Annotated in this window: 50 protein-coding genes, 1 tRNA gene and 2 pseudogenes (1 of these 53 only partly in view); 24 read left to right on the top strand and 29 right to left on the bottom strand. The window is 59.9% G+C overall.

What is annotated here, in order from left to right:
• The 3 genes from ACXZ1M_RS14410 to ACXZ1M_RS14400 form a co-directional block, all read left to right on the top strand.
• Positions 1-133: the final stretch of a TonB-dependent receptor gene (locus tag ACXZ1M_RS14410; RefSeq protein WP_459053808.1), read on the top strand. 2,396 nt of this gene lie to the left of the window's left edge; only the last 133 of its 2,529 coding nucleotides appear in the window; its start codon lies beyond the left edge, outside the window; its stop codon occupies positions 131-133.
• A 215-nt stretch (positions 134-348) separates the two neighbouring features.
• Positions 349-882: a DUF3237 domain-containing protein gene (locus tag ACXZ1M_RS14405; RefSeq protein WP_459053807.1), complete on the top strand. Its 534-nt coding sequence runs from the start codon at positions 349-351 to the stop codon at positions 880-882.
• A 64-nt stretch (positions 883-946) separates the two neighbouring features.
• Entirely contained in the window at positions 947-1,456 is a 510-nt protein-coding gene (locus ACXZ1M_RS14400; RefSeq protein WP_459053806.1) for a MarR family winged helix-turn-helix transcriptional regulator, read from the top strand.
• Positions 1,457-1,504: 48 nt separating this feature from the next.
• Here ACXZ1M_RS14400 and ACXZ1M_RS14395 read toward each other — a convergent pair whose 3' ends face one another.
• Positions 1,505-2,173, bottom strand: a complete 669-nt coding sequence (locus ACXZ1M_RS14395) for a TetR/AcrR family transcriptional regulator (RefSeq protein ID WP_459053805.1) — start codon at positions 2,171-2,173, stop codon at positions 1,505-1,507.
• A gap of 243 nt (positions 2,174-2,416) precedes the next feature.
• On the opposite strand from ACXZ1M_RS14395, the gene ACXZ1M_RS14390 reads away from it, so the two are divergent.
• Positions 2,417-2,635: a DUF6527 family protein gene (locus ACXZ1M_RS14390; RefSeq protein WP_459053804.1), complete on the top strand. Its 219-nt coding sequence runs from the start codon at positions 2,417-2,419 to the stop codon at positions 2,633-2,635.
• A gap of 672 nt (positions 2,636-3,307) precedes the next feature.
• Here the strand turns inward: ACXZ1M_RS14390 and ACXZ1M_RS14385 are convergent.
• The 6 genes and pseudogenes from ACXZ1M_RS14385 to ACXZ1M_RS14360 all read right to left on the bottom strand — a co-directional run.
• The gene (locus ACXZ1M_RS14385; protein WP_459053803.1) at positions 3,308-4,684 is read right to left on the bottom strand and encodes a type II toxin-antitoxin system HipA family toxin; all 1,377 of its coding nucleotides are present in this window, start codon (positions 4,682-4,684) and stop codon (positions 3,308-3,310) included.
• 26 nt (positions 4,685-4,710) lie between these two features.
• Positions 4,711-5,175: a helix-turn-helix domain-containing protein gene (locus ACXZ1M_RS14380; protein WP_459053802.1), complete on the bottom strand. Its 465-nt coding sequence runs from the start codon at positions 5,173-5,175 to the stop codon at positions 4,711-4,713.
• 2,024 nt (positions 5,176-7,199) lie between these two features.
• Positions 7,200-7,568 (bottom strand): annotated as a pseudogene (locus ACXZ1M_RS14375) (IS110 family transposase); the annotation flags it as partial.
• Positions 7,569-7,862: 294 nt separating this feature from the next.
• Positions 7,863-9,404, bottom strand: a complete 1,542-nt coding sequence (locus ACXZ1M_RS14370) for an HD domain-containing phosphohydrolase (protein WP_459053801.1) — start codon at positions 9,402-9,404, stop codon at positions 7,863-7,865.
• Positions 9,405-9,419: 15 nt separating this feature from the next.
• Positions 9,420-10,949, bottom strand: a complete 1,530-nt coding sequence (locus tag ACXZ1M_RS14365) for an ATP-binding protein (RefSeq protein ID WP_459053800.1) — start codon at positions 10,947-10,949, stop codon at positions 9,420-9,422.
• A 276-nt stretch (positions 10,950-11,225) separates the two neighbouring features.
• A pseudogene (locus ACXZ1M_RS14360) lies at positions 11,226-11,552 on the bottom strand (helix-turn-helix domain-containing protein); the annotation flags it as partial.
• Between the two features lie 105 nt (positions 11,553-11,657).
• On the opposite strand from ACXZ1M_RS14360, the gene ACXZ1M_RS14355 reads away from it, so the two are divergent.
• Positions 11,658-12,122: a hypothetical protein gene (locus tag ACXZ1M_RS14355; RefSeq protein ID WP_459053799.1), complete on the top strand. Its 465-nt coding sequence runs from the start codon at positions 11,658-11,660 to the stop codon at positions 12,120-12,122.
• Between the two features lie 185 nt (positions 12,123-12,307).
• Positions 12,308-16,615, top strand: coding sequence for an NACHT domain-containing protein (locus ACXZ1M_RS14350; protein WP_459053798.1), 4,308 nt, complete (start codon positions 12,308-12,310; stop codon positions 16,613-16,615).
• A 546-nt stretch (positions 16,616-17,161) separates the two neighbouring features.
• Here ACXZ1M_RS14350 and ACXZ1M_RS14345 read toward each other — a convergent pair.
• The 4 genes from ACXZ1M_RS14345 to ACXZ1M_RS14330 are packed head-to-tail and all read right to left on the bottom strand — an operon-like array spanning position 17,162 to position 20,244.
• The gene (locus tag ACXZ1M_RS14345; protein ID WP_459053797.1) at positions 17,162-18,490 is read right to left on the bottom strand and encodes a type II toxin-antitoxin system HipA family toxin; all 1,329 of its coding nucleotides are present in this window, start codon (positions 18,488-18,490) and stop codon (positions 17,162-17,164) included.
• A 24-nt stretch (positions 18,491-18,514) separates the two neighbouring features.
• Positions 18,515-19,114 carry a hypothetical protein gene (locus tag ACXZ1M_RS14340; RefSeq protein ID WP_459053796.1) on the bottom strand — a complete coding sequence of 200 codons (600 nt, stop codon included), beginning with the start codon at positions 19,112-19,114 and terminating at the stop codon, positions 18,515-18,517.
• Entirely contained in the window at positions 19,111-19,707 is a 597-nt protein-coding gene (locus ACXZ1M_RS14335; protein WP_459053795.1) for a hypothetical protein, read from the bottom strand. Before ACXZ1M_RS14335 ends, ACXZ1M_RS14340 begins: the two co-directional genes overlap by 4 nt.
• 3 nt (positions 19,708-19,710) lie before the next feature.
• Positions 19,711-20,244 carry a hypothetical protein gene (locus ACXZ1M_RS14330; protein WP_459053794.1) on the bottom strand — a complete coding sequence of 178 codons (534 nt, stop codon included), beginning with the start codon at positions 20,242-20,244 and terminating at the stop codon, positions 19,711-19,713.
• A 207-nt stretch (positions 20,245-20,451) separates the two neighbouring features.
• Between ACXZ1M_RS14330 and ACXZ1M_RS14325 the strand changes: the two genes are divergently transcribed.
• Complete coding sequence (locus ACXZ1M_RS14325) at positions 20,452-20,694, top strand: helix-turn-helix domain-containing protein (RefSeq protein ID WP_459053793.1); 243 nt, start codon at positions 20,452-20,454, stop codon at positions 20,692-20,694.
• A 195-nt stretch (positions 20,695-20,889) separates the two neighbouring features.
• Here the strand turns inward: ACXZ1M_RS14325 and ACXZ1M_RS14320 are convergent, their stop codons facing one another.
• The 3 genes from ACXZ1M_RS14320 to ACXZ1M_RS14310 form a co-directional block, all read right to left on the bottom strand.
• The gene (locus ACXZ1M_RS14320) at positions 20,890-21,072 is read right to left on the bottom strand and encodes an AbrB/MazE/SpoVT family DNA-binding domain-containing protein (RefSeq protein WP_459054020.1); all 183 of its coding nucleotides are present in this window, start codon (positions 21,070-21,072) and stop codon (positions 20,890-20,892) included.
• A gap of 478 nt (positions 21,073-21,550) precedes the next feature.
• The gene (locus tag ACXZ1M_RS14315) at positions 21,551-22,837 is read right to left on the bottom strand and encodes a site-specific integrase (protein WP_459053792.1); all 1,287 of its coding nucleotides are present in this window, start codon (positions 22,835-22,837) and stop codon (positions 21,551-21,553) included.
• Positions 22,838-23,009: 172 nt separating this feature from the next.
• Positions 23,010-23,085 (bottom strand) — tRNA-Arg (locus tag ACXZ1M_RS14310).
• Positions 23,086-23,285: 200 nt separating this feature from the next.
• Here ACXZ1M_RS14310 and ACXZ1M_RS14305 point away from each other — a divergent pair.
• A complete protein-coding gene (locus ACXZ1M_RS14305; protein ID WP_459053791.1) occupies positions 23,286-23,846 on the top strand; it encodes a c-type cytochrome in 561 nt (186 codons plus the stop codon).
• 45 nt (positions 23,847-23,891) lie between these two features.
• Here ACXZ1M_RS14305 and ACXZ1M_RS14300 read toward each other — a convergent pair whose 3' ends face one another.
• Positions 23,892-24,452, bottom strand: coding sequence for a hypothetical protein (locus ACXZ1M_RS14300; protein ID WP_459053790.1), 561 nt, complete (start codon positions 24,450-24,452; stop codon positions 23,892-23,894).
• Positions 24,453-24,531: 79 nt separating this feature from the next.
• Between ACXZ1M_RS14300 and ACXZ1M_RS14295 the strand changes: the two genes are divergently transcribed.
• Together ACXZ1M_RS14295 and ACXZ1M_RS14290 are read left to right on the top strand one after the other, a co-directional pair.
• On the top strand, positions 24,532-24,741 hold the full coding sequence (locus ACXZ1M_RS14295; RefSeq protein ID WP_459053789.1) for a hypothetical protein: 210 nt from the start codon (positions 24,532-24,534) through the stop codon (positions 24,739-24,741).
• Complete coding sequence (locus ACXZ1M_RS14290; RefSeq protein ID WP_459053788.1) at positions 24,741-25,304, top strand: PIN domain-containing protein; 564 nt, start codon at positions 24,741-24,743, stop codon at positions 25,302-25,304. The genes ACXZ1M_RS14295 and ACXZ1M_RS14290 overlap by 1 nt, the downstream gene beginning before the upstream one ends.
• Before the next feature lie 48 nt (positions 25,305-25,352).
• Here the strand turns inward: ACXZ1M_RS14290 and ACXZ1M_RS14285 are convergent, their stop codons facing one another.
• From ACXZ1M_RS14285 to ACXZ1M_RS14270, 4 genes are all read right to left on the bottom strand, one after another.
• Positions 25,353-27,389 (bottom strand): M13 family metallopeptidase, encoded by a 2,037-nt coding sequence (locus tag ACXZ1M_RS14285; protein ID WP_459054019.1) that lies wholly within the window; start codon positions 27,387-27,389, stop codon positions 25,353-25,355.
• Between the two features lie 93 nt (positions 27,390-27,482).
• A complete protein-coding gene (locus ACXZ1M_RS14280; protein WP_459054018.1) occupies positions 27,483-29,483 on the bottom strand; it encodes a M13 family metallopeptidase in 2,001 nt (666 codons plus the stop codon).
• A 111-nt stretch (positions 29,484-29,594) separates the two neighbouring features.
• Positions 29,595-31,577 (bottom strand): M13 family metallopeptidase, encoded by a 1,983-nt coding sequence (locus tag ACXZ1M_RS14275; RefSeq protein WP_459054017.1) that lies wholly within the window; start codon positions 31,575-31,577, stop codon positions 29,595-29,597.
• Between the two features lie 141 nt (positions 31,578-31,718).
• A complete protein-coding gene (locus ACXZ1M_RS14270) occupies positions 31,719-32,324 on the bottom strand; it encodes a hypothetical protein (protein ID WP_459053787.1) in 606 nt (201 codons plus the stop codon).
• A 344-nt stretch (positions 32,325-32,668) separates the two neighbouring features.
• Between ACXZ1M_RS14270 and ACXZ1M_RS14265 the strand changes: the two genes are divergently transcribed.
• The 5 genes from ACXZ1M_RS14265 (at position 32,669) to ACXZ1M_RS14245 (ending at position 37,313) form a co-directional block, all read left to right on the top strand.
• Entirely contained in the window at positions 32,669-34,114 is a 1,446-nt protein-coding gene (locus ACXZ1M_RS14265) for a S41 family peptidase (protein WP_459053786.1), read from the top strand.
• A 191-nt stretch (positions 34,115-34,305) separates the two neighbouring features.
• Positions 34,306-35,427 carry a beta-ketoacyl-ACP synthase III gene (locus ACXZ1M_RS14260; protein WP_459053785.1) on the top strand — a complete coding sequence of 374 codons (1,122 nt, stop codon included), beginning with the start codon at positions 34,306-34,308 and terminating at the stop codon, positions 35,425-35,427.
• A gap of 10 nt (positions 35,428-35,437) precedes the next feature.
• Positions 35,438-35,674, top strand: coding sequence for a hypothetical protein (locus ACXZ1M_RS14255; RefSeq protein ID WP_459053784.1), 237 nt, complete (start codon positions 35,438-35,440; stop codon positions 35,672-35,674).
• A complete protein-coding gene (locus ACXZ1M_RS14250; protein WP_459053783.1) occupies positions 35,662-35,946 on the top strand; it encodes a type II toxin-antitoxin system RelE/ParE family toxin in 285 nt (94 codons plus the stop codon). Before ACXZ1M_RS14255 ends, ACXZ1M_RS14250 begins: the two co-directional genes overlap by 13 nt.
• 32 nt (positions 35,947-35,978) lie before the next feature.
• Positions 35,979-37,313 (top strand): hypothetical protein, encoded by a 1,335-nt coding sequence (locus ACXZ1M_RS14245; RefSeq protein WP_459053782.1) that lies wholly within the window; start codon positions 35,979-35,981, stop codon positions 37,311-37,313.
• 69 nt (positions 37,314-37,382) lie between these two features.
• Here ACXZ1M_RS14245 and ACXZ1M_RS14240 read toward each other — a convergent pair whose 3' ends face one another.
• Positions 37,383-37,919 (bottom strand): FMN-dependent NADH-azoreductase, encoded by a 537-nt coding sequence (locus ACXZ1M_RS14240; RefSeq protein ID WP_459053781.1) that lies wholly within the window; start codon positions 37,917-37,919, stop codon positions 37,383-37,385.
• Positions 37,916-38,335: a GNAT family N-acetyltransferase gene (locus tag ACXZ1M_RS14235; RefSeq protein WP_459053780.1), complete on the bottom strand. Its 420-nt coding sequence runs from the start codon at positions 38,333-38,335 to the stop codon at positions 37,916-37,918. Before ACXZ1M_RS14235 ends, ACXZ1M_RS14240 begins: the two co-directional genes overlap by 4 nt.
• Positions 38,336-38,414: 79 nt before the next feature.
• On the opposite strand from ACXZ1M_RS14235, the gene pdxR reads away from it, so the two are divergent.
• The 4 genes from pdxR (at position 38,415) to ACXZ1M_RS14215 (ending at position 43,832) form a co-directional block, all read left to right on the top strand.
• The gene (gene pdxR / locus ACXZ1M_RS14230) at positions 38,415-39,836 is read left to right on the top strand and encodes a MocR-like pyridoxine biosynthesis transcription factor PdxR (protein WP_459053779.1); all 1,422 of its coding nucleotides are present in this window, start codon (positions 38,415-38,417) and stop codon (positions 39,834-39,836) included.
• An 82-nt stretch (positions 39,837-39,918) separates the two neighbouring features.
• Complete coding sequence (locus ACXZ1M_RS14225; protein WP_459053778.1) at positions 39,919-40,368, top strand: carboxymuconolactone decarboxylase family protein; 450 nt, start codon at positions 39,919-39,921, stop codon at positions 40,366-40,368.
• Positions 40,369-40,452: 84 nt separating this feature from the next.
• The gene (locus tag ACXZ1M_RS14220) at positions 40,453-42,180 is read left to right on the top strand and encodes a cation:proton antiporter domain-containing protein (protein WP_459053777.1); all 1,728 of its coding nucleotides are present in this window, start codon (positions 40,453-40,455) and stop codon (positions 42,178-42,180) included.
• Entirely contained in the window at positions 42,177-43,832 is a 1,656-nt protein-coding gene (locus ACXZ1M_RS14215; protein ID WP_459053776.1) for a hypothetical protein, read from the top strand. Before ACXZ1M_RS14220 ends, ACXZ1M_RS14215 begins: the two co-directional genes overlap by 4 nt.
• Here the strand turns inward: ACXZ1M_RS14215 and ACXZ1M_RS14210 are convergent.
• Entirely contained in the window at positions 43,822-45,867 is a 2,046-nt protein-coding gene (locus ACXZ1M_RS14210; RefSeq protein WP_459053775.1) for a 2,4-dienoyl-CoA reductase FMN-binding domain-containing protein, read from the bottom strand. The genes ACXZ1M_RS14215 and ACXZ1M_RS14210 overlap by 11 nt on opposite strands.
• Positions 45,868-45,963: 96 nt before the next feature.
• Between ACXZ1M_RS14210 and ACXZ1M_RS14205 the strand changes: the two genes are divergently transcribed.
• Entirely contained in the window at positions 45,964-46,572 is a 609-nt protein-coding gene (locus ACXZ1M_RS14205) for an SRPBCC family protein (RefSeq protein ID WP_459053774.1), read from the top strand.
• A gap of 8 nt (positions 46,573-46,580) precedes the next feature.
• Here ACXZ1M_RS14205 and ACXZ1M_RS14200 read toward each other — a convergent pair whose 3' ends face one another.
• From ACXZ1M_RS14200 to ACXZ1M_RS14175, 6 genes are all read right to left on the bottom strand, one after another.
• Complete coding sequence (locus tag ACXZ1M_RS14200) at positions 46,581-47,033, bottom strand: hypothetical protein (protein WP_459053773.1); 453 nt, start codon at positions 47,031-47,033, stop codon at positions 46,581-46,583.
• 20 nt (positions 47,034-47,053) lie between these two features.
• A complete protein-coding gene (locus tag ACXZ1M_RS14195; RefSeq protein ID WP_459054016.1) occupies positions 47,054-47,494 on the bottom strand; it encodes a DUF2721 domain-containing protein in 441 nt (146 codons plus the stop codon).
• A 69-nt stretch (positions 47,495-47,563) separates the two neighbouring features.
• Positions 47,564-48,520 carry a prolyl aminopeptidase gene (gene pip, locus ACXZ1M_RS14190; RefSeq protein ID WP_459053772.1) on the bottom strand — a complete coding sequence of 319 codons (957 nt, stop codon included), beginning with the start codon at positions 48,518-48,520 and terminating at the stop codon, positions 47,564-47,566.
• Between the two features lie 87 nt (positions 48,521-48,607).
• Positions 48,608-49,348, bottom strand: coding sequence for an acetoacetyl-CoA reductase (gene phbB / locus ACXZ1M_RS14185; RefSeq protein ID WP_459053771.1), 741 nt, complete (start codon positions 49,346-49,348; stop codon positions 48,608-48,610).
• Positions 49,349-49,419: 71 nt separating this feature from the next.
• On the bottom strand, positions 49,420-50,598 hold the full coding sequence (locus ACXZ1M_RS14180) for an acetyl-CoA C-acetyltransferase (protein ID WP_459053770.1): 1,179 nt from the start codon (positions 50,596-50,598) through the stop codon (positions 49,420-49,422).
• A gap of 213 nt (positions 50,599-50,811) precedes the next feature.
• On the bottom strand, positions 50,812-51,720 hold the full coding sequence (locus ACXZ1M_RS14175; RefSeq protein ID WP_459053769.1) for a LysR family transcriptional regulator: 909 nt from the start codon (positions 51,718-51,720) through the stop codon (positions 50,812-50,814).
• A gap of 106 nt (positions 51,721-51,826) precedes the next feature.
• Here ACXZ1M_RS14175 and metE point away from each other — a divergent pair, with 106 nt between their 5' ends.
• From metE to minE, 4 genes are all read left to right on the top strand, one after another.
• Positions 51,827-54,196 carry a 5-methyltetrahydropteroyltriglutamate--homocysteine S-methyltransferase gene (gene metE / locus ACXZ1M_RS14170; RefSeq protein WP_459053768.1) on the top strand — a complete coding sequence of 790 codons (2,370 nt, stop codon included), beginning with the start codon at positions 51,827-51,829 and terminating at the stop codon, positions 54,194-54,196.
• A gap of 181 nt (positions 54,197-54,377) precedes the next feature.
• Positions 54,378-55,157 (top strand): septum site-determining protein MinC, encoded by a 780-nt coding sequence (gene minC / locus ACXZ1M_RS14165; protein WP_459053767.1) that lies wholly within the window; start codon positions 54,378-54,380, stop codon positions 55,155-55,157.
• 26 nt (positions 55,158-55,183) lie between these two features.
• On the top strand, positions 55,184-55,999 hold the full coding sequence (gene minD / locus ACXZ1M_RS14160; protein WP_026334797.1) for a septum site-determining protein MinD: 816 nt from the start codon (positions 55,184-55,186) through the stop codon (positions 55,997-55,999).
• A 2-nt stretch (positions 56,000-56,001) separates the two neighbouring features.
• Positions 56,002-56,253, top strand: coding sequence for a cell division topological specificity factor MinE (gene minE, locus ACXZ1M_RS14155; RefSeq protein WP_459053766.1), 252 nt, complete (start codon positions 56,002-56,004; stop codon positions 56,251-56,253).
• Here the strand turns inward: minE and ACXZ1M_RS14150 are convergent, their stop codons facing one another.
• Positions 56,254-56,769, bottom strand: coding sequence for a hypothetical protein (locus tag ACXZ1M_RS14150; protein WP_459053765.1), 516 nt, complete (start codon positions 56,767-56,769; stop codon positions 56,254-56,256).
• Between the last annotated feature and the right edge of the window lie 105 nt (positions 56,770-56,874).

Below are 56,874 nucleotides of genomic sequence, written 5' to 3'. Positions count from 1 at the left end.
GTATGTACGTAATATAGGCAACACGTCGGATCCGATCACTGTTTATCCAGGCTACGGTGAGGGCGACGCCCAGCAAATCGTCGGCAAGCAAGGCTTGCGTACCATCGGCATTTCGTTAGACCAAAGCTTCTGATCAATCGACATGACAAACGTCCACGTCGGCAGCGGGTACTAGAAACATTGGGATACTGTCCCGCTAGCCGGCTGGTCTAATAGGCCTCTTATATTTTAAGGGGCGGATAGTTATGCAAATAAATCAGAGTAGTAGCACCGCACTGCGCCCGCTTGCGCCAACCGATGTTAGTCCAGGCATCGCCTCTCCACTAAACAATCCACAGGAGAAGTATCATGAGAATTCACCAAATGCTATGCATTAGCGCAGCTTTAGTAGCGCCCTTTGCCGCAGCCCAAGTTGCCACCTCCGCAGTATTGAAATCCGAATTCGTGTTTGAGGCACGAGTGAAAGTCGATCAACCGTTGGTCGTTGGGCAAAGTTCACACGGTCTTCGACGCGTGATTCCAATCAGCGGCGGAACGGTCAGCGGCCCGGGGCTGAGCGGGGTCGTCGTTCCCGGTGGCGCCGATTGGCAGTTTGTGCGGCCGGACGGTGTGTTGGAAGTGCTAGCCAAATACACCTTGAAGACAGATGACGGCACGCTGATCATGGTGGACAATCGCGGTGTACGGCATGCCTCGCAGGAAGTCATGGCGCGCTTATCAAAAGGCGAAATCGTGTCGGGCGAAGAATATTATTTCCGTACTTGTGCCCAGTTCGAAGCACCGATCGGTAGCAAGTATGAATGGCTCAATCGGGCGGTATTCGTCGGCGTAGCAGAACGCCACCCCGATGCCGCGGTCATACGGTTCTACAAGATCAACTAACAGCCGGGGACATTTGGAGAAATAGTATTACGTTATAATATTTATTTTCAGTATCTATTTTCCGATGGCTCGCCAAAAAACCGCCACACTTGCAACGGCCGTTCAAGCAGCAGCTGATCAACCCTTGGATCAGAGCTTACTGCTTAGCCTGGTTGGGTATAACTGCCGACGCGCTTATCTGGCAATCATGCCGCATTTCGAAGAACGCATGAGCAAACTGGCGTTGCGGGCAGTTGACTTCTCCGTATTAAGCATACTAAAAGCCAATCCGAATATCACGCAAAAGCGTCTATCACATGCAGTCTCTGTCTCCGCGCCCAACTTGGCGATCTTGCTCGATAAGCTTGAGCAACGCGGCTTGGTTCTGCGTCAGCGCAATCCCCTGGATAAGCGCTCACAGACTCTGGTATTGACCAACGAAGGTCTGAAACTTTGTGCGAAGGCCGAAATCACGGTCACCAAATTGGAACAGCAGGCGACTGCAATGCTAACCGAGGGTGAACGCACGAAACTACTGCATCTATTGCAAAAGATTTTTGTTGATAGCGATTGCGAAGACGAAGGGCAGCTGTAGCCTTATCCTTGATGGTGCTTTGAGCAGCTCTCAGCCAGTATTCCGGCTCTACGTCCTCGCCTGATAGCCATCCAGAAACAGCCTGACCGTAGTCTTCGCCCAAGTGGCCAGCGCTGCAGGGCGAATCTCATCGCGGAAATGATTCAGATCGTGGATCTTGCCGACCAAGCACATGAAGAAATATTCCGCTGCGGCACGCCTGGTTGCAGCTGTGATGCGATTCGGACCTGGAAATGCTGCCAAGATAGTTTCGATATCCTGAATTGCCTTCGCCCGCACCGGGCCCATAATCTGCCGTACCAGCTCAGGATTGTGCCCTGCTTCGAGGTTGAGGAAATTTGCCAGTAGGGCACTACCTTCCCGCGTGGCTGTTTCCAGCGTGCCTACGCTGTGATGATATAACGAGGCCTCCAGGCTTTTGAACTTGCCTAACAACGGCCCCTGTTGCTCGCGCCACTGAACCATCGTGTGATCGATGACCGCCTGATACAACTCCCCTTTGCTAGGAAAACGTGCATACAATGTTTGCTTGGTGATACCAGCCGCTTTCGCGACCGCATCCATGCTGGTAGAGGACAGTCCTTGAGCGAAGAACAGGCGCTTTGCCGCGTCAATGATCTGTGCTTCGATGGCTACCGCGTCAAGGCCCTTGGGGCGGCCAGGCCTGCGCACTTGCGCGGAATTTTTGCTGACTGGAGGTGGTGCATTTTTTTTCATTGTGTAGATAGCTGAACTCAGCCTCGGTCCATAGCATTGGATCTGATATTTTACCGAATGATGCCACTTTAGCCCCGACCAGCACTATCGCGGAATCCGCCTCCAGCGACTATGCAGTCGCATGCATCCAGATGAGAGCGTTCCGACAGGGTGGTGCTAGCAGCTTCTAATGACAGCCCTATGCTACCGACTACGCGGAATGTGCGTGGTCAATCTCGCTAGGTCGCTAACGCGCGCACCCGCGTGTACAGACGGTACACGGTGATCGAGGTCGCAGACCTGCCCGATCAAGTGGAAAAACGGAAGCCATACGCAGTAGGGGAGAACGGCCAATACTGGCTTGCGACCCTTCTCTGCCCATGCGGGTGCGGCGAGGTAATTCAACTTCCGATGATGGATGGTCAACGTCCACGCGGGACGCCGAGGAAGCATTTAAGAGCATCAGCCATGCTATCGGCCTAAAGCCCACCGAACCAAGTCTAGCCCGCGTGATCGCAATTAACGCAGCGAAGATTTTGTGCGCGCAAGGGAAAGTGGAAAGTGCACAGACCTATCTAAACGTTGCAATAGGCATGAATCAGCAACTGCTTCCTGCAGCCAAAAATGATGGGGAGTTGACGCGCTTTTGCGGATTCCAATTCAGATAAACGTGCACGAAAGAGGCCCCGCGTTATAACCAAGTAAGGGCTATGCCGCACGCCCTATAGGCGCCCCTAACCCTCGATCAGTTGGCCTTCTACACCTAAAACACCCATGAGAACGGCCTGACCAGCATCAGAGTGGCTTCCTGCAGTAGCGATACCAGGTCGCATAAGCTCTGCTCTCAATACAGGCCGAGGAGCTCCTCAATACCACCCAGCCAAGGCCGCACCGGCGGACACGATCATCCTTTACCTTGCTGCGGTGACGCCCCCTACTGCCGGCACCAATTGCGGGCAAATCAGAATCCGATTCCGAGCCTTCCATTTCGTGGAGTCCAAGTTAAACAGACTCCATATTCCGCATAAAGGTCCCCACTTGTCGCCGAACTTGACTCAGTGGTAGGGCATGCTCAAGTTGGACGTGGCAAGTTTTCACAACCCATAACCGTTCCGTTAAGAAGTTGCCAAGCTGTGAGGCGGGCTCTTTCTTGTGTCAATCGAACAGCAACAGTTGCTTCTGTCGGTCGACCATCTCGTTCTCAGGAAGGTCCGCGGACTCTGCGAATTGCGGCCACCGCCGGATGGCTTCGCGCACCTGTTCGATAACGTCGTTCGCGGTACCAACTTTGAACCGGTCCGCCTCCGCCAACAGGTCTGCGATTTCGAATCCCCTGAACTTACCGTTCACCGACATCAGGTGCTGGCTGGTCCATTCGCCCGTGGGATTGTGAGCGAAGGTGACGTCGTAGGCCGGCGCGAACTCCCAGGTGGCGCTACCTTCGCGAAGCAAGAAGGAGAAGTTCTTCGTGTGGTCGTCGCAATTGCGGCCCATCACGTTGAACACCATCCGCCGGAACGCTTCCTCCATGTCCTCGTACGGGAGGTTCAGTTGCATCATCGTCGAGAAGAGCTGCGAATAGGCATTAGTGCCCTTCTTCTTGTAGTCGACATGAGACATCGCGCAGAAGGTCTGCATGTGATTGCGGGCACTCATACCTTCCCGGTCAAAACGCCGGGTCATGAAGTGTGCGCGACCGTTCTCCTTTAGGAGTCGACAATCGGTCATGTCGATGCCCGCGGCGCGCGCCATCAGGTGATAGGCATACTCGACGCGGCCATAGTTCTGCGAGGCGCCAAGCTCGTGGTCGTCGCCCATTCCGTCGAACTTGAGCAGCCAGTGTTCGAAGCCTTCCGGAGCATCGAGCTGGCCCGAGCGGATTTCGTCGGTCTTCGGGTTCCACGCAATGACGGCTTTCGCCCGCGCGCCGCCGGCAGAAGTGCCGACGTCGATGATGCTGCGCAGCGCGGCGGTTGCATGGTCGTCGTCGTCCATGACGCCTGTTACAGCCTGACGCGCCTGCTCAACAAGTGAACTGAGTTCGATGGAGGTGGGCTTGTGCGTCGCCGGGCCGCGCGCGGGCCTGAAGACCAGCGCACCCATCGCGCGATTGCTCATGTATGCCAGCCGATCAAGCGGCGTGACGTTAGGGGCGGTGATACCGTGATCCGCCATATAGCGGTTGATGAGCGCATTGCCAAAGTCATCGGGCAGCGCGTCGCTGAGCATAGCCGGCAGTCGCTTGTAGGTCGCTTCCGGAAGGTCTGTAAAAATGTAGCTATCTTCCGATAGCGGCATCTGCAACGGCGACGGCTCAATACCGCTCCCGGCGAATTCTGGCGTGTAGTTGAAGACATAGAAGCCATATGTCGGGTCCAGCGTCACCGAGCCGATATGTGTCTGCCACAGATGCACTTCGACCACGCCGACGTGTGCGAAGGGCTTCTTCGCTGCTGTTTTCTTGGCGGGGGCCTTCTTCGCCGAGGGAGTCTTCTTTGCTGCCGTATTTGTTGCAGTCTTCTTCGTGACCATGCGATTCCTTCAAGACGGCGCTATTGCTATTCAGGGGGGTTTTTTCGAGACTTGGGCGGTTGCTCATTCGCTTGATTCACGGTCGCGAGCAGGCGGCGGGCTGCATTGATTTTAACCGTTAAACCAGGCGCTGGTTGGCCCTCGCCTTCAGCGAATTCGGCGATGGCGAGGAGTCGTTTGGCCGCGTTAACCTTGACCGTAGGACTTGTCGCGCGTACGCGCTTTGACGCGCGGCTTGTCAGGGTCAACGGATTGACTGTCGCCACTGGAGCGACCGTCTGCAGCCACGACTCACGGCCTAGCGCGCGCACGACGCTCAACAGCGTCTTGACGGTCGAGCCTTGGCCGGCCTCGATGTTGCGCAAGGCGCGCACGCTCACACCAGCGCGAGCCGCGAGCGTCTTCTGGTCCCAGTTCTTGTTGAGCCGGAGCCGCTTGAGCTTCTCGCCCAGATCATTTTCCAACTCGTCGAGTGTCTGATTGTCGGTCATCTTGAAAAACCTCTATGCATAAGCGCCCTTATGTTACCTCTAAATAGGGTAAAACATAGATAAGCGCCCTTTTTTTGCCTCTATTGTAGAGTCTTCATTTTGATGTGCAAAGCTCCGTAAGAGGCATACTTAGGGCGCTAAATGTAATTTTATACTATCAAGAGGCATAAATGTACCTCTTATGTGATGTGGCATTTCTGATTGCCATGAGCTGAAAGAACAGAGACTTGAAATGCGCCAGAACACGGATCAATATCCGGGCAGTGGCAGCATCCAAAATTCCATCGGCCTATTAGGCCCCTCTCGCTAAGGGGTTTCTCAAGCGCTTCTTCACACTTGGACTCGTCGACGACGAAGTACGCCAGTTTCAGAAGCAAAGGCCTGGGAACGCGGGTCGTTCTGGAGCGCGCAGTTCAGTGATGTTCGCGCTGCGGTCGATGGCGAAGACTGGCTTGCGGTCGGGGCAGTCAGAAACGCCTCGCGTATAAGACCCCAAGGTTCAATCATAGGACGTGTTGAAGGATGAATCTAGGGAAGCAGAGGTGCCGGGATGTACCGCATGCTGGGACGGCGTAACCAGTTGAAGTGCATGGATATCGTCGACATGGCCATGCGGAGAAGGCCATTGAGCTCCTCGGGAAAGCCCAAAAATGCTGATCGCAAGATCACCGACAAAGAAGGATGCTACGCATTCTGGAGAGTGAGATTTTAGAGAAAACTACAATAGGGTGCGCTACCTGTCCGACGTTAGAGTAGAGTCATGCAGCCCTTCGGAGCCGTCCGACGTAGAATCGACAAAAACCCAGTACGTCGGACACATTACGTACCCTACCGACTTACTTTGATAACACTTGGGTGCAACAGCCAGCAGGTTTTGCCGCGCGCCATAAGATCGGCGCAGGCTCCGCACAAATAGCACATTGGTTCCGGGTCAATGTCGCCAGCGATGCTCGCCACCACCACGGCTAGGGCCGTCAACACTTCAGGCTAGATGATGAGGTAGTCGCGCGTCAGCGCCATCGGCCGAGACCCCGTGGCCGGTAGATTTTGGCGCGCGCCAAAAGATCAGTGCCGACTCCAGCACCATCACTTACGCGGATGCTGCGCCGACTCCAACAATGATGCTCGACGCCGCCATGACTACCGCTATGGACACAACAGGTCAGATGCTGTAGCGGTGCGCCAGCGCCACCGACCAAGACGCCAAGGGCACAGATTTTGGCGCGCGCAAAAAGATCGGTGCCGGCTCCAGCACTGCCACTGACACGGATGCTGCACCGATTCCGCCGATGATGCTCGACATCGCCACGGCTCCCCGTCATGGACGCTTCAAGCCAGATGCTGTAGCAGTGCGTCGGCGCCACCTACCGGGACGCCAAGGACAGCAGATTTTGGCGCGCGCCAAAAGATCGGCGCCGGCTCCAGCACCGCCATTGACACGGATGCTATGCCGATTCCACCGATGATGCTCGACGCCACCACAGCCACCGCCGTCGACACTTCAATCCAGACTGTAGCGGTACGTCAGCGCCACCGACCAGGACGCCGAGGACAGCATATTTTGGCGCGCGCCAAAATATCGGTACTGGCTCTAGCACCGCCACTTACACGGATGCTGCGCCGATTGCGTTGATGATGCTCGACGCCGCCATGTCCACCGCCGTCGACACGTCCAGTCAGATGCTGTAGCGGTGCGTCAGCGCCACCGACAAAGACGCCAAGAATACAAATTTTGGCGCGCACAAAAATATCAGCCCCAGCGTATGCACCATTACTTACGTGTATACCGCTTCGATATCGCCCGTGGCGCTCGGCGAAGCCTCGACGTTTTCCCGCGCGATGCTGCACACTAGATCATCAGTCTATCAACCTGATAATGTCTATTGTCAGGTTGAATTTAATGACCATAATGCGGGTTAGATCATTTGTCTTGGCCTATCTACTTCTCCGGCACAAACTACCAAGCAGGATATGCCCGAGCTTCGCTCTCTCTCCTAAGAACGAGCCCCCCCCCAGGATGGCTTTTGCTGCGCGCATCTCATATCCTGCTGCTCGACCGGTTTTACAGTAACGAAATGCATCGTCGGCCGACTCGCTGCCTCGACGATCGCGGCCACATCGTTTGCATCGTTCTTGTTGGTCTTCACGAAGGACACAACATACTGCAGGCTAATACGTCGCACTTCGATGCCCATTGCCTGGAATTGCCGTCCCCAATGATGGGCTGAGCTGCAAGCTTCCATTGCGATGACCCGAGGCTGCAACTTGCGCACTGCACCGAGCAACTCTGCGCGCAGCACCTTGGAGCCGTGCAATGCGTGGCCACGACGATCGGCACATTGCAGCTGAAACACTCGCTTGGCCAGATCGATCCCGAGAATATCGATATCCATAGCAGACCTCCACACGTAAATTGGATTAAACGTTAGTTTGATCCGATTCGGTGGTGTCGGGTCCATCTCAGTAAATCAACATCCGGAACATAAAATCCTCGTGTCCGGTCTATTTCCGGCCCACCTCGCCTGCCACGGCAACCGACCGAATCGACCAATCGTCCGATATGGCGCCACCACTGCTGCAGGCGCCTCGGTTCAGGCCTACCAGACGGCCGCCAGCGGCCGCTGGTACTGGGGCGAAATCGTGCATGCGCAGGGTGCGCCCATACTAACTTCCTTTCCAACCTACTGTCAGTCGTGGTCCGGGTAGAGGCGGTAGATCTCCGCCAGTTCCTCCCGCCGGCCACACAAGGCGTCCACCAGGGCCGGATCGAAATGCTTGCCGCGCTCGCTATTAATGTAGCTGAAGGCATCGTCCGGCGACCACTTGTCCTTGTAGCAGCGGCGGCTGACCAGCGCATCGAACACGTCCGCCAGTGCGACGATGCGGCTGGCTATGTGGATGGCGTCCTGCGCCAGGCCGCGCGGATAGCCGGCGCCGTCCCAGCGCTCGTGGTGTTGTAGGGCGATGACCGCAGCCAGCTTGAGCACGCGCTTGGGCGACTTGGACAGGATATCGTAGCCCAGTTCGGCGTGGGTTTTCATGATTTCCCATTCATCGGCGTCGAGCTTGCCTGGCTTGTTCAGCACGCGATCCGGTATCGCGACCTTGCCAACGTCGTGCAGCGGCGAGGCTTGCTTGATGTCCTCAACGTCGCGCGGCGCCATGCCGCTGGCGCGCCCCAGTAGGGCCGAAATTTCGCTGACCCGCCGCACGTGTGCGCCGGTCTCCTTGGAGCGCCGCTCCATTGCCTCGCCGAGCAGGAAGATGGTGCTGCGCTGGGTCTCCTCGACTTCCTCGCGTAGCAGCAGGGTTTCATAAGTGCTGACCACATTGGCCGAGAACAGCTGCAGCAGCTCAGCCACATCGCTGTTGATGCGCTCGGCGAAGGACATGTAGAGCACGCTCTGCGTACCGTGCTGGGCATGGTGGTAGCCGACGAAGCAATGCTCGTCCACGTAGCCGCGCTGCTCGCGGAAGGCGCGTTCGATGGCCAGCCGCACTGGTGCTGGCAGGTCCGCCGTTTCGCCGTCCAGGTGGCGGCGCTGGAATCCCGGCGTGGCAGCCAGCACCCGCAGGTGCTCCTGGTCGTTGGAGGCGGCGTAGGCGGCGGTGCGCCCGGCGCACACGCCCTCGCCGTGGATGTTGAGCAGGTAGTTGGCCTGCGACAGCACCGCCGAGGAGAAGGCGATCAGATTGTCCGAATCGTAGACTTGGCTGATTGCGCCTATGGTTCGGCGCAGCCCGTTCAGGGCCTGTTCCAGGCGCATCAAGTCGCGGTAGGCGCGAACCGAGGCGTAGAAGGTGGTCACCAGCTTGTTGCGGGTGAGTTCGGTCTTGGCCTTGTAGTCGTTGATGTCGTAGTGCTTGATGACATGCTCCTCCGGAGCCTGCCCCGGCTGGCCGGTGCGCAGCACGATGCGGACGTTCAGGTTGCCGATCTCTTCGCGGATGGAGCGCGCCAGGTCGAGGCCGGCTCTGTCGGTCTCCATCACCACGTCGAGCAGGATCAGGGCGATGTCGCGCCGCGCCATCAGCACCTGACGCGCCTCGGCCGCGCTGTAGCAGCTAATGAATTCAAGCGCGTGGCCGCCGAAGGTGAAGTCCGCCATCGCTATGCGCGTGGACTCGTGCAGCATGGGCTCGTCGTCCACGATCATCACAATCCAGGGCGTGGCAGCGGCCGCCGGAGCATCCTGCTCCTCGGCCATAAATATCAGGTCATCGGACATTGCAGTCTCCAGTTCTTATAGCTTCCCCGTCGCCATCGCGGGGAAGATGAGGGTGAAGCGGGAACCGGAGCCTGGCTCCGAGGCTACCACTAGGGTGCCGCCCAGCACCGAGCCGGCGATGCGCCGGCACACGGCCAGGCCGATGCCGGAGCCGCCTTGGCCAAGGCGAGTGGTGAAGAAGGGGTCGAAGATGCGGGCCAGCACCACGCTGTCCATGCCGGTGCCGTCGTCGGCAATCACCAGCTCGATGTCGGCCTCGCCGTGGCGCCTGCCCTGCAGGCGGATCACACCGCTCTCCTTGCCCTCGAAGGCGTGCAGCACGGCGTTTTGGATCAGGTTGCAGATCACTTGCGTCAGCGGGCCGGGGAAGGTGTCGCAGTGCAGGCCGTGCTCGACCTCCAGTTCGATGCTGACCGGCGCCCGCTTGATGGTGGGGCGAATGGTCGCCAGCACGTCCTCCAGCAGCTCGTGCAGCGCGAACTCGCGACGCCGCTCGGACGACTGGTCGATCGCGACCTGCTTGAAACTGACGATGAGCTCGGAGGCCCGCTCGATGCACTTGAGTATCAGATTCGCCACTTCGCTGTTGCGGTCAACAAAGTCGGTGAGCGCGGATTTTTTCAGGTTACCCGAGTCGATCAACTGCTTGAACTGGGCTGCACGGTCCTGCTGCGTGCTGGCCAGTGTGAGCGCCGTGCCCAGCGGCGTGTTCAGCTCGTGCGAGATGCCGGCCACCATAGAGCCCAGCGAGGCCATCTTCTCCGACTGCAGCAATTCCTCCTGCGCGCCCTTGAGCGCATCCATACTCTGCTGCAGCTCAGCCGTACGCTCCGCCACCTGCCGCTCCAGAGTGTTGTTCAGCGCCAGGATGCGCGTCTCCAGCCGATTGGTGGCCGTGGCCACCAGCCACAGCGCCACGCAGTAGCCCGCCAGACGCACCAGATGCAAGGCCCACCATAACAGGTCCCAGGGCGCGGAGATATGGAAAAACAGTCCGCCGACTCCAAGAAACATGCACTGGAGGCTAAACAGCAGGTCGGCCGCCTTGCGCGAGCGCCTATAGCTCAGTTGCAGCTTCAACGCAGCCGCCAGCAGCAGAACGCCGCCACACAGGTTCAGCATGAAGGCGGCGGGGGTGAACTGGCGTTGCGCCAGCATGGCGGGCAGATACTCGCTCCACAGCAGCGAAGCGCCGCCTATCGCAGCACCCACGGCCAGCGCGATGGCGGGCCAGCAACGCAACAGGCGCGGCGGCCAACTGCCTAGCCAGACCAGCGCGAACAGTAGTCCGCCGAAAGCGGTGGCGACACTGCGCAGCCAAAAGAATACGAGACCGGGAGGCATCAACGCATGCAGACCGTCGAGCACGGCCATGCCGGTCAGCGCGGCCGCCAGAATGTGATTGAAACTGCTGCCCTCGTCCACCGCATCCAGCCGCAGCAGCACATAGGCCACCATCAGGGCGACCACCGTCCCCCCCATCTCGACGGCTGCGTGCAGGGGCAGGTGGATCAACTGCCAGGTGTCGCCAAAATGAAGGTCCAACGCAATTCCGAGCAGCAATAGTACGCATGGCAAAGCAATAGCCCGCCGGATGCGTGCACGATGCGGGCCGGCAAATTTGAGGGCGGCGTGCATAGTTTCACCAAAGAAAGTTGTATTGAAATACTGCTATATTTTCAGCTTTTTGCATATGGCAATAGAGCCAGTTCAGCAGTCTTTAGAGAGTGAGCTTCCCCTGAAATTTCGTCTTCCACAGGTAACGTAAAATAGACATTATGTTCGTTTGCTCGCGGAATTGACCCACTCCAATTGACCCGCCTTCCACTGCCTGGCAAATGCAGCCACGCGGTCGTATGACCCCTCATAGCCAAGCTCTTTTAGGTCCAAATGGAGCTGTTTCAAATTCCTTCTCTGCTTACGCGGTTTGCTTGCTTCGGCCTTTAACCAGCCCGACAGCTGAACTGAATACTTATCCAATCCGCTAGTTGATCGCCGCTCTGCATAGGAGGGCTCAGTAGTTTCCGATCGCAGATAGCGTCGGACGGTATTACGAGAGATACCCAACCGCCTTGCGATTTCTCGTAAAGGGACCTGGTCACGTAGATGCCAGCGTCTGATGATGCCTAACAAAGCCACGTTTATCACTCCGATCTCCTGTCGGTACGACAGGTCGAATTGTGCTACTAACGTGGGTCAAGTTCCGTTGCAAATTTGTGGGGAAGGTGGGTCAATTTTCAGTGCAACTCAACAGTGGCAACGAAGATAGTGTGGGTTATTAACGGCGCGAAATGGCAAATTGGCCAATTGGCGCCGGCCGACAAGCGCGTTAAATTCGTCAACTCAGAGTTTTCAGTCGTGCCTAGCTCGTGCCCAATGAAGACTGATTTTTATGACGCCTACGCTGAGCTGCTGCAACTGGAAGGAGTCAACGGCTCGCGCCCACCTCAGAACCCTCAACGCATGCGTAGCACGGAAGCAAACGATGCGGATGCAAAGACCTTCGCTGAAAACGTCTCGATCCTACAAAACCTTCGTAAGCTGTCACGAGACGAGTGTCCACAATCCCGCGACAACCGTTTCAATGCATCAGTACGACGGTTGAAAAGTCGTTGTGGAACAGGCGAGGCCGCAGAACACCTTGCTTGGGCCTGCGATCACAACGACCTCAACTTAACAAAGGTTCTCCTCGACGTTTTAGGAGAGCGAGACATTTAGAATCGCTGACAAGCCGCCGCCACCATTTCATCAGTGATTACTGCATAAGGTAGGCCTAGCGCTACCACGTTCGCAACATCTTCGCGGCACTTTCGACCATCAAAAATGCTATCGGCTGCCTTCCTCTATATGCCATTAGGAGACCTCTTATAATCACGCTTTCGGGCATAGAAACTGGAACGCACATGAACTTCATAGGATTGGATCGCCGCTTCGTTCCATGGACCAAGGGCACTCGCGAAGACATCGAGGCCATTCGGCTTCTCGGAAGCAAGCGAGGTTTGCTGACCTGGCCAGATCTTTTGAAGCTAAAGCGAGTCGTCGTTTTGGCGGAAGGCGGCAGTGGAAAAAGCTCAGAGTTTCGGGAGCAGAATCGCATCCTCGCCAGTGAAGGAAAGTTCAGCTTTTATCTGACGGTCAAAAAGCTGGGCCACCGCGGCGTGGAACAATCCCTGACAAAGGCCCAGCTAGAAAAATTCAAGCAATGGCGCGCGTCGGATCAACCAGCTTGGCTTTTCATCGATTCAGTCGACGAGGCAAAGTCGGATGGGGTCCGCTTGGTCGACGCTTTGGAGCATCTCGCCGAGGCGATTGACGGCGCCGAGCGCCGAGCCCATGTCGTGGTCTCAGGACGCCATGCGGATTGGGAATTCCGCAAGGACCGCGAGTCACTCATTGAATTACTCCCGGTGCCGCCAGATCAGGCGGAGGCAGCCGCCATCGATCCCGACGATCTGGTCATCCAAGCAATTCGGCGCACCCCGCAAGAGAAGCCAAAAGTCGAAGAGGAGCTCTTGATCGCGCTCATGTCCGAGCTGGACAGTGGCCAAGTGGCAACCTATGCCCGCGAAAGCAAGATTGAAAATGTCCAGAGCTTCCTTGATGGCTTGAGCGAGGCGAAGCTGTGGAGCTTCGCGCGCAGGCCGCTGGATCTGGACTGGCTGGTCAGACATTGGCGCGCGCACGGCTCGTTTGCGAAATTCGCCGCCATGCTTGAACTGAACATCTCGGAAAGGCTTACCGAGCCCGATCCGGATCGGGCAAAGAGCATCAGGCTCGATCAGGCCCAAGGGATGGCCGCCTTGGAGCGTGTCGGCGCCGCGCTCGTTTTGGGTAAACTTAGGGACATCGAAATCCCCGACACCGGGAACAGGGCAGATCCGCAGCCCGCACTGCGCCTACTGGACGCCCTGCCCGACATGTCGCAATCCCTGCAGTCCAACTTGATCAACAGCGCTGTGTTCGTGCCGTCGGGCGTTGGCATGGTCCGCCTTCACAACGACAACGAAGGGGCCGTCAGCGGCTACCTTGCCGCGCGCTGGCTCAAGCGGCTCTTGGACAAGAACTGTCCTTGGAGCGTGATGGATGCTCTTCTTTTCGCCACGACCTACGGCGAGCGCGTCGTCAAGCCAAGCTTGGCGCAGACGGCGGCTTGGCTATCGATTTGGGAACCGAGGGCAGCAGACCAGCTCGCCGCCATCAACCCCATGTCCTTGGTTGAATTGGGCGATGCCGCGAGCTTGCCTCTGCAAACCAGAAAACGAGTTCTCAACTCTGTGATCGGGGCTTTCGCAAAAGGCGATCTTCGCCATTTGATCAACCATGACGGATTGAGTCGGTTCGTTCAGAGGGACATGGAATCCGACGTCAGCGAACTGTTCGAGCGGTTCGGCTCTTCGCCCGAAGCAAAGCAAGTGCTACTTCAGATGATCGACCACGGCCGACTGGCCGGATGTTCAGCCATCGCGTTCAAGGTCGCGACCGATCTGCAGGCCGATATGCTGTCGCAATCTCTCGCTGCCCAAGCATTGAGCCAATCGACCGACAAGGCTTCGAAGGATGCGTATGCATCGTTTTTGCGCGAACGTGGAGGCGAGCTCGACACCAGCGTCATCTGGACCGCGCTGGAGAGGCTCTTCCCCGCAACGATCACCATCGACGATCTCGTGGCGTTTCTTCCCCGGCTTTTGAATGAAGAGCCCGATGGTGGCACAGGCATAGACTTCTATGGGCCGCGCTTGGCCGAAAAGATTTCGACCTGGGCGGAGACGTCGAGGCTGCTGGCCTCCTTGTTTTCCACCTTGCCCGCCGACATCGCGACGCTTGATCATCATGCTGCAGAACCCCTCACCGAACGTTTTTCGACAGTTCTGGCGTTGGCGCATAGAGTCCTTGATCTGGAATCCAGCCCGGTCCCCTCGGACTTGGTCATCGATGTCTCGCTGAGAATCAGCGCCTTCGACTGGCGGCACGGCAGGCGCAACAACAAAGATGGCGATTTGCCGGCGAGGCTCCGGGAAACCCCAGCGCGCCGGCGCGCGGCGTTATGGCGCTTCTCCGCCACGCATTCGCTAATGGGGCACTCTCCCAACGCGCCCCTCAACGAACCCTGGCAACTCCATGCCGCGATGTTCGATCACGGGCTCGGACCTTCTGATGTGGACTGGCTGCTGCAAGACGCGCAATCTCGCCAAGATGAAAACGAGCGTCTGTTGGCCGTGCGCTTGGCGTTGCAGGTCTGGAGCAAAGGAGGCCAACCAGTCTGGCTGCTTGAAAAGACAAAAGAGGCTGCTGGCGGGGCGCCGGCGCTCCAACTAGCCATCGAGACTTGGGTCAATCCGCCACCAATACCCGAACAGGTTGTCCGCACGCAGGAGCGGATGCGACGGCAACATGAGGAGGCTCTTAAAATACAAAAGGAGCGCGACGATTCGTGGGTGGTCTTCGCGCAAGACATTCGCTCGAATCCAAGCCAGTTGGATTCGCTTCGTCCACCCGACAAGGATGGCGTGGATGCGCGCCTCTACCACATCGAACAGATGCTAGCGGGCATGAGCGGCAACTCTCAACGATGGTCGGTATCGGACGTCGAGCTCTTGACTCCATTGTTTGGCGAGGCGGCCATACCGCACATTCGGAATGCCTTCATCCGTTATTGGCGCTTGGGCTCGCCAATCCTCCAAAGCGAGCGCCCGGTCGAGGAGGCCAACATCAGCACGGCCATGGAGCGGCTGGGGATCGCCGGTCTTTCGATCGAAGCGACCACCGTCCCCCATTGGATCTCCACGCTGAGCGACGAGCAAACCGAAGTGGCCGCGATCTACGCCACGCTCGAACTCAATAGCTTCCCCTATTGGTTTGAAGATTTGTGCGCCCAGAGGCCCGGGCCGGCGCAAAACGTGCTTCGCCGCTATGTCTCTGCCGACCTGCTCGCCGCGACGGGGTCCGGCTACCTTCAAGCGCTGGAACGCGTGGCGCGGGCTCCTCGTGCCATAGCCGTCTTGTTGGCTCCCGCCATGCTCGAATTCCTCAAGTCGCCAGGAAGCGAGAATACCGACGTCGTCACGGCAGCGATGGGGATAGCCTGGGCTGGGCTAGAAGATGGTTACGAGTTACTCGCCCTATCGTTGGAGCGAGTGAAGCAGGCGGCAAAACCGGAGGAAATCTGCGCTTATCTCGCATGCGCCTTTGCCATCGATGGGAACGAGGCCACCTCGGCTTTGTTTGTGCTGGCGGACATGTGGGACACCCAGAAGAAGGCCGATGTGGCCTGCATTCTTCTGCCAAAAATTATGGGGACCTTATGGTCGTATGATGTGGCGAAGACGGTCATCATCTCGACGGAGAACCTCGCAAAGTTAATCCCGTTCGCCTACCAAACCGTAGACCCCAAGGAGGACACCGACCGCACGAATGGCAAGGTCTATTCTCCGGGCCTAAGGGACCACGCCCAAGACGCGCGCGACCGCTCTATAAGCCAGCTGGCGGATCGTCCGGGTGCCGCGACGTTCAAAGCATTGAACGACTTGGCGAGCATTGCGAATTTCTACGTCCCGAGGTGGCGGATGCTCCAGTTGGCGCATGGTCGCGCGGAGCTCGATTCGGAAAGCGCGGCGTGGACTCCAGTGGACGTGAAGGAGTTTGAGAACGACTTCGACACCGTTCCCCGGAATCCGGCCGACCTCCAGCGGGTGGCCGCCCACAAGATCGACGACTTGCAGCACAAGCTCGTCCACGGGGACTACAATCAGGGTGTCGACTTGGCAAGGTTGGAACACGAGGTGGACGTGCAACGATGGGTAGCGAACGCCTTGGAGGCCCGGCAAGGCCGCAGCTACACAGTGGTGCGCGAGCCTCATGTGGCGGCGGAAAAAGAACCCGACATCCGACTCACCGCGCAGGGCAGCGGAGCCTATCTCCCCTTGGAAATCAAAGTTGCGGAAAGTTGGACGGTGAAAGAACTAGAGGAAGCACTGACCGTCCAGCTTCAAGGGCGCTACTTGCGTGATCGTGATGCTCGGTGGGGAATTTTGCTGTTGGTCCACCAGAATGCGCGCTCACAAGGCTGGCTGGACACTGAAACCGGCATTTTCGTCAGCTTTCGTCAAGTCACCGCTCGCTTGCAAAGGATGGCTGATGCAGTCGCCGCCAACGACAGCGCTGGACCTCAAATGCAGGTTTGCACGCTCGACGTTTCATCCGTCAAGCGATAGATCTACCGAAGGAGACGATCCGCTAGATTTGCTTCCCTTAGCAACTCGAACAGGCAGTTCAGGCAGTCGGCGTAATCGTGGCTGATGTGCGGAAGCATTTAGGTAAGTGAGCCTGCTATGGCGAGCCTCTTTCGCCGTGTGAAAGTGGACACGCCGATACTTCCCCAAAAGGACCTGCTCACTACACCTGACGGCCTCTACTTCGTGGTCCGCGGCCGCCTTTGGCGCATGAGCCCCCCTGCACTACCGCCGTAGGTACACTTGCACTGGGTTGAGCAACTTATGCACGCTCGCCGTCAGGTTAGCATGGCCTTGAATTCCCGAGATGCGAAGTCTGAGCGGGAGGCGCGTATAGCCGTTGACGAAGCGAAGAAGGCTTTAGGCGAACGTGGTCCTGTGTGGTGGGCTGATGGCGCCCCGGATTTCACCCGGCGCCCAGTTAAGAATTCGCCATATGCCGATTGGTATCTGCAAATTTCGCCAATCGATAATTGAACTTGAAGGCCCCTTCTCAACAGTAATTACGCCCGCGGATCTCCCTTCTGACTAAGCAGACAAGCGTCTAGCAGCGTCCTCAAGTCCTTCGAGGATACTGGAGGCTAAAGCCTCAGGGAACCCTGCCGGGAGTTGCGCGCGAACTTTCTGCACGACAGACGGCGTCTGCTCAACCAAGTCGTCAAGAACTGCTGCGGCACTGCGTCCGTCAACGGCGCGTACTGCATGCCTCTCGCCCAGCGTTACCCAATGGCGCCGCCTGATATCGCGCATGCGCCAGTGAACGTTAGTCGACCGAATCGCCATCGCCAGCTTAACTTTGAAGCGACTCATTTGATTTGGCCCATTTCCCAACAAAGGATGCGCCGAAAGCACGTCATACATCGGCGCGAGTTCGTACTTTCCCCCCGCGCGCAGGCGGACGCTGAAATTTTTTGCGTGACCATCAGGTGCGCATAACATCCAGAACAGCACCTGCGCTTGAAAAAAGGTGCGCTTGTCACGGTCGGGATCAACCGAACCGTCAAGCAGCTCCAAGATTCGATCCGTGCCTGGGCCGCCATCGGATTCATACTTCTTTGATGGCGGCAGGCCTAGAGCCTGACACATGTCCTCCTGATGAAGCCTAACTAATCGCGTGCCGCGTTCCATCCACGAGCGGTCGAACCGTTCGACCGCGAGAACACTCTGGTCTTCAAACTTCAACGGCGTGCAATCGGCGACAGGCATGCCAAACGCTTTTAGGATGATCGAGCAGAGCCATTCGTTGTTCACAGACTCGCTCAAATCGAGTCGCATGTTTCCTACCAGGCCCATCGGTAGTTTGAAGATGTGCGTTGTCGGCGCAGCTCCGATTGGCAAACACCATTCGCCGTCGTGCCGCAGCAGCGCCGTCTTTTCTTGGGCACCGGCCAACGCAACCCGCAGGTCGCACGCGGGTCCTGGCGCCGTTGTCGCCACCACATCTCGGAGCACTGACGCAACCTCGGCGTCGTTTAACGGAGCCCCATCGGTCGGGGATGGGGCAGCATGTTTGGAGCCTGACGGAAGTACCTGCACCGCGCCGGCACAGTCGCCGCCAATCATTTCCAGCAAATCAAAGGCATTGGTCGACTTGGCGCAGTACCGCCGCGCCAAGCGCTCGCGTATCTCGGTACTGTCCGGCAGCAGATTCTCAAAGAAATTGCGAACCGTTTCGCCCGACCGACTCGGCGTGGACGAAGTAAGCGGAAGAGACAACGACAATGGGCAGGCATCCGGATTATCCAGCCAGGTAGCCGCATAATGGAATCGGTCGCCAACAGCAGTGACAGTCCAAGTACCAGCGAGGGTCTCATTCACCCACACGTCTAGCGCGCGAGCGGCCACCTTAGCCTCCATTATTGGTCATGCTGAAATCATTGACTAGCAAGACGGAGCCGGATAATCCCAGCTGTTCGAAATCGGGTTGAACTGCTGCTGTACTTGCACCTCCAACTGACACCCGTTCTTGTACTTGACTACACAGCTGCCATTGGTGCACTTCGATGTACACTCAAGGTGGCTTGTTCGGGGGCGGCAGTCCGAAGGCGGCTGGAGTTTCTGCGCAACTGGTTTGGCCAAGTAGCCCTTACGATCTTCCCAAAACGGAATTTCTTTGTCTTGGCAATTACCGTAATTCTTCGTACAGCTTTGGTAGGCAGCGTCAATCGCATCTTGTGCCGAGTCATGTCCCATCGACCAGCTGCAACCTCCTTCAGCGCAGACCATTGCACCAAATCCAGGACCTATTGCGCGCGCTACGGTCTTGCATTGCTTAGCTAGATCGGCAATACCGCGCTGACGTGCAGTTACTCTGCAGCCCTCAAGCGCATCATTATCAGCCTCTTTCTGTGACGCATAATTGGATGAACTGAACCACGACTTGGCTGGCTGTTGCTCAATCAAAGCAATGGATGTATGTCCGCTAGCACCGGTGGCCATGGCTGCGAACACGGCGAACATGAGAAGTTTTATATTTTTCATTTTTTGAGATCAGGCCTTTCGGATAATGTATATCGAGCCAAGGCCGGCAAGCCAGGCAGTGCTTTATTCAACTCAGGCAGAGAGGCCAATATGAAGTCGTTGGCCTTCTTGTCGGTTTTTGCCAGCACGGCCAAATGCTCGACTACTTGAGGCATCCACGGCGGCATCTTGTCAGCCGGAGTCTCAAGCATGTCGCCTGCAGCGAAGAACGTGTGCAGGTCTACCTGGAGCTTGCCGAAGAATGGTTTGCGGGGCGAGGGATTACCGGCACGCAGGATCGCTTCCGGTTCCTGGCCTTTGCAGACTTTACGGTTCACCACAACGACATAGCCGGCGATCTTGTCGGGTTCTGGTGGGAGGATGACAGTCTCGTCGCCGCGGCGCACTTCCAGCGGCCAGGTGCGCGCATAGGGCGCTAAAACACCTTTGAAAGAGCACTTTCCGTTGCCGTCTTCTCGCCAGTATTCGCGGTGCAACTGAAGCTCGACGTAGGCGTCTCTTTCCAGCGGCACCGGTGTCTCGTCGGTGGGATACAACGTGATGCCAGAAAACAGCGTGACAGCCAAGTAGATTCCGTTCAGAACATCGAGCATGACTTAGACAGAAATGCTTGGGTGCAGTTGATGTAGCAGCCGAATGGATTGCATGGCCACGTGCTCATTGAGCATTCTCTGTCCCATGAATCCAGCCAACGCTGCGCTTAGGTAGAACGCGAATGCTTGCGGATCGCCCTCGGCGTTTTCGAGCGCCATGGCCAGAGCTTCATTCAGCTGCAGCATGCTCCTGTCGTTCTGAACTTCCTGAGGTTCGCTCGCATCGAGTGCACCAGGCGAAACCGAAAACTCGAGTCCCTTTTCAGTCAACTCGATGCTCTCAAACGCTAATGACGCTGCCAATTTCCCAGCGTTCAGGTCATGCGAAAAAAGCGGCGTGCGCTTGACCTCAATCAAGAGCCCTTTCAACTCCAACTGCGGCGTGCTCTTTGACAGGCCGGTCACCGCGTAGAAATTTTCAAGTGACATAACGTGGCGTTGCGCAGGTTGATTTGAACGTGCATGCTTGACAGCAGCGCGCAAGGTCGCCAAAGCCCCAGGTGAAAGTTCATTGATGTCGAGTTCATACGTATTCATCTGCTCTCCACAAAAAACGCAGTTTTTAGATTCATTACACGACCAGGCCCAGTTAGCCGACTCCAGCTTGCCACTTTCACACACTTAGGCGATGCGACTACTATGAGTGTCATTTCTAAATATAGCATTTCCCAGAAGAAAATGACACTCATATCGTGTCGTCTTATATAGGGCGGCTCCCTACTATCCTCGTATTTGGGCGTCAATATGAGGACACAGGAAGAGGCCGAAATTTGCTTGGCCTTCGGTAGGCACCTTGCTCAATTGCGCAAAGGATTGGGTTGGTCGCAAGAGAAGCTGGCACTTGAGAGCGGCATTGCCAGAAGCTATATAGGGGACGTGGAGCGGGGAATTCGGAACATTGCGCTCGTGAACATTTGTCGGATCGCTGACACCCTGGGAATAAGCCCAGCTGTATTGATGCAGTTCAGAGAGTCCCTAGGAACCTGACAGGTACAAATCCAATATCTTCGATCTGTGCGGCGGCCAGTCCGTGTAGAAAGTTTTGGGCACGCTCAGCTACCTATCAGGCAACTGCCAATACTTCCGGCAAGAACGCCCAGGGTAAACTCGGGCGAAGCAACGGCGCCGTTGAAACATAAACGGCCGACGGCCGCCTGGTTGTCGTTGGTGACTGGTCCTGCGTCACCGCCGCATATCTTCGATAGATACCATAGGCAGCCCATCCCCCTTGAGAAGGCCGCCCAAGCTCGACAAGCTTCGACTCTTCACCCGCATGATGACTGTGCCGTCGTCGAGCAGCGATAACGCCAAGCTGGAGCCGGCTGTCAAACCAAGTGCAGCACGCAGCTTTTTAGGTAGCGTGATCCGCCCCCCTAGAAGTTACTGTCACTGTTGTCGTCATCGCTTCCCCTTTCAATGCGGCGAGCCTATGCCAGAAGCCTCGCTCAATTCGACCAAAAACTATCACGAATTGCCAATGGCAATGAAAAGGATGCCTAGCTTCCGCGACTGGTCATACCTGTTGATGATGACTCCACGACGCCACCACTTACCATCAAACCATCAATACACCAGATTGACCTTTCGCGGCCGTCCACGCTTCCGTCGAAGAGTCTCTGCGAGGCTATCATTAGGCATCGAGAACTTGATTCGACGGTGCAGCTCGTCCTCGTCCCACAACAGGATGCCTCCAAGCTTCCGGGGTTCAGGAATCACGCGCTGCTGCATATAGGTAGTGATCGTGCGCACGGACACTCGCAACACATTTGCCACTTCTTGCTTCGTAAGATACACCGGCTTTCCTTCCAAAGTACAGTATAGGATGAAAAGCCGGCATGACGATCTACAACTGCGGAGCCATATTGGCCGCAGCAGGATTGACCGCGAGTTTAGCTGCCATTAAGGACGAATTTAAGCGAAGGTAATGCTTTTGCAGGGTACGGATGTCAGTGTGTCCAGAGAACCCAGCAGCGACTTCGTGAATGCTCAGTTGACACAGCTCAACCAAGCGGCTGATTGCTTCGCGCCGGCAATCATGAAGTCGTGCGTCGAAAATCTTGGCCTTATCAGCTGCTTTTCGCCATCCCTGGCTCACACTGGAAGCAGGCATCCCAAAGATGAGCCCCTTTGTCTGCGGTCCCATGTCTTGGAGTAGCTTCAGAGCACCAGGTAGCAGCGGTATTTCCCGCTCTACTACTTTCGTCTTCCGCATACTATGGGGCTTTCGCAGTCGAACAACTTTTCTGACCCAATCGACGTCTTCCCAATTCAACGAGGCTACTTCGCCCCGCCGCAGCGAGGTCAAAACGGCCATAAGGATGCTCGCCTTCAAGGGAGCATCTGAAATGCTGTCAAAGATCATCACCAACTCAGCGTCGGAGACTCGGCGGCTCCGCGGGTCTGCTTCGGCAGGCAAGTGCATCTCCATAAGATAATGCGCCTTCCACCAAGCCCCATAAATCCGGGACCGGCCGTCACGCCCAAGGTACTTTGTCACGGAGCGGCGTAATAAGCTAAGTTCATGTCGAACGGATTGCGTGCTGACTGGATGAACAGCGAGCGCAGGCACTTCTTTGCCTGCCAGCTTGCGCGCATACCTCTGCTGTTTGCTCAACGGTTTCGCGCCCCCTACGCCTGACATTGTCTCGGCACGCCTAGGGTCTCGGCCAGAGCCTAGCTTCCCAGCCAAGCGATCATCCACCCACCGATCAATGAAGCTCTGGTCCAACTGATCCAGATTGCGCTCACCAAACCATTGTCGGAGATTCACCAAGCGAGATTTTTCCGAACTCTTACCGCTAAGTTTAGGCAGGTCGTGCTTCTCGTAAGAGTCCAGCACATCGGCCATCTTGATTGGCGGCGGCGCACTGAGCGAGTAAGGAACCCCGTATGCGGTCGCCGACGACGGAACCGATGCTGGAGAGCTAACAGCCGAAACAGGGACGCCGACGTTATCTCGGATATCCAAGAAGGTCTGCCGGCGCTGTCGAGCCCACCGCCAGCCTTCGTCTTCGGTACTAAACGTTCCGCTATCCTTCTGCTTCTCGACGGTGACTTTGAAGCGGAAAGAGCCGCTGCGCTCTTCGACGTGGATATACTGCTCAGAACGACGTTTTTGCTTTTTTGACATGAGTAACTCCGTGAGTTAGGAGTTACCGTATAGGATGGCGTAAGCCCGATCTGACGCGAATTCAGGAAATATTTGTGGTTTTTTTTCCCAAAAAATTTTCCCAAATATTTTCCCAAAACTTGACCAAACCGCCTTCACACGGGGAAAACACCCTGGCAAAGTGCATGTTTGCTGGTGCGGCTGACTGGGATCGAACCAGTGACCCTTGGCTTCGGAGGCCAATACTCTATCCACTGAGCTACAGCCGCGACAGGGGGATACACGAATGTGTGCCGTAGCATACCGTTTTTATCGTACCCCGTCCATCCGCCAGTGTCGTTTTAAACAAGTTTGCGTTTCCTTCGGGGCATTCTTGTGTCTATAATCATTCGTTTGGTGAATGTTTTACAAGGTAGCTGCTTTTCCGTCTTTGCGCCACCCGGCTAGAAATTTGTCAGTTAAGGAAATCATGAGCGACGCACACAACGAACACGAATCCGCCATCAGAACGCCGAAACAACTGGTTGCAGCCGTTGTCGGCTTCTTCGCAGTTACGATCATCGGCATCATCCTGCTGGTCCAGTTTGTCACCACCGATAAGTTGACCGGGGCCGGCTCCAACAGCCAGGCGCCGGAAGAGATCGCCTCCCGCATCGCCCCGGTCGCCAACGATGGCTACACGCTGAAGGACGCCAACGCGCCGAAAGTGTTGCAAACCGGCGAAGCCATCTACAACTCCACCTGCGTCGCCTGCCATGGCGCCGGCGTAGCGGGCGCACCGAAGTTCGGCGACGCGGCCGCCTGGAGCGCGCGTATCGCCCAAGGTTACGACACCGTCGTCAAGCACGCGCTGGAAGGCCTGCGCGCCATGCCGGCCAAAGGCGGCAATCCTGATCTGGACGACGTGGAAGTGGCGCGTGCCGTGGTCTACCTGGCCAACAATTCGGGCGGCAAGTTCAAGGAACCGGCAGTGCCGGCGCCGGCCGCACCTGCTGCTGCAGCGCCAGCCGCCGCCGAGCCACCGAAATAATCGGTCTCAGCCCCAAGTAAAAACCGGCCTGCGCGGCCGGTTTTTTTATTTGCAAAGCCCGTAAGCTTTGCGGTCGTCGAAATGGCGGTAGGTGAAGGTGCGCATCGGGTATTTGTGCAGGCCGATCTCGAAGGCAGGCGGCGTGACATCGAAGCGCGCCGGCAGCTTCTCGGTCACGCGCAGGCGCACGCGCCAGATGGTTTCCTCGCCGGTCGCGCCGGCGATCAGCATATCGGGCACTTTGGGAATGGCTTCGACGATTTCGGCCGGCGAATTGGTGGTGCGCTGGTAGAAGGTCACCAGCTGCGCCTTGGCCAGCACCGGGCCCTTAGGGGCGGTCACGTTGAAGTCACGGCTCAGGAACAAGGCACGCTCGCCGCGCGGCACCAGGTAGACAAAGGTGAACTCCGCGCCACCGCCCGGCAGCGTCACCGGCGGCGTGGTCGACACGCTGATCCCGCGCGGCAAATCATAGCGCGAACCATCCTGCCAGCTGGCACACTCCGGCGTGGCCGCCATGTACACATCGACAGGGGTAAAGGACTCGCCGCAGGCACTGAGCAGCATGGGCAAGGCGAGCAGGGATGCGATGTAGCGCAAGGACATGATGTCAGGTTCTTGAAATTGGAAGCCGTTAGTTTACTCTGAAATGATGGCAGCGCTTACCGTTTTGAGGAGAATCACCATGCCAACCATAGATATCGACGACGATGTGAAACTGAGCAAGGCCGCACACTTCCTCAACGTGACACCGGAATACCTGTTGCGCCTGCTAGAAGAGGGAAAGGTCAGCTTGAACAATCTCGCCGCATATAAGGCCGAACAGCGGCGCATTTCTGAACAAGCGCTCCAGCAGCTCGTAGATCAGGCACAGGAGCTAGACATGGGGTACTGATGGCAGCTACTCGCGAAATTGTGGTGTTGGACGCATGCGTACTCTATCCCGCCCCCTTGCGCGATCTGTTGCTTAGCTTGGCTTCGGCAGGCTTGTATCAAGCACGTTGGACCTACATGATCCAAGCTGAGTGGATCACTAATCTGTTATTACACCGCCCAGATCTCCAACCTGAAGCCTTGGCCCGCACTGCGGAATTAATGAATCACGCTGTTGAAAACAGCTTGGTCAACGACTTTGAAGACTTGATAGATTCAATAGTGCTGCGCGATCCTAAAGACAGGCACGTCGTAGCGGCGGCAATCCGTAGCCAGGCCGATTCAATTGTGACCTTCAACACCAAGGATTTCCCGCAGCAGGGAAAAATCAAGATACTGCATCCAGACGACTTCTGCTGCTCACTGTATGTACGTGATCGACAACTCACTCTCGATACCGTGCGAACGCTGCGTCGCCGTCTTAGGCGCCCGGCCAAAACAGCGCAGGAACTGATTGCAACTTACGAGCGCCAAGGACTACTCAGAATGAGCGCCCTCCTGCGTAACGACATCAAACAGCTTTGACGAAAAAAAGGCCGCATTGCTGCGGCCTTTCGTTGCTGTGTCAGCGCATTACCACATGATTACGCGGTCTTTTGGCGCCAGGTACATCTTGTCGCCTTCCTTGATGCCGAAAGCGTCGTAGAAGCCCGGCTGGTTGCGCATGGTGCCGTTGGCGCGGTACTGGCCTGGCGAGTGCGGGTCGGTCTTGATCTGCTGGATCTGCGCCGCTTCACGCATCTTCATGCGCCATACTTGTGCGAAGCCCATGTAGAAGCGCTGGTCGCCGGTCAGGCCGTCGATCACCGGCGCTTTCTTGCCCTTCAGGGACAGCTTGTAGGCTTTGTAAGCAATCGCCACACCGCTGTTGTCGGCGATGTTCTCGCCCAGGGTCAGTTCGCCGTTGACGTGGTAGCCAGGCAGGGGGCTGAACTGGTTGTACTGCTCCACCAGCATCTTGGTCTTGGCCGCGAAGTTCTTGTGGTCGTCCTTGGTCCACCAGTCGCGCAGGTTGCCGTCGCCGTCGTACTGGGCGCCCTGGTCGTCGAAGCCGTGGCTGATTTCGTGGCCGATCACGCCGCCGATGGCGCCGTAGTTGACCGCGTCATCCGCGTCCGCGTTGAAGAACGGCGCCTGCAGGATCGCTGCCGGGAACACGATTTCGTTCATCTCCGGGTTGTAGTAGGCGTTGACGGTTTGCGGCGTCATGCCCCATTCGTCGCGGTCGATCGGTTTGCCCAGCTTGTTCAGTTCCTTGTTGTAGTCGAACTGGTGCGAGCGGATCACGTTGCCCACCAGGTCGTCCTTGCTGATGCTCAGCTTGGAGTAGTCGCGCCACTTGTTCGGGTAACCGATCTTGTAGGTGAACTTGGCCAGCTTGGCTTGCGCCTGCTTCTTGGTGACCGGGGTCATCCAGTCCAGCTTGTCGATGCTGGTCTTGTACGATGCCAGCAGGTTCTTCACCAGCGCTTCCATGCGCGCCTTGCGCTCGGCCGGGAAGTGCTCGCCCACGTACAGCTTGCCGACGGCTTCGCCCAGCGCGCCTTCGGTCACGGTGACGCCGCGCTTCCAGCGTGGACGCTGCTCGGTCACGCCGCTCAGCACGGTGCCGTAGAAGGCGAAGTTCTCATCCACGAAGGCTTTGCTCAGGTACGGCGCATGCGCGCGCACCAGTTGCCATTGGAAGTAGGCTTTCAGGGTGTCCAGCGGCGTGCTTTCCAGCAGCGCGGTCATGCCCTTCAGGTAGCTCGGCTGGCTGACGATGACGTAGTTGACCTTGCCGGCCACGCCGGCGTCGGTCAGGTAGGCGTTCCAGTCGTAGCCTGGCGCCATGTCGCCCAGCTTGGCGATGTCGACCTTGTTGTAGGCCTTGATCGGGTCGCGCAGTTCGACCTTGGTCCATTGCAGCTTGGCCAGTTCTTTTTCAAACGCAATGACGGCGCGCGCAGTGGCGGCGCCTTGCGCATCGCCTGCCAGCGTCAGCATCTTGCCGACGTGCTGCTCGTACTTGGCCAGCGTGTCGGCCAGCTTGGCGTCGTCCGCTTTCAGGTAGTAGTCGCGGTCCGGCAGGCCCAGGCCGTCCTGGTAGATGTCGGCCACGTACTTGGTCGAATCCTTGTTGTCCTGGTGGATGCCGTAGTTGTACGGTGCGCTCACGCCGATCTGGTTGAAGTGCGAGATCAGTACCGGCAGCTGTTTCTTGTCGCTCAGTGCGGCGACCTTGGCCAGTTCCGCGTTCAGCGGGGTCAGGCCCAGTTGTTCGAGCTTGGCTTCATCCATGAAGCTGGCGTAGAAGTCGCCGATGCGTTGCGCTTCAGGGCCGCCGGCCTTGTTGCTGGCGGCGCCTTCGATGATGGCGCGCAGCTGCGGCTGGATGTCGTCGCGCAGTTTGGCGAAGCTGCCCCAGCTCGATTTGTCGGCCGGGATTTCAGTCGTGGCCAGCCACTTGCCGTTCATGTGGCTGAACAGGTCGTCCTGCACGCGCACGGCCGGGTCGATGTATTCGACGGCGATGCCGGAAGCAGGCTTGCTTGCTACTTTGGCGCTGGCGGGCGCGGCGCTTTTGGCGCTGTCCGCAGCACCGGCCAAACCTGCGATCAGGCTCAGCATCAATGCACTTACGAGATGACGTTTCACGAGGATTTCCTTCTATGTTTAATGGAAGGCCCATTGCTCAAATGGGCGAGGCACTACTTTACTACATCACCACATGATGACGCGGTCTTTGGGCGCAAGATACATCTTGTCGCCCGGTTTCACGCCGAAGGCTTCATAGAAGCCCGGCTGGTTGCGCACCGTGCCGTTGGCGCGGAACTGGTCCGGCGAATGCGGATCGCTTTTCAGGTACACGATCTGCTGCGCGTCGCGGATCTTGCTGCGCCATACCTGGCCGAAGCCCATGTAGAAGCGCTGCTCCCCAGTCAGGCCGTCGATCACCGGCGCCGGCTTGCCGCCCAGCGACAGCAGATAGGCCTTGTAGGCGATCGCCATGCCGCTGTTGTCGGCGATGTTCTCGCCCAAGGTCAGCTCGCCGTTGACGAAGTAGCCCTTTACCGGGCTGTAGCCGTTGTACTGCTTGACCAGCATTTGGGTCTTGGCTGCGAAGTTTTTATGGTCGGACTTGGTCCACCAGTCGCGCAGGTTGCCGTCGCCGTCGTACTGCGCGCCCTGGTCATCGAAGCCGTGGCTGATCTCATGACCGATCACCGCGCCGATGGCGCCGTAATTGACCGCGTCGTCCGCATCCGCGTCGAAGAACGGCGGCTGCAGGATCACGGCCGGGAACACGATCTCGTTCAACTCCGGGTTGTAATACGCGTTCACCGTTTGCGGCGTCATGCCCCACTCGTCGCGGTCGATCGGCTTGCCCAGCTTGTTGACTTCCTTGGCGTATTCAAACGCGCGCGAGCGCTGCACATTGCCGGCCAGGTCATCCTTGGCCACCGCCAGCGCGCTGTAGTCGCGCCACTTGTTCGGATAACCGATCTTGGTGGTGAACTTGGCCAGCTTGGCTTGCGCCTGCTGCTTGGTTTCCGGGCTCATCCAGTCCAGCGTCTCGATGCTTTGGCCGAAGGCGGCCAGCAGGTTCTTCACCAACGCTTCCATGCGCGCCTTGCGCTCGGCCGGGAAGTGCTGTTCGACGTAGAGCTTGCCCAGCGCTTCGCCGAGGCCGGCATCGGTGGCGTTGACGGCGCGCTTCCAGCGCGGTTCCTGTTCGTTCACGCCGCTCAACACCTTGCCGTAGAAGGCGAAGTTCTCCTGCGCGAAATCCTTGGCCAGGTAAGACGCGTTGGCGTGCAGCACCTGCCACTGGAAGTAAGCCTTCCAGGTCGCCAGCGGTGTCTTGTTCAGCAGCTTGTCGATGCCGGTGATGAAGCTCGGCTGGCTGACGATCACATAGTCGACCTTGCCGCCGATGCCGGTGTCGTTCAGCCAAGTGGTCCAGTCGAAGCCCGGCGCCAGCTTGGGCAGCTTGGCCAGCGGCACCTTGTTGTAGGCCTTGACCGGATCGCGCAGCGCAACCTTGGTCCACTGCAGCCTGGCGATCTGCGTTTCCAGCGCCACGATGGCCTTGGCGTCAGCCGCCGCGTTGGTGTTGCCGGCCAGGGTCAGCATTTTGGCCACGTGCTGTTCGTACTTCGCCAGCGTGTCGGCCAGTTTTTTATCCGACTTCTTCAGGTAGTAATCGCGGTCCGGCAGGCTCAGGCCGTCCTGGTAAAGGTCGGCCACGTATTTGGTCGAATCCTTGTTGTCCTGGTGAATGGCAAAGCTGAACGGTACGGTGTAGCCGTAGCGGCTGAAGTGCGCCATCAGGCCGGGAATCAGCTTCTTGTCGCTGAGCGCGGCCACGCGGTCGAAGTCGGCCTTCAGCGGCGCCAGGCGCACTTCTTCCAGCTTGGCTTCATCCATGTAGCTGGCGAAGAAATCACCGATGCGCTGGGGGTCGGTGCCCGGTTTTTTATTCGGGTCGGCGGCGGCCGCTTCGATGATGGCGCGCAGCTGCGGCTTGGTGTCGTCGTCCAACTTTTCAAACGAGCCCCAGCTCGACTTGTCGGAGGGGATGTCGGTCTTGGCCAGCCACTTGCCGTTCAGGTTGAGGAAGAAATTGTCCTGCGGACGCACGGCGCTATCGATGTTGCCGATATCCACGCCCGAGGTTTTCGGTTCTGCATGCACGCCGGCCGAAGCCAGCAACGCCAGCATCAGGGCGCTTACAAGATGAGCTTTCAAGTCACTATCTCCGGTTGTATAGGCGAGTCTGGGAACAATAGCAAAAAAGCCACGCGGGGTGGCTTTTTTAGAGGAGATAAACGCTTACCAGATGATCACGCGCTGTTCCGGCGCAACATACAGCTTGTCGCCCGGTTTCACGTCGAAGGCTTCGTAGAAGCCGGGCTGGTTGACCACCGGGCCGTTGGTGCGGAAGCGGCCCGGCGAGTGCGGATCGGTCTTGATCTGCACCAGTTGCTGTTCTTCGCGCATCTTCACGCGCCAGATCTGGCCGAAGCCCATGAAGAAACGCTGGTCGCCGGTGAAGCCGTCGATCACCGGCGCGGTCTTGCCGGCCATGGCGATCTTGTAAGCCTTGTAGGCGATGGCCGAACCGCTGTTGTCGCCGATGTTCTCGCCCAAGGTCAGCGCGCCGTTGACGGTGTAGCCCGGCAGCGGGCTGTAGCTGTTGTACTGCTTGACCAGCGCGTCGGCCTTGGCCTTGAAGTTGGCGCGGTCTTCCTTGGTCCACCAGTCGCGCAGGTTGCCGTCGCCGTCGGACTGGCTGCCGCCGTCGTCGAAGCCGTGGCCGATCTCGTGGCCGATGACCGAGCCGATGGCGCCGTAGTTGACCGCATCGTCGGCGCGGGCGTCGAAGAACGGCGGCTGCAGGATCGCGGCCGGGAACACGATCTCGTTCATGGTCGAGTTGTAGTAGGCGTTGATCGTTTGCGGCGTCATGTTCCACTCTTCGCGGTCGATCGGCTTGCCCAGCTTGGCGACCATGCGCTGGTGCTTGTAGTACTCGGCGCGCAGCACATTGCCCAGCAAGTCGTTCTTGACGATGGCCAGGGTGCTGTAGTCGCGCCACTTGCTCGGGTAGCCGATCTTCGGACGGAACTTGGCCAGCTTGGCCTGCGCTTCCACCTTGGTGGCCGGGCTCATCCAGTCCAGGTTGTCGATGCTGACCTTGAAGGCGGCCAATACGTTCTTCACCAACTCATCCATGCGGGCCTTGCGCTCGGGCGGGAAGTATTCCGCCACGTACAGCTTGCCCAGCGCTTCGCCCAGGCTCGCTTCCACCAGGCCCACGGCCGACTTCCAGCGCGGCGGCTTGACGGCCACGCCGGTCAACACGGTGCTGTAGAAATCGAAATTGGCGTCGGCGAAGTCTTTCGACAGGTAAGGCGATGCCTGGCGCAGCAACTGCCATTCAAGGTAAGACTTCCAGGTGGCCAGGTCGGTCTTTTCCAGCACGGCAGTGAAGCCGGTCAGGTAGCTTGGCTGGTTGACGATGACGTAGTCGGTCTTGTTGGCCACGCCGGTGGCGGCCAGCGCATGGCCCCAGTCGAAGCCCGGCGCCAGTTCGGCCAGCTGCTTGATCGGCATCTTGTTGTAGCGCTTGACCGGGTCGCGGTTCTCGACCTTGGTCCATTGCACTTCGGCCAGCGCGGTTTCCAGCGCGACGATTTTCTTGGCGTTGGCGTAGGCGTTGCGGTCGCCGGACAGGGTCAGGATTTTGCCGATGTGCAGCTCGTACTTGGCCAGCGCGCCGGCCATCTTGGCGTCGTCTTTTTTCAGGTAGTAATCGCGGTCCGGCAAGCCCAGGCCGCTCTGGCCGAGGTAGACCGCGTAGCGGGTCGATTCGCGCGCATCCTGGCGCACGCTGACGCCGTAAGGCGTGGCCACGCCGATCTGGGCCAGATGCGCGAACAGAATCGGCAAGCCCTTCTTGTCCTTCAACGCGCGGATGCGGTTCAGTTCACCGGTGACCGGACGGATGCCCAGCTCATTGAGCTTGTCCTCGTTCATGAAGCTGGCGTACAGGTCGGCGATTTTCTGCGGCTCGGTGCCGGTCTTGGCCTTCTCCGCCTCGGCCTTCTCGATCAGGCCGCGCAGCTGCGGCAGCGTGTCGTCGCGCAGCTTGGCGAAGGTGCCCCAGCTCGATTTGTCGCCCGGGATTTCGGTGGTCTTGAGCCAGTTGCCGTTCAGGTAGGTGAAGAAGTCATCCTGCGGACGCACGCTGGTGTCCATATTGGGAATGTCGATGCCCGAGATCGGCTCGGCCGCAGTGGCGAAGACGGTCATCAGGCTCAGGGTCAATGCGGTCAGCAGGCGTGGTTTCACAGCGTGTCCTTATGGTGGAACTTGGTCTAAGCGGGAATTCTACCGCCCTACCGTTCTCCCAACCTGCTTTTTACTTTACGATACAAGGACCCAACCCGGGGCTCAACCGCCACCTCCCGGCAGGTTGACGTTGACGCCGCCGGCGCCCACGCCGACACCCATACCGCCGCCGCCCATGCCGCCGCGTCCACCCTTGCCGCCGCGATGTTCGCCGCCCTCTTCCTTGCGTTCCGGACGGGGGCTGCCGCCGCCGTTATCCTGCACGCGCAACAATTGTTCGCTCACCAGGCGCACTACGGCCTGGCGCTGGCCTTCGGTCAGGGCGTCGTTCAAGGTCAGCCACCACTCGCGCAGTTGCTTCTCTTCGGCCGCGCCCTGAGTGGTTTCCTCATCCATGAGTTTGCCCAGCTCGCGCAGCTCGGCGTTGGCGTCCTTGGCGCCGGCCAGGGCGGCCGCCTGCAGCCGGTCGCGGCGGACCTTGCGGTCGGCCAGCAGCTTGCGGGTGCGCGACTCGGTCTGCGACCACAGGGTTTGCTGATTGGCGTTCAGGTTCAGCGATTTTTTCAGCTCGGCCGCCATCGGTAGATAATCCTCGGCGTGCATCTCGGCCACCGGTACGGCGATAGCCGACGCCATCAGGGCCGACAAAGCCAGCGCCGCGCTGATGCGGCGCAAGGCGAACGAAGGGGGAAAGGACAAGAATCGCATGGCTGCTCCGTAGATAAAAAAAAGCCAGCGCTTGGGGCGCTGGCGAAAAACCACTTCAGGGTAGAGAGAAATACGAGCTCAGTGTAGGACGCGAATTTGCCGCTTACAGGTCTTCTTACAAATACTTACTGTCGTGAACGCCGAGGACACACCGCATACAAAACAGCAAACTTAGCGTTTCACCAAGCGGGCATTGGCGCGCTTTGAAAGTCAACGCGAAGCGTTGTAAAACCTCGTAAAGGTATAAATCATTTCGTGACGGCTACTACGTTTGCCAGAAATCAGGTTTATACTCGTTTCATGCAGGCTGCACATCCGCAGCGGCTAGCTTAGACAGGTGAAACATGGGCAAGAAACTAAAGAATTCCGGTCTGGTCGGACTGGGCGTGGTGGCAGGTGTCGCGATCTCGCTACAATTCTCCGCCATGGCGCAAAAGCCGATGGACCCGCCGCTGCCGCTGGAAGAACTGCGCCAGCTGGCCGATGTGTTCGGGCTCATCAAGTCCGATTACGTCGAACCCGTGGAAGACAAGAAGCTGCTGACCGAGGCCATTTCCGGCATGGTGGCGTCGCTCGATCCGCATTCCGCCTACCTGGACAAGAAAGCCTACGCCGAGCTGCGCGAAGGCTCGCAGGGCAAGTTCGTCGGCCTGGGCATTGAAATCGGCCAGAACGAAGACGGCTACATCAAGATCGTCGCGCCGATCGAGGATTCGCCGGCCTGGCGCGCCGGCATCAAGCCGGGCGACCTGATCAGCCGTCTCGACAGCACGCCGGTCAAAGGCATGTCGCTGGACGACTCGATCAAGAAAATGCGCGGCGAGCCGAACAGCAAGGTCAGCCTGACCGTGCTGCGCAAGGGCGAGGCCGAGCCGCTGGTGTTCAACATCACGCGCGAGGAAATCCACCAGAAAAGCGTGAAGGGCAAGCTGGTCGAGCCGGGTTACGCCTGGGTGCGCATCTCGCAATTCCAGGAACCGACCGTGGACGACATGACGGCCAAGATCGTCGAACTGTACAAGCAAGACCCGAATATCAAGGGCCTGGTGCTGGACTTGCGCAACGATCCGGGTGGCGTGCTGCAGGGCGCCATCGGCGTGGCGGCGGCCTTCCTGCCCAAGGATGCGCCTATCGTCTCGACCAACGGCCAGTTGCCCGATCAAAAACAGATCTTCTACGGCCGTCCCGAATACTACGCGCTGCGCAACGAAAGCGACGCGCTGGCCAAGCTGCCGGCGGCCATCAAGCGGGTGCCGATGGTGGTGCTGGTCAACACCGGTTCGGCCTCGGCCTCGGAGATCGTCGCCGGCGCGCTGCAGGACTACAAGCGGGCCGAGATCATCGGCACGCAAACCTTCGGCAAGGGCTCGGTGCAAACCATCCGCCAGCTGACGGCCGACACCGCCGTCAAACTGACCACGGCGCGCTACTACACGCCGAACGGCCGCTCGATCCAGGCCAAGGGCATCACGCCGGACGTGCAGGTGGATGAATACGCCGACGGCGACGGCCTGAACGCCCTGCGCACGCGCGAAGCCGACCTGGCCAAGCACCTGAGCAACGACCGCGAGCAGGAAGGCGAGAAATCCAAGCGCGACGAGCTGGAAGAACAGCTGCGCATCGTAGCGCTGGAGAAAAAACGCACGCCGCTGGAATACGGCAGCGGCGAAGACTTCCAGCTGCAACAAGCGCTAAACCACCTCAAGGGCCTGCCGGTGCAACTGGCCAAACCGGCCACCACGGTGGTCTCGGTCGATACCGGCATGAAGAAGGATCTGGCGAAAAAATAAGCTTTTCGCTTTAAAACCGGGGTCAGGTCCTCCATTGCTACACGGCCTCTACCGTAGGCGCGCCTACGGTAGAGGCCGTGTAGCAATGGAGGACCTGACCCCGGTTTTTTTATTTTCGCCTAACGTGCAGTCATTGTGTAGAATTTGCCTCATTACTGGCTACGGCCATTGCCCAATTTGAAAGTTTAATCATGAAACAAGCCGTCATCAGCGGTACCGGCCTCTACACGCCGTCGCAGTCGATTTCCAACGAAGAACTGGTCGAGTGCTTCAATGCCTACGTTGAAATGTTCAACGCCGAAAACGCCGGCGCCATCGCCGAAGGCAGCGTGACGGCGCTGGAGCCGTCCAGCGTCGCCTTCATCGAGAAGGCCTCGGGCATCAAGTCGCGCTATGTGATGGAAAAGGCCGGCATCCTGGACCCGAAACGCATGGTGTCGCATATTCCTGAACGCGCGGACGAGGAACTGTCGCTGCAGGCCGAGATCTGCGTCGCCGCCGCCCAGCAGGCCATGGACCGCGCCGGCAAAACCGCCGCCGATATCGACATGGTGCTGGTGGCCTGCTCGAACATGCAGCGCGGCTATCCGGCCATGGCGGTGGAAGTGCAAGGCGCACTGGGCATCGACGGCTACGGCTTCGACATGAACGTGGCCTGCTCCTCGGCCACCTTCGGCATCCAGCAGGCGGTGGCGGCGGTGCAAAGCGGCCAGGCGCGCGCGGTGCTGGTGCTGAATCCGGAAATCACCTCGGGCCACCTGAACTGGCGCGACCGCGACAGCCACTTCATCTTCGGCGACGCCTGCACGGCGATCGTGATCGAAGCGGCCGACACGGCCAAGGGCGCGCACCGCTGGGAGATCCTCGACACCAAGCTGAAAACCAGCTTCTCCAACAACATCCGCAACAACTTCGGCTTCCTGAACCGCTTCGACGAAGCCGGCGTCGGCCAGGCCGACAAGCTGTTCCGCCAGCAGGGCCGCAAAGTGTTCAAGGACGTGTGCCCGATGGCCGCCGAAATGATCAAGGACACCGTGACCAACGCCGGCCTGGAAGTGCCGCAGATCAGCCGCTTCTGGCTGCACCAGGCCAACCTGAACATGAACCTGCTGATCAGCCGCATGGTGCTGGGCCGTGACGCCGAGCCGGGCGAAGCGCCAGTGATCCTGGACGAATACGCCAACACCTCGTCGGCCGGTTCCGTGATCGCCTTCCACAAGCACTCCGAAGACATGGCCCCCGGCCAACTGGGCGTCATCTGCTCCTTCGGCGCCGGCTACTCGATCGGCTGTGTGGTGGTGAAGCGGATTTAAGGCCAAAGCCATGATCACCGTTACCTTATCGGACGAACTGGAAGCGGCGGTCCTCACCGCCGCCAGCCGCAGAGGGTTGTCTGTCGATGACTATCTGGCGGTGATCTGCAAGGAAGCGTTGTCGCTGGAACTCGACCGCGAGCGCTTGCAGTCTTATCTCGACGGTGCGCCCGGCGTATCGCAGGAGCGCGCCGACGCCTGGCTGTCTGACCTGGCCGCCGGGAAGTGGAGCGAATGCCCGCGCTGATCTGGCATCCGGACGCGCTGGCCGATGTCGCCAGACTCCACCAATTCCTCGCTCAAAGCAGCCCTGCCGCAGCCCGTCGTGGCGCTGCAGCCATCATCGAGACAGCCAATAAAATCATCAAGAATCCCCGCCTTGGCGCACCACGCGCCGAGTTTCGCGAATGGCCGGCCAAATTCGGCAAACGCGCCTATGTGCTGCGCTACTTCATTCTGGCCAACGGCGACGTCCTGATTATTCGCGTATGGCATAGCCGGGAGCAGAGATCAACCTAGCCTCAGCATAAACGTTTCGCAAAGGAGCATGTATGAATGACCGAGGTCTCTTGGATTTCATCTCGTTCGAGGGAAGCATTGCTCGTGGCGATCATCAAACCTCTCTGCGATTTCGAGTCCGAATTGCGGAGAATGGTGAGGTCGAGTTCGAATTTGAATCCATCCCTATCAAGAACGACACAATTTTCATTCTTCGCGAATGGGATTCAGATCGTAAGGGTCTCAGTAAATTTTCTCTAACAGGACTATCGACCGACGGAATCCGGTTTTCAACGGAAGATCTCTATTTTGACTCGTTGAATCATTCTAGTGACCTGAGTACTGGAGACAGTATGAAGCCTGCTGCCTCGTGTATGACTTCGCAATTTCATCGCAGACTCGCCAGAGCTGCCGAGCTTCCCTGCTACGTCATGCGGCTAAAAGGATTTCAGAACTTCAATCAACTTACTGGAGAATGTTCGCTTGGCATCATCACGATGAATGGGCCATCTAAACTCCTTCATCCTGATACTCTTTCAGGAACAATACAAATTCATGCTGCCACAATGCCAGCAGACTTAAAGGCTTGGCGGAAGGAAGTTGATGAGTTGTTTGAACATATTCGGAGAGTGATGTCCTTTGCCTCTGCGGTTGTACTTCACTCTCCAGTATGCGAGTACTTTTATGGTCAAGAACTCGAAGTCAGCACTTGGTCCCAAGTAAAGCAGTCTCCAGCTTCGATGAGGATCATCCATTTTCTCCACCAGACACCAATTTTTTTGGCAGCTGTAAATTCCCATTTTTCACCTCCTATCAAGATAAAAAATCTCTTCCATGCAATCGAGTGGTTCACGATGGACGTGACTTACAACGAAGTTCGATTGATAAACGCCATGACAGTACTAGAAAATTTGGTGGCATCAAACCTCGATGACGATGCCACCTTCATCACGGAACCAAAAGAATTTAAAAAGACAAAAGAGGTGCTGCGAAAGGTTATTCGAGCATGCGTTGAGCAATGGCCAAGTGCAAATAATGCGGCTGCTTCAGAAGTGGTTAAGGAGTTGAACGAGCGACTCAACGATCTGAATCGCCGCTCGATTTTCAATAAATTGACGCTTTTAATTAGGCAGTGGTCCATTCCTCTGGAAGGGATCACAGAGGAACAAATAAAAGACGCAAAGAAAGCCAGAGATTTAATAGTACATAGAGGACACTACGCTACTGACAAGGACGATGAGTTGTGGGAACACGTGACCATTATTCGTGAACTCGTAGTACGCTTTCTCTTCACTGCAATCGGGTACAACGGACCGTACATCTCTCTTGTAGGTGGGCTGCATCATACCGTATTCCCCCCACCCACCTCCCCGGACAGTAATGCCTAGAGTTAGCACGCTTGTTTCCTCTTCGGCTGCGTGTGCGGCCGATATGTTTCTACGTGTCGAGCGTCAAGGTTACACGGGCAAGAAACGCAGGTCCTTCAGGCCGATGGTCGGAAGGATGGCGCGCAGATAGGGTTCCAGGAAGTCCGGTTGGCGGGCGCGGTCGCCGGTGCGGGGGCCGCCGGAGCTGATGGCGATGTAGACCGGACGGTCGGCCAGTGTGCCGATCTTGCCTTCGGGCGTGGCGTTGAACGTTACGCCGATGCGCACCACGTGGTCCAGCCACGCTTTCAGTACCGACGGCACCGTGAAGTTGTGCATCGGCGTGGCGATGACCACCGCGTCCGCCGCCTTCAGTTCCTCGATCAGCAAATCCGACCATGCCAGCGACGACAGCCCTTGTGCATGCGCCGCGCCGCCCGGCAGCCGCGCCAGGGTGTTGGAGTACAGGCTGTCCACATGCGGCAGCGGTTCGGCGCATAAATCACGCGACACTAGCTGTGTGGATGGATACTGTTGGCGCAATTGCGCCAGCGCCTGCAGCGACAGGCGATAGCTGCTCGACTCTTCTCCGCGCGCACTGGCGCTGATGTGTAAGATTTTTTTCATGTCAGCGCTTTCCCAAAACGCAGTGCACCGGGCAGCAGGCCTTCGCGGAAGTAGAAGCGCTGCGCCAGCACGTTGGTCAATCCGGTGTCGAGCACCAGCCGCGCGCATTGCGCTTCCTGCGCGAACACGGTCAGTTTTTCCAGCAGCAGCGCGCCCCAACGCCGGCTGCGATGCGCTTCCGCCGACACCAGGTCATCCACGTACAGGAAGCGGCCATACACCGTGTTCTCCTGGTAGCGATAGCCGGCTAGCGCCACCACTTCATCCTTGTCCCACACCGCCAGTATGCGGTAATTCTGCTCGCGTTGACGCATCACCTGCGCCACAAACGCATCTTCCGACACCAGGTGCGGACGCAGTTCCTTCATCACCGAATAACAGGCGCGCAGCTCCTGCTCGGTCTCTACGATTTTCATGGTTAGTCCTCTCAAAACGCCATCGTAGGCCGACAATGGCATAATCCCCAGAGCCATAAAAAGACTTTTGGAGTAGTCCATGGATTTTCTGCAGCTGGACACCAGCGCCGCCGAGCCGCTGTACCGCCAGATCTACACCCGCTTCCGCAGCGCGATCGCGGAGGGCCTGCTGCAGCCGGGCGACCGCATCCCCGCCGCGCGCGCACTGGCGCTGGAGCTGGGCCTGGCGCGCGGCACCGTGGAATCGGCCTATGCCCTGCTGACGGCGGAAGGCTACGTGGAAGCGCGCGGCCAGGCCGGCACCGTAGTCACGGCGGCATTGGCGCAGCGGGCGCCGGTTTCACCCGCAGCAGCGGCCAAGCCGGCGGCAAGACCAACGCCGGCGCACGACAACCTGGGCGAGGCCGCCTCCTCCACCAGGCCGTTCCAGATGGGCATACCGGCGCTGGACGCCTTCCCGCGCAAAGTGTGGGCGCGGCTGGCGGCACGCGCCGTGCGCGCCACGCAGCCGCAGGACATGATCTATCCGCCATGGGCCGGCCTGCCCGACCTGCGCATCGCCATTGCCGCGTATTTGAAGCTGTCGCGCGGGATCGACTGCACGCCGTCGCAGGTGTTCATCACCAACGGCTACCGCAACAGCATGGAACTGGTCACGCGCGCCCTGCTCAAGCCGGGCGACGGCGTGTGGGTCGAAGATCCCGGCTATCCGCCCACCAGCGAGTTGCTCAAGGAAGCCGGCATGAAGGCGCAGCCGGTATCGGTGGATGGCGAGGGCTTGATGGTCTCGCACGGCATCGCCACCGCGCCGCGCGCAAAAGCCGCCATCGTCACGCCGGCCCACCAAAGCCCACTGTGCGTATCGCTCTCGCTGCCGCGCCGCTTGGCCTTGCTGGACTGGGCATCGCAAGCCGGCGCCTGGATCGTGGAGGACGACTACGACGGCGAGTACCGCTACGTCAGCCGCCCGCTGCCGGCGCTGCAAAGCCTGGACCGCGACGGCCGCGTGCTGTACTCCGGCACCTTCAGCAAGGTGCTGTTCCCAGCGATCCGGCTAGCCTACCTGGTGGTGCCGCCGGCGCAGGTGCAGCGCTTCGAGGAAGTCACCCGCATCCTCTCCGCCAGCGGCCCGACGCTGATGCAGGCCATCGTGACCGACTTCATGAACGAAGGCCATTTCGCCCGTCACATCCAGCGCATGCGCCGGCTGTACGCCGAGCGTCGCCAGCTCACGGCGGACGGCCTGACGGCGGTGCTGGGCAAGCATATGCAGGTCGATCCGCAACCGGGCGGTATGCACCTGGTGCTGCGCATGAAGGGCTACCACACCGACCGCGCACTGACGGCGCGCATGCGCGCGAACGGCATGTCGGCGCTGGCGCTGTCCGAACGCGGCGTGCTGCCGCATCCCGGCTCCGCGCTGCTGCTGGCCTTCACCAACGTCGACACCCCGGCGCGCGCGCAGGAGCTGGGCCGGCGCATCCTGAAAATCATGGCCTAGTCCAAATCACCATTCATGGCTCTTCTTCCATGGTCCATGTGAGCGCACAATAATCCCATCGTAACCCACCAAGGAAATCATCATGAGCAAGCGTCTGGAAGTATTCAAATTGGCCCCGAACGCCTACAAGGGCTTTGGCGCGGTGAAGGACTATGTGACCTCGGCCCTGCCGGGCGAGCTGCTGGAACTGGTCTACCTGCGCGTTTCGCAAATCAACGGCTGCGCCTACTGCATCGACATGCACACCCGCAGCCTGGTGAAGAGCGGCGTGCGCATCGACAAAGTGGCGCTGGTGCCGGTATGGGAAGAAGCCGTCGCCCTGTTCAGCGACAAGGAACGCGCCGCCCTGGCCTGGGCCGAAGTGGTCACCCGCGTCGAACAAAGCAAGGTGCCGGACGCCGACTATCAGCAAGCCCTGGCCGTGTTGGGCGAACAGGAACTGGCCGACGTCACCGTAGCCGTGGCGCTGATGAACGCCTTCAACCGCTTCGGCGTAGCCCTGCGCATGCAGCCCGCGGCCTTGTCGCTTTAAGGAAGACGCTTTAAGGAAAATTGTGGGGCGAGTGTGCTACGCTGAGGGTTTCCCGTAGATTTTTTGCTAAGGAGCCCTCCACGCATGCCCCATAACATCAGCCTGATTACCACTATCGCCGCCGCACTTGGAGCTGGTCTCCTGTTCGGCTATCTTGCAACGCGCCTCAGACTACCGGCGCTGGTGGGTTATCTCGCTGCGGGCATTATCATCGGCCCGGCCACGCCTGGCTTCGTGGCGGATACCGCACTGGCCGGCCAGCTGGCCGAAATCGGCGTGATGCTGATGATGTTCGGCGTCGGCCTGCACTTCTCCCTCGACGACCTGTGGGCCGTGCGCAAAGTAGCGCTGCCCGGCGCGGTGCTGCAAATCGCCGTCGCCACGGCGCTCGGCATGGTGCTGGCCCACTACTGGGGCTGGAGCATCGGCGGCGGCCTGGTATTCGGCCTGGCGCTGTCCGTGGCCAGCACCGTGGTGCTGCTACGCGCCCTTGAGGAGCGCGGCATACTCGATAGCTTCAACGGCCGCATCGCGGTCGGCTGGCTGGTGGTGGAAGACCTGGTCACCGTGCTGGTGCTGGTGCTGCTGCCGGCGCTGGCCGGTTCGCTCGGCGGCATTGCCGTCGACGGCCACGGCGCCCCCATCGCGCCGGAAGACGTCAACCTGTGGAAGACCCTGGCCATCACGCTGGGCCAGGTCGGCGCCTTCATCGTGCTGATGCTGGTGGTCGGCCGCAAGCTGTTCCCCTGGATTCTGTGGCAGGTGGCGCGCACCGGTTCGCGCGAGCTGTTCACGCTGTGCGTGATCGCCGCCGCCGTCGGCATCGCCTACGCCTCCACCCACTACTTCGGCGTGTCGTTCGCGCTGGGCTCCTTCTTTGCCGGCATGGTGCTGCGCGAATCCGAACTGGCGCACCGCGCCGCCGAGGAATCGCTGCCGCTGCGCGATGCGTTCGCAGTGCTGTTCTTCGTTTCGGTCGGCATGCTGTTCGAGCCGTCCATCCTGGTCGAACAGCCATTGAAGCTGCTGGCGGTGGTGGCGATTATCGTGGTGGGCAAATCGGTGGCCGCCTTCCTGCTGGTGCTGGTGCTGCGCTACCCGGCCAAGACCGCGCTGATGGTCTCGGCCAGCCTGGCGCAGATCGGCGAATTCTCCTTCATCCTGGCCGCACTGGGCCTGTCGCTCAAGCTGATGCCGGTGGAAGGCCAGAGCCTGATCCTGGCCGGCGCCATCATCTCCATCGCGCTCAATCCCGTGGTGTTCCGCGTGACCAAGCCGCTGGAGCGCTGGCTCGGTAAAAACACCGCTCTGGCCGCCAAGTTCGAGCGCCCCGCCGATCCGCTGGCCGAGCTGCCGATGTCGGTGCCGCACGAGCACCTGCGCGGACAGGTGGTGCTGGTCGGTTACGGCCGCGTGGGCCGCCGCATCGCGGCGGCGCTGAAAGAGAAAGCCATTCCATTCGTGGTGGCGGAACAGAACCGCGAAGTAGTCGATCAGCTGCGCCGCGACGGCGTCAATGCCGTTGCCGGCAACGCGGGCGAACCGGCGGTGCTGATCCAGGCGCACATCGCGCATGCGTCGATGCTGGTGATCGCCACGCCGGACACCTTCCACGTGCGCGCCATGATCGAAACGGCGCGCGCGCTCAACCCGAATATCAAGACGGTGGTGCGCACCCACAGCGATGAAGAAGCGGAACTGCTGCGCAACGAGCGCGCTGGCGAGATCTTCATGGGCGAACAGGAACTGGCCAAGGGCATGACGGCCTTTGTGCTCGATAACCTACAGGGCAAACAGGACCAACACCATTGAAGCACTTGCTCCCTTTATTGACGCTTGCCGCCGCCACAGCGGCAGCACAAAACGTGACAGCAACGCTGAGCATCATTGACGACAGCGCGCTTGAATTGCGCTACGATGTGCCGCCATCGTGTACATCCCTGAACTTCTTCAACGACGGCATCAGGCCACAAGAAGCCGCCAGCATTCGCGCCGACTGGCAGCCCATGGACAATTGTGCCAAGGTGGATGGCCAGCATATCCAGCGCGGCGCGGCCAGTTGCAACAGCCTGCGCATTCGTGTGCCTGCCACCACCCGTGATGTGGACCGCATCTACCCTTGGGCATATCCGATCGGCGAGGGCTTCTTTGCACACACCAGCGTCTATGCGGTGACGCCATCATGTGGCGCGGTGGACTGGAAGTTCGTCGCGCAGGGCACCGTGGTCGTCAACGGCGTCATCTCCGGCGCGCAGGTCTCGGCACCCGCGACGCAGGCGCTGATCGATGACTCGCCCGTGGTACTGCTGATGAAGCAGTCCAAGGCGCCGGTCCACATGGGACCGGGCTTCACGGAACCAGACCAGCGCCTGCTCAACGAAGCCCTGCGCGGCACCAGCAGCTATCTGCAGAACGCCTTGCCGGGATTGAAGCTGCCGTCACCCTACATCGTCGCCACCGTGTCGCCCAACGCTTACAACTGGCGCGGCGACGCCGCCAATCGCACCACCATACGTTTGAGTTTCCCGTCGTCGCCAAGCGAAGAGGTGAAGTCCAACATCCGCTCGCTGATCGCGCATGAAACCAGCCATTTGACGCAGCCGCTGGAATGGAAAGATGCATGGGACGACGATATCACCATGTTCAAGGAAGGCGGTGCGGAATTCCTGCGCTGGAGCGTCAGCGCCGCCATGGGCTGGCGTGATAAAGCCGCGCTGCAGCGCGATCTGGAATCCGCGTTCAGCGACTGCATCATCGCCACCAGCGGCAAGAGCTGGAAACGCACCGTCAACCGCAAATGGGGCCGTACACCCTATGCCTGCGGCCTCGCCTTTCATGTCATCGGCCTTTCCGCCCGAGGCGACGCGCAGTCCGCTGCACTCGCGATGCGCGACTACTATCGCGATGCGGCTGAACGAAAAGTAGCCAACTTCGAACAACTGGAGTGCCGTGCCGGCGAGACCTGCAAAACGCGGTGGCTGTCGCGTCTGGGCAGCGACGAACCGGTCGCCGCCATCTTCGCCGACTATGCAAAAATACCTGGGCCCTTGATACGCCCGGCGACCACCTGGAGCGCCGGTGTGAACGACTCCATGGCCAACCTGATGATGCACCAGCTAATGCGCGCCGACTGCAACGGTGGCGTCAGTTTCTACAACGTGGAAAAAGGCTTCCGGGTTGCAGACGGGCTGACTTGCAAGGCATTGCGCGTTGATATGACCGTAACCGGCATAGAAGGGCAGCCCTTCAGCACCAGTCAGCGCGCCTCGCAGGCAGCCAAGGCTGCGTGCGACGATAAACGCCAGATCAAATTGAATCTGCAAGGCGGCGACACGGTCAACATCGCCTGCAATGCGATTGAGCTGCCTTCGGAACTCTACAGCGTCGATATCGACCTCGCCCTGAAAAACCTGGCGCATCCCAATACGCGACTGCGGCAAATACAGCAAACGGCTACAGACTGACCGCCAGCTCCGCGCCTTCCTTGATGGCGCGCTTGGCGTCCAGTTCCGCCGCCAGCGCGGCGCCGCCGATTTTGTGGAAGCGCGGCCACGAAGCATTGGCTTTCACTTCCTCCTCGCTCGGCATCAACTCCGCCAGGCTGTCCTGGCCCGCGCAGATCACCACGTTATCGACCGACAGCAGGCGCTGCTCGCCGCCGACCGTGATGTGCAGGCCCTGATCGTCGATGCGGTCGTACTGCACGCCGCCCATCATCACCACGCCGTTGCGCGCCAATACCGCGCGGTGCACCCAGCCCGAGGTCTTGCCCAGGCCTGCGCCGAGGCGCGAAGCCTTGCGCTGCAGCAGATACAGCTGGCGCACCGGTTCCGGCTGCGAAGCCGGCACCAAGCCGCCCGGCGTATCGCCCTTGAAGCTCACGCCCCATTCCTTGGCCCAGACATCCAGCGCCAGCGGCAGCGGATGCTTGTGGTCGTGCAGCAGGAACTCGCCCATGTCGAAGCCGATGCCGCCGGCGCCGATGATCGCCACGCGCTTGCCCACCGGCGCCTTGTCGCGCAGGACGTCGATGTACGACAGCACCTTCGGATGCTTGATGCCTTCGATCGGCGGCATGCGCACCTTGATGCCGGTGGCGACGATGACATCGTCATAACCCTCGGCCAGCAACTGCTCGCGCGATACACGCACGCCCAGTTTCAGCTTCACGCCGGTCAGTTCGATCTTGCGGGAGAAATAGCGGATGGTCTCGGCGAATTCCTCCTTGCCCGGCACCTGCATGGCGATCTTGAATTGCCCGCCCACGCTGTCGGCGGAATCGAACAGGGTCACATCGTGGCCGCATTCCGCCGCCACCGTGGCCGCCGACAAGCCGGCCGGCCCGGCGCCCACCACCGCCACGCGGCGCTGCTTGGCCGTCGGCGCGTACACCAGCTCCGTCTCATGGCAGGCGCGCGGATTCACCAGGCAGCTGGCGCGCTTGTTGGAGAAGGTGTGGTCCAGGCAGGCCTGGTTGCAGCCGATGCAGGTGTTGATTTCGTCGGTGCGGCCCTCGGCCGCCTTGATCACGAAGTGCGAATCGGCCAGGAACGGCCGCGCCATCGAAATCATGTCCGCCTCGCCGCGCTGCAGGATGCCTTCCGCTTCGGCTGGCATGTTGATGCGGTTGGAGGCCACCACCGGTATCGTCACTTCCAGGCGCAGGCGTCCCGCCAGGCTGGCGAAGGCGCCGCGCGGCACCGAAGTGACGATGGTCGGCACGCGCGCCTCATGCCAGCCGTAGCCGGTGTTCAGGATGGTCACGCCGGCCTGCTGCAGGCCTTTGGCGACGGCCACCACGTCTTCCCAGGTATTGCCGCCTTCGACCAGGTCGAGCAGCGAGTGGCGGTACATAATGATGAAATCATTCCCCACTTCGGCGCGGATGCGCTTGACGATTTCCAGCGCCAGGCGCATGCGGTTCTCGATGCTGCCGCCCCAACGGTCGGTGCGCAGATTGGTGCGCGAGCACAGGAACTGGTTCAGCAGATAGCCTTCGCTGCCCATCACCTCCACGCCGTCGTAGCCGGCTTCGCGCGCCAGCTTGGCGCAGCGGGCGTAATCACGGATGGTCTTTTCGATACCGGCTTCGCTCAGCGCGCGCGGCTTGAACGGCGAGATCGGCGACTTCTTCTCCGACGCCGACACCACGAAAGGCTGATAGCCGTAGCGCCCCGAGTGCAGGATCTGCATCAGGATCTTGCCGCCCTCCTCGTGCACCGCCTTGGTCACGCGCCGGTGATTGGGCACGTCGCCCTTGAAATTGAGCGTGCCGCCGAAGGGCAGCAACCATCCGGAGCGGTTCGGCGAGATGCCGCCGGTGACGATCAAGCCGACGCCGCCGCGCGCGCGCTCACGATAGAATGCGGCCAGCTTGCCGTAGTTGTAGAAGCGGTCTTCGAGCCCGGTGTGCATCGATCCCATGATGACGCGGTTGCGCAGCGTGGTGTATCCCAGGTCGAGCGGGGCCAGAAGGTGGGGGTATGGTGTAGTTTTCATATTGCCCGCATTAAATCCCATTTCTTTAGATATGGGCTTCTAAAGTCCGTGCGTGCTGCGCTTGTATTCTGCCACCCTTTACCGTAGGCTGGTCAAATGATGCGATTCCTTCTGTTTTTGTTGTTAGGTGTGACCGCCCAGCTGGGGATGGCGCAAGCACCGAAGCTTGAATTGCCCAAGCTGGAGGTCTCGGTCAACCGCGTGGATCAGGACAACCACCACATGTACGAAGTGGACGCCACCGGCACGGTGGCGGCGCCACTGCCGAAGGTATGGCGCATCCTCACCGGTTACGAGCGCATGGCGGAATTCGTGCCCGACATGGAGTCGTGCCGGGTGTTGTCACGCAATGGCAATGAAGTCATCATTGAACAATTCGGCGTGGCCCGGCTGCTGTTCATGTCCAAGACCATCCACCTGATCGTGCGCGCGATCGAGCAGCCGATGTCCGCCATCGACATCTCGCTGATCTCCGGCGACATGAAGCACTACGAATCGCGCTGGGAATTGATCCCGGTGCCCGAAACCGGCGGCACCAAGATTATCTACAAGGGCCGCATCATGCCCAACTTCTACGTGCCCGGCATCCTCGGCTCGAAAATGATCCGCAGCGATATCGAGCGCATGATGAGCGCCGTGCTGGCCCGTCTCGATCGCCGCGACGCGCCCAAGGTGGAAGCTATCCCGCAGCCCTCCACTCCTTAATTTCCAAACTAAGCCAGATACGCATCCTTCGAACGCAGCTCGGCGAAGTTTTCCAGGCTGCCGATCTTGACCAGCACCGGGTTCAGGCTCAATTGCGCCTGCATGGCGCGCCAGGCGAACTGCCATTCCTGTTCCTGCGCTTCGGCCACGGTCTTGGTGAAGGCCTGGCCCAGGGCCGCGCGCGTGCCGTATTCGATGGCGCCGTCAATGCCCGCCCAGCTGGGCAGGGCGCGTTGCACCGCGCGGTGCAGGCGCTCGCCGAATTCCTCGGTGTTGTGGACGATCAGGCAGGCGTCGGCCGAGAACAGCTCGAACAGCTTGGGATCCCAGGCCTGGGAAAAACTCAGCGTCAGGCAGTTGGACGCGGGACGCAGGATGAATTGCCCCTGGCTCAGCGCCAGTTCCAGGTCTTCGCGCACGCCGTAGCGGTACAGGGTGGGCGGGCGTTGGTAGTCGTGCATGGTGTTCTCACATAAAAAGTTTAACGCTTGCGGCGGACATGGCGCTGGGAACGCATCCACGCCGACGCAATGAATATTTCGCGCAGCAACGAGATGAAGCTGCCGACCAGGCAAAGCACCGACACCACGAAGGTGCCGGCAATGTATTTGTCCAGGCCGATGTTGGTGATATCGCCAAGGAACAGCATCGCCACGATCACGCACACGAACAGCCCGCAGGCGGTCGACAGCGCGATCGACATGTTGATCAGGTGCGAACGGCGGTACAGCACATCGAGTTCATTCAGATACGGGTCGCTATAGGCGATGTCGAGCCGGTCTTCCAGCACGCGCGAGCGGTCGATGATGCGCGCCAGGCGGTTGGTCAGCACGATCAGGTTGGTGCACACGCCCGACAGCAGGAACACCGGTGCGATCGCCAACTGGATGATGTGACCGATGTCGCCGATCTGGAAAGTCATGAGTGCCATGGATGTTGTTCTTGTCGATTAGTTCACAGTGTAGCAGCCCGCGTCTCCCCGGGCCGGTTTTCAGGCGAAGCCGCGGGTGCGCTTGAACTGTTCGGTGGCCCCCACCAGCGCGCGCGCGATGCCGGTTTCCATGGCGCCGTGACCGGCGTCCGGAATCATCTTCAGCACCGCTCCGGGCCAGGCCTGGTGCAGGCGCCAGGCCGACACCGGCGGACAAATCACGTCGTAGCGGCCCTGCACGATCACCACCGGCAGGTGGGCGATGCGGTCGACATTGCGCAGCAGCTGGTCTTCGCTGAAGAAGCCGAGGTTGGCCATGTAGTGCGATTCCAGCCGGCCCACGCCCAGGTCCAGCGCGTCCGACGGCGGATCTTCGGCCTGCGGCAGCAGGAACACGCGGCGGCCCTCGAAGCGGCTCCAGGCGCGCACCGCCGGCCAGTGCACGGCCGGGTCGTCGCTCATGATGCGTTTCACATAGGCTTGCAGCAGGTTGCCGCGCTCCGCTTCCGGTATCGGTGCGATGAAATCGGCGTGCACCTCGGGATGGAACCATTGCGCGCCATCGAGGAACCAGTCGATCTCGGGCTGGGTGCAGAGGAAGATGCCGCGCAGCACGAAGCCGAGGCAGCGCTCCGGATGGGCCTGGCCGTAGGCCAGCGCCAGGGTCGAGCCCCAGGAGCCGCCGAACACCAGCCATTGCTCGATGCCGAACTGCACGCGCAGGCGTTCGATGTCCTCGATCAGCAGCTGGGTGGTGTTGTTGCGGCACTCGCCCACCGGCACCGACTTGCCGGCGCCGCGCTGGTCGAACAGGATCACGCGGTACTGTTCCGGATCGAAGAAGCGGCGATGCTGCGGCGACAGGCCGGCGCCGGGGCCGCCATGCAGGAAGATCACCGGGATGCCGTCGGGATTGCCGACCTCTTCCCAGTAAATCGTGTGCAGTTCATCGACCGCCAGCATGCCGTGCTGGCTTGGAATAATCGGTGGAAACAGGGGCGAGGCGGAGTCGAACATGGCTATCCTTAGGCGTTGATAGCAGATTGTACGAAAAAAAAGCCGGGATCGCGAACGAGCCCGGCCTTGTGTAGCGGCGTTGCCGCTTTAGGACATGTGCTGGCCGCCGTTGATGGCGATGTTGGAGCCGGTCACGAAGGCCGCCTCATCCGACGACAGGTAGGCCACCAGGCCCGCCACTTCTTCCGGTTTGCCCAGACGGCCCATCGGAATTTGCGGCACGATCTTGGTGTCGAGCACTTCCTGCGGGATCTCCATCACCATCTTGGTGCCGATGTAGCCCGGCGAGATGGTGTTGACGGTCACGCCCTTGCGCGCCACTTCCAGCGCCAGCGCCTTGGTGAAGCCGTGCATGCCGGCCTTGGCGGCCGAGTAGTTGGTCTGGCCGAAGGCGCCCTTTTGACCGTTCACCGACGAAATGTTGATGATGCGGCCCCAGCCACGTTCCACCATGCCGTCGCACACCGGCTTGGTCATGTTGAACACGGAGTCCAGGTTGGTGCCCATGACGGCGTCCCAGTTCGGCTTGTCCATCTTCTTGAAAGTCATGTCGCGGGTGATGCCGGCGTTATTCACCAGCACGTCCACCGGACCGATGTCCTTCTGGATGGCGGCGATGCACTGTTGGGCGGAATCGTAATCGGCTACGTCGCACGGGTAAGCGCGGAAGTTGTAACCCTGGTCACGGGTGGTGGCCAGCCATTGCTCAACTTTGGGATTGCCAGGGGAATACGTGGTGACAACACAATAGCCTAATGCCGATAGCTTGAAACAAATCGCTTCGCCCAGACCACCCATGCCACCGGTTACTAATGCAACTCTTGCCATTTTCGTCCCCTCTTCTTAAACAAACACAAAAATCGATACACGGCCCGGCTCCCGCCGGGCCGCCAGTTCAATTACGCGCGTTCGATGGCCAGCGCCACGCCCATGCCGCCGCCGATGCACAGCGAGGCCAGGCCTTTTTTCGCGTCGCGACGGATCATTTCGTGGATCAGGGTCACCAGCACGCGGGCGCCGGACGCGCCGATCGGGTGACCGATGGCGATCGCGCCGCCATTGACGTTGATCTTGCTGGTATCCCAGCCCATCTCCTTGTTGACCGCCACCGCTTGCGCGGCGAAGGCTTCGTTAATTTCCAGCAGGTCCAGGTCGTCCGGGGTCCAGCCGGCCTTTTTCAGGCACAGCTTGGTGGCCGAGACCGGGCCCATGCCCATGAAGGCTGGGTCCAGGCCGGACGAAGCATAGGCCTTGATCTTGGCCAGCACCGGCAGGCCCAGTTCCTTGGCCTTGGTGGCGGACATCATGATCACGGCGGCGGCGCCGTCGTTCAGGCCGGAGGCGTTGCCGGCGGTGACCGTGCCGTCCTTGGCGAATGCTGGACGCAGACCGGCCAGGCCTTCCAGGGTCGAGCCTGGTTTGACGTATTCGTCGGTGTCGAAGACGAAACTGCCCTTCTTCTGCACGATTTCCAGCGGCAGGATCTCATCCTTGAACTTGCCGGCTTTTTGCGCGGCTTCCGCTTTCAGCTGCGATTGCAGGGCGAACTCGTCCTGCTCGGCGCGCGAGATGTCGTATTTCTTCGCGACGTTCTCGGCGGTGGTGCCCATGTGGTACTGGTTGTAGGCGTCCCACAGGCCGTCGACGATCATGCTGTCGATGGCTTTGAAGTCGCCCATGCGGAAACCGTCGCGCGAGCCGGGAATCACGTGCGGCGAGGCGCTCATGTTTTCCTGGCCGCCGGCGATGACGATCTGGGCGTCGCCGGCCTTGATGGCTTGCGCCGCCAGGTGGGTTGCCTTCAGGCCGGAGCCGCACACATGATTGATGGTGAAACCGGGAATGGTGTTCGGCAGGCCGGACTTGATGACCGCCTGACGCGCCGGATTCTGGCCGACGCCTGCGGTCAGCACCTGGCCCAGGATCGCTTCGCTGATCAGGTTCGGATCGATGCCGGTCTTGGCCAGCAGGCCCTTGATCACATGCGCGCCGAGCTCGGAGGCTGGGGTCTTCGCCAGGCTACCGCCGAATTTGCCTACACCAGTACGGCCAGCGGCCACGATAACTACATCATCCATTTGATTCTCCAATGCGCCGGCCGGAACCGGCTAAGTTGAGCAACAACGCGAACTTTTATCATACGCCGTCCACAAATAAGGCGTGGCAGGTTTCGATGCTGCGCCGCCGCGAGACGCAAGCACCGGGCACCAATCGTATGCGCAGCTTTCCGCACTGACCTTGATGCGCATCAAACCCTAACGTTTATATTTTGAAGAAATAGTAACTATTTGTCACGATAATAATTTGATACCATCCAGCGAGGCGGCACACTGCTCCCGTATCACGTTGACGAAGTCGAGTACGTAAGCCCTATGTTTCTGCGCCTCCGGGACCGATACGAACAAATCGCTCCACAAGCCCTGCTCGCCCACGGGGCGTGCAATCACGTAGTCATAATCCACATAATTCTTGATCGCCCAGTTCGGCAACGCAGCAATTCCGCGCCGGCTGGCCACCAGTTGCAGCACGGCGACGGTCAATTCCGCAGTGCGGCGCTGGAAATCGACGCCGGCCGGCTGCAGCACTTCGCGGATCAGATCGATGCGCTCGGCCGGGACCGGATAGGTGATCAGGGTTTCGCCCTCGAAGTCGGCGGCCTGCAGGCGTCGCTGGGCTGCCAGGCGGTGTTTTTGCGCCATCACCACCAGGATTTCGAAGCGGAACAGGGGGAACGTGGCGAATTCCGGGCCGTAGGGCGAGCCGATCACCAGGTCGGCCTCGCCGCTGCGCAGCAGGTCCGCCGGTTCGCTGTGGAAGCCCGACACCAAGTCGATCTCCACCTCGGGCCAGCGTTTGCGGAACTCATCCATGACCGGCATCAGCCAGTCGAAACAGGTGTGGCACTCCAGCGCCACCCGCAATTGACCGCTATCTCCCTGCATCAGCCGCGCAACTTCGCGCTCTGCGGTTTCAATTTCGGGTAATAGCATGTCAGCCAGCTTGAGCAGCCGGGCGCCGGTGGCGGTAAAGCTTATCGGCACGGATTTGCGCTCAAAAAGCGGCCCACCGTAGCGATCTTCCAGTAACTTGATTTGATGGGACAGGGCCGACTGGGTCAGGTTGAGCAGTTGCGCAGCGCGCACCAGGCTACCGGCCGAACGGAGCGCACTCAGGGTGCGTAAATGACGTATCTCTAGCATGGTCTATTAATTATTTTCATGTGATGCCGCAAAATCTTTCGTTTTGATTATAGACCGGTTTGCCGCACACTTTATCCCACCAATATTAAATGCGGATGACAGCACCATGACCAATAGTAACAAAAAGATACAGACCCACATTCCCGGCTTTCCACGCATCGGCGCGGCGCGCGAACTGAAATTTGCACTGGAGCGCCACTGGCGCGGCGAGCAGGACGAAACGCAACTGGAAAGCACCGGCCGCGAACTGCGCGCCCGCCATTGGGCCTTGCAACGCGAAGCCGGGCTCGACTTCGTGACGGTCGGCGATTTTGCGTTTTACGACCAGGTGGCCAACCACATCCAGCTGCTGGGCGGCGAGCCGGCGCGCTACGGCTTCACGCCCGAGCAGTCGCAGCTGAGCCGCTACTTCACCATGGCGCGTGGCCGCAGCGGAGCCACAGCGCACGCTGACGGTACGCACGAAACCGGCTGCGGCTGCGGCCAGCCGCAGGAAGACGGCGCCCTGCACGCCGCCGCCGCGCTGGAAATGACCAAATGGTTCGACACCAACTACCACTACCTGGTGCCGGAATTCAGCGCCGACACCGTGTTCGCCCTGTCCTGCGAGCGCCTGTTCGATGAAGTGGCCGAAGCCCAGGCCCTCGGCCACGCCGTCAAGGCCACCCTGATCGGTCCCCTCACCTTCCTGTGGCTGGGCAAGTCCAAGGGCGACGCCGATTTCGACCGCCTCTCCCTGCTGGACCAGCTGCTGCCGGTGTACGGCCAGGTGCTGGACCGCCTGAAAGCGCTGGGCGTGGAATGGGTCCAGATCGACGAGCCCATCCTCGGCCTCGACTTGCCGGCCCCGTGGCGCAGCGCGTTTGAAAACAGCTACTGGCAACTGAACCAGGTCGGCGTGCCGCTGCTGCTGGCGACCTATTTCTCGCCGCTGGAAGAAAACCTCAGCCTGGCCTGCCGCCTGCCGGTGGCCGGCCTGCACGTGGACGGCGTGCGCGCCCCGCACGAGCTGACCAGCATCGCCGACTGGCTGCCGGTGCACAAAGTGCTGTCGGTCGGCATCGTCGACGGCCGCAACATCTGGCGCACCGACCTCGACGCCGCACTGGCCGTGCTCGCGCCCATCGCCGACAAGCGCGGCGGCAAGCTGTGGTTGTCCTCCTCCTGCTCGCTGCTGCACGCGCCGTTCACGCTGGCCGCCGAAACCGCGCTCGATCCGGAAATCCGCTCCTGGCTGGCCTTCGCCACCGAAAAACTCGACGAACTCTACCTGCTCAAGCGCGCCCTGCACGGTGAATACGACGCCGGCACCACCGAAGCGCTGGCGGTTTCGCGCGCCGCCATCGCCAGCCGCCGCGCCAGCCCGCGCGTGCACCAGGCCGCCGTTGCCGCGCGCCTGGAGGCCCTGCCGGCCGACGCCGGCCAGCGCCGCGCCGGCTTCGCCCAACGCCAGGCCGAGCAGCGCGCCCGCTTTCAGCTACCTTCCTTCCCCACCACCACCATCGGCTCCTTCCCGCAAACGCCGGCCATCCGCAGCGCCCGCGCCAGCTTCAAGCGCGGCGAACTGAGCCTGACCGACTACGAAGCCGCGATGCGCGACGAAATCGCCGACGCCGTGCAGCGCCAGGAAGCGCTGGGCCTGGACGTGCTGGTCCACGGCGAAGCCGAACGCAACGACATGGTCGAATATTTCGGCGAGCAGCTGGACGGCTTCGTCTTCACCCAACAGGGCTGGGTGCAATCCTACGGCTCGCGCTGCGTCAAGCCGCCCATCATCTACGGCGACGTCAGTCGCCCGAAAGCCATGACGGTGGACTGGACCGTGCACGCGCAAAGCCTGACCGCCAAGCCGATGAAAGGCATGCTGACCGGTCCCATCACCATCCTTCAATGGTCCTTCGTGCGCGACGACCAGCCGCGCGCCCGCACCGCGCTGCAGATCGCGCTGGCCATCCGCGACGAGGTGGCGGACCTGGAGCAGGCCGGCATCGGCATCATCCAGATCGACGAGCCGGCCGTGCGCGAAGGCTTGCCGTTGCGGCGCGGCCGCTGGGACGCCTACCTGGACTGGGCCACGCACGCCTTCCGCGTCTCGGCCAGCGCGGTGGCGGACGCCACCCAGATCCACACCCACATGTGCTACGCCGAGTTCAACGACATCCTGCCGCAGATCGCCGCCATGGATGCCGACGTCATCACCATCGAGACCAGCCGCTCGGACATGGAGTTGCTGAACGGCTTCGGCCGGTTCCGCTACCCGAACGAAATCGGTCCCGGCGTGTACGACATCCACTCGCCGCGCGTGCCGGACCAGCAGGAAATGGTGCGCCTGCTGCAGAAAGCCAGCGCAGTGATTCCGCCGGCCAACCTGTGGGTCAATCCCGACTGCGGCCTGAAGACGCGCGGCTGGGCCGAGACGGAAACGGCGCTGCGCAATATGGTGGCGGCGGCCCGCCAGTTGCGGGCGATCTATTGATCAGCGTAACGTCTCCGCGCAATCAGCGTCATTCCCGCGCAGGCGGGAATCCATGCGCCGCCACCGCCGGCCCGTGATTATGGGTTCCCGCATACGCGGGAACGACGTTCCGGCGACATTTTTACAGTAGAATGCTGGTGCCTGCGCATGCGCGCCAGGATAACCACTGATACTGTCGCCCATGTCCAAGAGCCTGTTTCAAAAGCCCATCGAAATCAAGATTTCCACCGTCGTCGCCGTGTCCGCCATTCTGGCGACGTCCGACAGCATCGCCCTCGACGCCGCGCTGGCCAAAATGACCGGCGGCACGCCCGACTTCTTTGAAGACGACCTGGCCGTGATCGACGTCGCCGCGCTGCCGGACGATTGCGCCGCCATCGACTGGGGCGGCCTGATCGCCCTGCTGAAAAAATACCGCCTCAATCCGGTCGCCGTGCGCAACGCGCCGCTGTCCATGGCGGCCGACATCGCCGCCCACGGCCTGAGCCTGGAAACCGCCGCCGCCAAACCGCGCGACGAAGCGGAGCATTCACCCGCGCCGAAACCGGCGCCAACGCCGGCACCCGCAGTGGCCGCCGCCCAGGCCCAGCCGCCCGCCGCCGCACCGCACGGCACCGAAGTCATGATCATCGACACCCCGGTGCGCGCCGGCCAGCGCATCTACGCGCGCGGCTGCGACCTGGTGGTGACGGCCGTGGTCAACAACGGCGCCGAAATCATCGCCGACGGCAGCATCCACGTGTACAACACGCTCAACGGCCGCGCCCTGGCCGGCGCCTCGGGCAATGCCCAGGCCCGGATTTTCGCCCTCAATATGTCGCCGGAGCTGGTCTCCATCGCCGGCGTCTACAGCACGTTTGAAGACGGTTTCCCACAGGAATATGCGCGTTCGCCGACGCAAATTCGCTTGGTCGGCGACCGAATCGATATACTATCTGTCAATACTGCCAACCGCGCTTAAGCACACCACTCTGAAAAGGATTATTCGTGGCAAGAATCATTGTTGTAACGTCCGGCAAGGGCGGTGTAGGTAAAACGACGTCCAGCGCCAGCTTCTCCACCGGCCTGGCCATGCGCGGCCACAAGACCGCCGTCATCGACTTCGACGTCGGCCTGCGTAACCTGGACCTGATCATGGGTTGCGAACGCCGCGTGGTGTACGACCTGATCAATGTGATCAATAAAGAGGCAAGCCTGACCCAGGCGCTGATCAAGGACAAGCATTGCGACAACCTGTTCATCCTGCCAGCTTCGCAGACGCGCGACAAAGACGCGCTGTCCGAAGACGGCGTGGAAGTCGTGCTGCACGAACTGATCAACATGGGCTTCGAGTTCATCATCTGCGATTCGCCGGCCGGCATCGAGCACGGCGCGCTGATGGCGCTGACCTTCGCCGACGAAGCCATCATCGTCACCAACCCGGAAGTGTCGTCGGTGCGCGACTCGGACCGCATCCTCGGCATCATCCAGGCCAAGTCGCGCCGCGCCCAGACCGGCGGCGAGCCGGTCAAGGAGCACCTGCTGATCACCCGCTACTCGCCGAAACGCGTGGAAGCGGACGAAATGCTGTCCTACGAAGATGTGCAAGAGATTTTGCGCATTCCACTGATCGGCATCATTCCGGAATCGGAATCGGTGCTGCATGCTTCGAACCAGGGTAACCCTGCGATTCACTTCAAGGGCACCGATGTTGCGGAAGCCTACGAAGACGTGGTCTCGCGCTTCCTCGGCCAGGAACTGCCGTTGCGCTTTACCAATTATGAAAAGCCAGGCCTGCTGCAGCGTATCTTTGGGAGCAAGTAACCATGGCACTGCTTTCTTTCCTGTTTCCGACTAAACCGAAAACCGCGACCGCGGCCAAGGAGCGGCTGCAGATCATCATCGCGCGCGAGCGCAATGGCCGCGCCGGCCCGGACTTCCTGCCGGCGCTGCACAAGGAACTGATCGAGGTGATTTCCAAGTACACCAAGGTCAACGCCGACGACATCAAGATCTCGCTCGACCGCCAGGGCAACCTGGAAGTGCTCGACGTCAACGTAGTCCTGCCCGACGCGTAATCACGCGGGCTGGCGGTGCACGCCGGCCGACACCAACTCCTGCGCCACCTTGGCGCAGGCTTCCACGTGCTGGTAGCCGATCTGGCGGAAAGCGAAAAAGCCGATCCCCGCCGAGGCCATCTGTCCGGCCAGCGGCACCAGCTTGGTGGCCTGCCGGGCCACCATCTTGAACCCGGTGCGCCGCAAGACGTGCATCACCACTTCCCGCGTCACCAGTTTCCCCACCAGCATGCCGCCCACGCCGATCGCCGCTTCGTAGGCGATCAGGCGGAATTTCGGCTTCAGACGCTCGATTTGCTGCTCGGACAGACCGAATTCCTGATTGATATCGTCAATTAACAACGCAAACAGGCGCAAATCGGACACCACATCGAGGCCCGGAATCGGCACCGCCGCCACCCCGGCCGACACCATCGCGCGGCGCCGCACCAGTTGCCGGCAGCGCTCCCGCACAGCGGCAATGTCACGTTCGGAGGCCGGTACCAGCGTCCAATTTGTGTCTTTTTTGTTGCCCATAAGACCTCCCTGCCCCCGTTGGGCATTCTTGCTATTTTTCAACTTCTGCATTGAAATCGGTGTTTTTCCAGTGTACCTTGTAACGACTGCATAGGCGCGCACAGG

This window comes from Duganella paludis, assembly GCF_054461335.1.
This window is presented reverse-complemented; position numbering and strand designations above follow the sequence as displayed.

Excerpts from the sequence above, each read along its gene's own strand:
- ACXZ1M_RS14405 (WP_459053807.1), top strand. The coding sequence starts at position 349 with ATGAGAATTCACCAAATGCTATGCATTAGCGCAGCTTTAGTAGCGCCC.
- ACXZ1M_RS14330 (WP_459053794.1), bottom strand. The coding sequence starts at position 20,244 with ATGAATACGTATGAACTCGACATCAATGAACTTTCACCTGGGGCTTTG.
- ACXZ1M_RS14325 (WP_459053793.1), top strand. The coding sequence starts at position 20,452 with ATGAGGACACAGGAAGAGGCCGAAATTTGCTTGGCCTTCGGTAGGCAC.
- ACXZ1M_RS14340 (WP_459053796.1), bottom strand. The coding sequence starts at position 19,114 with ATGAAAAATATAAAACTTCTCATGTTCGCCGTGTTCGCAGCCATGGCC.
- ACXZ1M_RS14300 (WP_459053790.1), bottom strand. The coding sequence starts at position 24,452 with ATGTCCTTGCGCTACATCGCATCCCTGCTCGCCTTGCCCATGCTGCTC.
- pip (WP_459053772.1), bottom strand. The coding sequence starts at position 48,520 with ATGTTCGACTCCGCCTCGCCCCTGTTTCCACCGATTATTCCAAGCCAG.
- ACXZ1M_RS14335 (WP_459053795.1), bottom strand. The coding sequence starts at position 19,707 with ATGCTCGATGTTCTGAACGGAATCTACTTGGCTGTCACGCTGTTTTCT.
- ACXZ1M_RS14275 (WP_459054017.1), bottom strand. The coding sequence starts at position 31,577 with ATGACCGTCTTCGCCACTGCGGCCGAGCCGATCTCGGGCATCGACATT.
- ACXZ1M_RS14385 (WP_459053803.1), bottom strand. The coding sequence starts at position 4,684 with ATGGTCACGAAGAAGACTGCAACAAATACGGCAGCAAAGAAGACTCCC.
- minC (WP_459053767.1), top strand. The coding sequence starts at position 54,378 with ATGTCCAAGAGCCTGTTTCAAAAGCCCATCGAAATCAAGATTTCCACC.
- ACXZ1M_RS14380 (WP_459053802.1), bottom strand. The coding sequence starts at position 5,175 with ATGACCGACAATCAGACACTCGACGAGTTGGAAAATGATCTGGGCGAG.
- ACXZ1M_RS14400 (WP_459053806.1), top strand. The coding sequence starts at position 947 with ATGGCTCGCCAAAAAACCGCCACACTTGCAACGGCCGTTCAAGCAGCA.
- pdxR (WP_459053779.1), top strand. The coding sequence starts at position 38,415 with ATGGATTTTCTGCAGCTGGACACCAGCGCCGCCGAGCCGCTGTACCGC.
- ACXZ1M_RS14305 (WP_459053791.1), top strand. The coding sequence starts at position 23,286 with ATGAGCGACGCACACAACGAACACGAATCCGCCATCAGAACGCCGAAA.
- ACXZ1M_RS14350 (WP_459053798.1), top strand. The coding sequence starts at position 12,308 with ATGAACTTCATAGGATTGGATCGCCGCTTCGTTCCATGGACCAAGGGC.
- phbB (WP_459053771.1), bottom strand. The coding sequence starts at position 49,348 with ATGGCAAGAGTTGCATTAGTAACCGGTGGCATGGGTGGTCTGGGCGAA.
- ACXZ1M_RS14180 (WP_459053770.1), bottom strand. The coding sequence starts at position 50,598 with ATGGATGATGTAGTTATCGTGGCCGCTGGCCGTACTGGTGTAGGCAAA.
- ACXZ1M_RS14370 (WP_459053801.1), bottom strand. The coding sequence starts at position 9,404 with ATGTCCGATGACCTGATATTTATGGCCGAGGAGCAGGATGCTCCGGCG.
- ACXZ1M_RS14175 (WP_459053769.1), bottom strand. The coding sequence starts at position 51,720 with ATGCTAGAGATACGTCATTTACGCACCCTGAGTGCGCTCCGTTCGGCC.
- ACXZ1M_RS14225 (WP_459053778.1), top strand. The coding sequence starts at position 39,919 with ATGAGCAAGCGTCTGGAAGTATTCAAATTGGCCCCGAACGCCTACAAG.
- ACXZ1M_RS14150 (WP_459053765.1), bottom strand. The coding sequence starts at position 56,769 with ATGGGCAACAAAAAAGACACAAATTGGACGCTGGTACCGGCCTCCGAA.
- ACXZ1M_RS14290 (WP_459053788.1), top strand. The coding sequence starts at position 24,741 with ATGGCAGCTACTCGCGAAATTGTGGTGTTGGACGCATGCGTACTCTAT.
- ACXZ1M_RS14235 (WP_459053780.1), bottom strand. The coding sequence starts at position 38,335 with ATGAAAATCGTAGAGACCGAGCAGGAGCTGCGCGCCTGTTATTCGGTG.
- ACXZ1M_RS14195 (WP_459054016.1), bottom strand. The coding sequence starts at position 47,494 with ATGACTTTCCAGATCGGCGACATCGGTCACATCATCCAGTTGGCGATC.
- ACXZ1M_RS14200 (WP_459053773.1), bottom strand. The coding sequence starts at position 47,033 with ATGCACGACTACCAACGCCCGCCCACCCTGTACCGCTACGGCGTGCGC.
- ACXZ1M_RS14395 (WP_459053805.1), bottom strand. The coding sequence starts at position 2,173 with ATGAAAAAAAATGCACCACCTCCAGTCAGCAAAAATTCCGCGCAAGTG.
- ACXZ1M_RS14265 (WP_459053786.1), top strand. The coding sequence starts at position 32,669 with ATGGGCAAGAAACTAAAGAATTCCGGTCTGGTCGGACTGGGCGTGGTG.
- ACXZ1M_RS14315 (WP_459053792.1), bottom strand. The coding sequence starts at position 22,837 with ATGTCAAAAAAGCAAAAACGTCGTTCTGAGCAGTATATCCACGTCGAA.
- ACXZ1M_RS14295 (WP_459053789.1), top strand. The coding sequence starts at position 24,532 with ATGCCAACCATAGATATCGACGACGATGTGAAACTGAGCAAGGCCGCA.
- ACXZ1M_RS14250 (WP_459053783.1), top strand. The coding sequence starts at position 35,662 with ATGCCCGCGCTGATCTGGCATCCGGACGCGCTGGCCGATGTCGCCAGA.
- ACXZ1M_RS14240 (WP_459053781.1), bottom strand. The coding sequence starts at position 37,919 with ATGAAAAAAATCTTACACATCAGCGCCAGTGCGCGCGGAGAAGAGTCG.
- ACXZ1M_RS14285 (WP_459054019.1), bottom strand. The coding sequence starts at position 27,389 with ATGCTGAGCCTGATCGCAGGTTTGGCCGGTGCTGCGGACAGCGCCAAA.
- ACXZ1M_RS14255 (WP_459053784.1), top strand. The coding sequence starts at position 35,438 with ATGATCACCGTTACCTTATCGGACGAACTGGAAGCGGCGGTCCTCACC.
- metE (WP_459053768.1), top strand. The coding sequence starts at position 51,827 with ATGACCAATAGTAACAAAAAGATACAGACCCACATTCCCGGCTTTCCA.
- ACXZ1M_RS14245 (WP_459053782.1), top strand. The coding sequence starts at position 35,979 with ATGAATGACCGAGGTCTCTTGGATTTCATCTCGTTCGAGGGAAGCATT.
- ACXZ1M_RS14205 (WP_459053774.1), top strand. The coding sequence starts at position 45,964 with ATGATGCGATTCCTTCTGTTTTTGTTGTTAGGTGTGACCGCCCAGCTG.
- ACXZ1M_RS14260 (WP_459053785.1), top strand. The coding sequence starts at position 34,306 with ATGAAACAAGCCGTCATCAGCGGTACCGGCCTCTACACGCCGTCGCAG.
- ACXZ1M_RS14220 (WP_459053777.1), top strand. The coding sequence starts at position 40,453 with ATGCCCCATAACATCAGCCTGATTACCACTATCGCCGCCGCACTTGGA.
- minE (WP_459053766.1), top strand. The coding sequence starts at position 56,002 with ATGGCACTGCTTTCTTTCCTGTTTCCGACTAAACCGAAAACCGCGACC.
- ACXZ1M_RS14280 (WP_459054018.1), bottom strand. The coding sequence starts at position 29,483 with ATGCTGGCGTTGCTGGCTTCGGCCGGCGTGCATGCAGAACCGAAAACC.
- ACXZ1M_RS14270 (WP_459053787.1), bottom strand. The coding sequence starts at position 32,324 with ATGCGATTCTTGTCCTTTCCCCCTTCGTTCGCCTTGCGCCGCATCAGC.
- ACXZ1M_RS14345 (WP_459053797.1), bottom strand. The coding sequence starts at position 18,490 with ATGGAGGCTAAGGTGGCCGCTCGCGCGCTAGACGTGTGGGTGAATGAG.
- ACXZ1M_RS14210 (WP_459053775.1), bottom strand. The coding sequence starts at position 45,867 with ATGAAAACTACACCATACCCCCACCTTCTGGCCCCGCTCGACCTGGGA.